Source organism: Arthrobacter sp. Bi83 (assembly GCF_918698095.1).
GTDB lineage: Bacteria > Actinomycetota > Actinomycetes > Actinomycetales > Micrococcaceae > Arthrobacter.
This window is the reverse complement of record NZ_CAKKLY010000018.1, coordinates 1-56,939: the sequence shown is the minus strand read 5'-3', so window position 1 is coordinate 56,939 and position 56,939 is coordinate 1. Positions and strand designations below refer to the sequence as shown.

The following is a 56,939-nucleotide window of genomic DNA, read 5'->3' as shown; positions in this document are numbered from 1 at the left end:
GTTGATAAGGTCCTCCGTGGTGAGAGTCTTTGAGACACTGTTCAGCGCTTCCTTTGCCTTGTCTGTCACCTTGGCCTCGTTGTAGAGCGGCAGCACCTGCTGGGCCTTGAAGTTGCTCTTGGGGTCTTCCAGGACCACGAGGTCGTTGTCGGCGATGGACGGTGTGGTGGTGAAGATGTCGGCCACCTGGACCTCATCATTCAGGAGGGCCTTCAGGGTCAGGTTTCCGCCGCCGTCGCTGAAGGGCTTCAAAGCCTTGAGCTCGCAGCCATAGTTCGTCTTCAGGCCCGGGAATCCATAGGACCGGGTTTCGAAGGTGGCCGGAGCTGCCATGGTGAGGTCCTTGCAGACCTTGGCGAGGTCTTCAATGGACTTCAGCTGGTACTTTTCCGCGGTGGCCTTGGTGACCACCATGGCGTCCTTGTCCTCAGCCTTGGAAGGCTCCAGGACTGCGACGCCCTTGGGAAGCTTTTCCGGCAACGCCTTGAAGATGTCGTCCGCCGAAACTTCGGGCGCCTCGGTGTTTACAAAGGACAGCAGGTTACCGGAGTAGTCCGGAACAACGTCAACGGACCCGTCCTGGACAGCCTTGAAGTAGATCTCCCGGGAGCCGATGTTCGGTTTTGTGGTTGCTGTGACACCGGCAGCGTTCAGGGCACCGGCGTAAATCTCGGCGATGATCTGGCTCTCGGGAAAGTCTGCGGAACCGACCACCAGGGAACCGCCGGCGGCCGCACTGCCCGCACTGGTGGTCGGTGAGGACAGCGGACTACCGCTGCTGCACGCGGAGAGGGCAAGGGCAATACCGACACCAGCGGCCAGGCCGCCCAGGCCACGGCGGGTGATGGTCGTGTGGACGGGGTGATTCATTGGGAGCCTCCTTGAACAGCGGCCGCCGCGGGTGCGGCAGCCGTGAGATCGGTGACGGCCTTGCGGCCGCCCTTGGAACGGGTGGAAAGTCCGGGTGACACCAGCAGCCGCTGGGCTGCTGCCAGGATAAGGTCGACGGCGATTGCCAGGCCTGCGATCAGCAGTGAGCCCGCCAGCATCCGCGGAAAGTCCTGAAGGACGAGCCCGTCGAACAGGTAACGTCCGAGGCCGCCGAGCGGAAGGTAGGCCACCACGGAGACAGTGGCGATGACCTGGAGCACGGCGGTGCGGATGCCGCCGAACATCACCTGCAGTCCGTTGGGAAGCTCCACGCTGAACAGGATCTGCAGTTCCTTCATGCCCATGGCGCGTGCGGCGTCCACCACCGTGGTGTCCACGCTCGAGATGCCCGCGTAGGTACCTGCCAGCAGCGGCGGGACGGTGAGGATCACCAGCGCCCATACCGGTGGCATGAGCCCGCTGCCGGCAATCAGGGCGAACAGCACCAGGAGTCCCAGCGTCGGCAAGGCGCGCAGGGCACCTGCCACGGCCACGGCTGCCACCCGGCCCCTCCCGGTGTGCCCGATGTACAGCCCCACGGGAAGGGCGATGGCCGCGGCGATGACAAGCACAAGGCCGCTGTACTGCAGGTGCTCCAGCAGCCGCACGGGGATTCCGGAGCTTCCGGACCAGTGCTTAGGATCCGCGAGCCAGGCGAAGGTATCGGTAAAGATGTCGCTCACGATCCCGCCCCCGCATGGACGTGCGTCTCGGCGATGAACTCAGCACCCGTTTTCACATCGGAGCGCGGCGAGGCGGCCGACGCCCGGGTCCACGGTGTGAGCAACCTTTCCAGCACAACCAGGATCGCGTCCATGAGCAGCGCCAGCAGCAGGATGGCAACGATCCCCACCACCACTTCGGTGACAAAGTTGCGCTGCAGTCCGTCGGTAAACAGCATTCCCAGGTTTCCCACCCCGAGCAGCGCCGCCACGCTGACGAGCGAAATATTGCTGACCGAGACCACGCGGAGACCTGCAAAAAGGACAGGCAGGGACAGCGGCAGGTCGATCTGCAGGAAGCGCGCGCCAGGCTTGTAGCCCATGGCCACAGCCGCCTGGCGGAGGTCGTCATCCACCGAATCGAAGGCATCCATCGCGGCCCGTACCAGGAGCGCCACCGCATAAATAGTCAGGGCGACTACGACGTTCGCAGGGTCCAGGATCCGGGTCCCCAGCAGGGGCGGCAGGATGATGAACAGCGCCAGTGAGGGGATGGTATAGAGCAGCGAACTGATGGTGTTCACGAGCGACCTGAGCGCGGTGTGGCGGCGTGAAAGCTGCGCCAGCGGAATGGAAATCAGCAGGCCAAGGAGCATCGGAACCAGGGCCAGGACCAGGTGCTGCCCCGCCCGTTCAAAGACCATGCCGTTGTTGGCCAGGAACCAGTCCATCAGAGCGCGGCCTGCCGGACCTGGCGGGCAGACTCGATGACGGCCAGCACTTCGGCAGCCTTGACCACGCCCGCGACCCGTCCGTCACCGTCCACCGCGACTCCCAGCCCTGACGGGGAGGAGAGTGCCGAGTCCAGAGCCCGCCGTAGCGTCTCGCCGGACCGGAACAGCGAACCGCCGGGGATGAGCTCCGCATCACGGTCCGGGCTTTCCCAACCCAGCGGCCGCGACTCCTGGTCCACCACCAGGCGCCAGCCGTCAGAAGAATCCGCCAGCGGGGCTGAGCTGTTGCCGCCCCTGGTGACAGTCGGCACAGGATGGATGGTCACGCCGTCGGCCGCGGTGAAGGCCAGGTGCCGGAACCCGCGGTCGCGGCCCACGAAGGAAGCAACAAACTCGTTGGCGGGGGCCCGCAGGATCTCCTCCGGCGTCGCGTATTGCGCCAGTTTGCCGCCGACGGCGAAGACCGCCACCTTGTCCCCCAGGACTGTCGCCTCGTCGATGTCATGGGTGACAAAGACAATCGTCTTCGCCAGATCTCGCTGCAGCCGCAGCAGCTCGTGCTGGAGCTCGTCCCGCACCACGGGATCCACCGCGCTGAAGGGCTCGTCCATGAGCAGAACCGGCGGGTCGGCGGCGAGCGCGCGGGCCACGCCGACGCGCTGCTGCTGGCCGCCGGAGAGCTGCGACGGATACCGCTTCCCGAGCATCGACGCCAGCCCGACGACGTCGAGCAGTTCCTCCGCCCGTTTGCGGGCGTCGGCTTTGGACACGCCGTTCAGGCGCGGCACGGTAGCGATGTTGTCCAGGACCGACCGGTGCGGCATGAGCCCGGAGGACTGCATAACGTACCCCATGGACCGCCGCAGTTCTGCCGCCGGAACGGATGTGACGTCTTTGCCGTCCACGGTGATGGTTCCGGACGTGGGCTCAACCATCCGGTTGATCATGCGCAGGGATGTCGTCTTGCCGCAGCCTGATGGTCCGACGAACACCGTGATGGAGCCTTTGTCGATGGACATGCTCAACTGGTCCACTGCCGGCTGTCCGCTCTGGTACCTCTTGGTGACGCTCTCGAACTCAATCATGGCTTCGGCCATTCCCTGGCTTACCTAACTGTTGGCGGCAACTTTGGACGGTGAAGCGAGCTGATCATAAGCCCGCCCATTTTTAGGTGTAAAGCACGTCTTGACAAAGCGTAACCAGTGCCCGCAGCAATGTAACTGCCGACGCGGATACCGTAACCATTCGGAGACAACGCGGGTTGGGATGGGTCAGCGTTTCCTGGGCCGGTCACCTGCGCGCTGGGTTCTGGCCGCCACGGCGACCTTCTGGTGCCATTCACGCTGGTACGCCCTCCGTGCCGCGGCGTCGTGGCGCCGGTTCAGGGCCGCCAGTTCACGCTGCAGCTTCAGGTAACTCGCCCACCTCCTGGGATCGAGGGAGCCGTCGTCGAGCGCGGTCCGGACTGCGCAGTCAGGCTCCCGGTCATGGGCACAGTCGGAAAAACGGCACTGCCTGAAGAGTTCCGCCAGATCAGCGAACATCTCGCCCATGCCGTCATCGGCATCAAAGAGGCCAAAGCCGCGGACGCCGGGCGTGTCCATGAGCACTGCACCGCCGGGCAGCGGCACCAGCTCCCGCGACGTGGTGGTGTGCCTTCCCTTCCCGTCCGCGGCGCGCACTTCCCCGGTGGACTGGACCTCGTGGCCGGCGAGCGCGTTGATGAGCGTGGACTTTCCGGCCCCGGACGGCCCGAGCAACACGAGCGTCCCGCCCGGCGGCACATGGGCCAGCAGCTCGTCCAGGCCGTCGCCCTGCTCCGCGGAGGTGGTCACCACGTCCACTCCGGCGGCCTGCAGGATCACCTTTCCCACGACGTCATCCGCCAGGTCGGACAGATCGGCCTTCGTGATGATCACCAGGGGCACGGCACCGGAATCCCAGGCGGCCACAAGGGTCCGCTCCAGCCTGTTGTGGGTCAGCGGCCGGTCCACCGGGACCACCACGCCAACCACGTCAATGTTGGCGCCGAGAACCTGCGCGTCAGAGGACGCTTCGAATGCCCGCTTGCGGCTCAGCTCGGACGTGCGCGGAAGCACGGCCGCGACACCGGGTCCACCGGCATGGATGGGCCCGAGCCAGACCCAGTCGCCGGTGGCCGGCACCGGTCCGGCAGACGGGTAGGGCACGCTCATCTGACCGTCTGCCGTTGCGACGAGAAGGCGGTTGCGGTCCACCCGCACAACCCGGCCCGGCGTCTGTCCGCCGCCTGCCGGGTGGGCCCTGAAGCGCACGGCGGCACTCTCCGTAAAGCCAAACTGCACGGGTCCCCTCAGCTTTTCGGTGCCGGCAATAGGGGTTGCCGCTTCGCCGTGGCTCGGGGTCGGATCGGAATTGTGGCTTGAACTGGAACTGTTGGTTGATTGCTGCACTGCGGCCGCTAAAGGGCCGGAAGATATTTTCACTGTGAACCTCAGGGTGGGCCCCTGGCACCGCATCGGCCGTCTTGTGCGTTCCGTCGTTGCCCATCAAATGTCCTGGCATTTGTCGCTCAGGCCAACGGATGGAGGGGGGAAGGCTGCGCTGACTGCCGTTAGGCGGTGCGCAATATCGGGGCAGGATTAATGAAGGAGACTTTGCTGGTGCGCGGCGCGCACAGGAATTCTGCAGTCATCAGGTCCACCTCCCCGTTTTTGCGTTCGGTGCCGGATCACCTGTCCGGAAGCTCCCCCTAGGATAGCCAGCCGGTTCCCGGCTTGGCTAGGGAAATGTTGTCAGGAAACTTTGGTCAGGAAACTTTTCTGAGGAAATTCTGGCCAGGCAAACGCCGCAGCCGAAGCATCAGTCAAGCTTGCCGTTGGCGGGACGCTCCCGGAAGAGCCGCAGCGCCGCATCCACCAGCGAGACCCTGTTCAGCGAGCCGACCTCGGGGAGCGGTATCCACGCGGCATGAGTGGTGGTACCGTCCACTTCGTGGCTGAGTTCCCCGCCGGTCACCCGGGCCTCGTAGACAAGGCGGAGGGCCTGGAAATCCCTGTCGATGCCGTCCAGCCGTGTTCCGGCCGGCCAGTGGCCCACATCGATGCCCAGCATGGAACCGATCTCGGCGTGGTAGCCGGTTTCCTCAAAGACTTCCCGGATGCAGCCGTCCACCGGATGCTCGGCGAGGTCCAGGCCGCCGCCGGGAAGCGTCCAGCCCTCCTTGCCGTCCTGCTTCCAGTACGCCAGCAGGATGGCGTCATCGCGGATGATGACCGCGTAGGCAGCAGGGCGGGTATCGAAGAGAACGCTCATGGAGTCAGCCTAGCCCGGAGCTATGCCCCGGGGTGCGGCGGTCCTAGAGTGGGACTGTGACGAATCTGGAGGTCCTCCCCCAGGAGGAAGTGTGCCCGCCCGCAGGACCCGACGCCGGGACGGGCACCGGTCCGTGCGTGCAGCTCTGGCCAGCGCGTGAGGTGCCGCTCGGCGGTGTCCGCGCCATGAACGTGCTCCGCACCCTGCCGCAGCGAGGCCTGCCCACCGTGGGGGCCTGGTGTTTCCTGGACAGCTTCGGTCCGGACCGGATAGCGATGTCCGTCCTGCCGCACCCGCACACCGGGCTTCAGACCGTCACCTGGCCGCTCGCGGGACACATCCGCCACCGGGACAGCGTGGGCAGCGACGTGATCGTGCGCCCGGGCGAACTCAACATCATGACCGCCGGCCACGGTGTCTCGCATTCAGAGTTCGCCGTGCTGCCTGCTGAGAGTGGCGCGGCGGAAGGCGCTCCGGAAGGCGACGGCAGCCAAACTCACGACGGCGGCGCGCAGCTTCCGCTGCAGCGCGGCCTCCAGCTCTGGGTGGCTTTGCCGGATGCCGAACGGCACCGTCCTCCGGCCTTCGAACAGCACCGCAACCTCCCCACCGTCCGGGGTCCTGGCTACACCGCCACGGTGATGGTGGGCACGTTCGCCGGCGGCACGTCCCCCGCCACCATGTACACGCCGATTGTCGGCGCGGATGTCCGGTGCGACGGCCCCGCGGGCCTCCCGCTGGAACCGGAGTTCGAGCACGCGGTCCTGGTGCTCGACGGCGGCCTGACGGTGGATGGGCAGCAGATCGGGCCCGGGCCGCTGGGCTACCTGGGGGCCGGCCGCGAACTGCTCCGGGTGGACGCTCTGCCGGGTACGCGCTTCCTCCTGATTGGCGGTGAGCCCCTCGAGGAGGAACTCCTCATGTGGTGGAACTTCGTGGGCAGGACCCATGACGAGGTGGCGCAGGCCAGGGCGGAGTGGGAAGCGCAGGCCACGATGCCGGACGCCGCTGCCGAAGCCGCCCGCTTCGGACTCGTCCGGGGCCACGGTCCTGACGCCGGGCGCGAGGCCGGCCGCATTCCCGCGCCCCCGCTGCCCGGCGTGCAGCTCAAGCCGCGGACGCGCGCCTGACACCGTTCGTTGGAACCGGTTTCTCCGTCACCCCAGTTCGCCGACGAGCTGCAGAACACCGAAGACGGGCTCCCGGTCCAGCACGCGGACGTCCGTGACGCCGGCCGCAGCGAGGTGGTTCCTGAACGAGTCCTGAAGCCGGACGACGTTCATGCCCAGTCCGCTTCCCAGAATGACAGGGCCCTCGAGCTTCAGTTGCCGGAGGACCTGCGCGGCCATCTCGGCCAGGTCCCTGCCCGCCTGGTCGACGAGCCCCTGGCTGACCCCGTGGCCGGCGTCTGCGGCCTCCACCACCAGCCGGGCCTGCTGGGCCCAGTATCGGCGTCCCGTGGCAGGCGAATGGAACAGGGCGATCAGCTTGTTGGGCTCGTCAAGGCCGCAGGACTCCAGGAGGGCACGCGTGAGCGCGTCCGGCTCCAGCCCCTGGTTCATGCGGCGCAGGCTGTGGCGGACGGCTTCCCGGCCCAGCCAGTAGCCGCTGCCTTCGTCGCCGAGGAGATAACCCCAGCCGCCGGCCCGCGCCTCTTCACCCAGCCCGTTCCGGCCCCAGGCCGCCGAGCCGGTGCCCGCGATGACAGCCACCCCCTCGCTCGCCCCGCCGGCCGCCAGCAGCAGGCGGGAGTCGTGGACCACTGTGATCCTGGCACCCGGCACGTGGGGCTCGATGAGCGCAGCCAGCGCGGCCGCGTCCTCAGCGGTGTCGATGCCGCCGGCCCCTGCGTAAACGTAGGCCACGGGTCCCTGGCCAATTTTTGCGAACAGCTCCGCCAGATGCGACGCCGCTTCGTCGCGGCTGACGTTCTGGACGTTGGAGCTGCCGACGATTTCGTCGGCGACGGGCTTGCCGTTCTCGAAGCGGACGCCCCGCGTCTTGGTGCCGCCGATGTCCAGGCCGATCACGACGCCCGCGGAGGGGACAGCACCGGCAAGAGGAAGGGCATCCGCGGAAGCAGCTGCCCCGGAAGAAGGAACAGCGCTGCCGGAGGGAACAGACAGGGCATCGGGTAGGTTGTCAGAGTCAGTCACCCCAACAGCCTACTGAAGCGTCTCGAGGAGCAGGCAATGTCCCACGGCATATTTGGCACCCGGATCATCGCAGCGCCCATGGCCGGCGGCACGTCCACCACCCGCTTCGCTGAGGCCGTCCACCGCTCCGGCGGTCTCGGCTTCCTAGCAGCCGGGTACAAGTCGGTTGCGGCCATGAGCGATGAGATGCGGGTCGCCCGCGCGGCCGGCGTCCGGTTCGGCATGAATGTTTTTGTCCCGGATCCCCAGCAGCTGCAGCCCTCCCCCGCGGCCGTGGCACTGCTGGAGCACTACCGCGACCGCCTTGCCGCTGATGCCGCCCGCTATGGCGTCGAGGTTCCGCCTCTGATCCTCGGCGACGATGATGGCTGGCAGCACAAGATCGACGAACTGCTGCTCCATCCTGCCGAATTTGTCAGCTTCACCTTCGGGTTGCCCGACGCCCGCGTCATCGCCGGGCTCCGCAAGGCCGGCTCCACAGTCCTTGCCACGGTCACGAGTGCGGCTGAAGCGGCGCTCGCCGCGGACCGCGGCGTGGACGCGCTCGTCGTGCAGCACGGCAGCGCCGGTGCTCACAGCGGCGCCTTCCTGGCGGACACTGCCCGGAGCAGCGTCCCGTCCACGACGGCGGCGCTGGTCCTGCAGGTGCGCGCCGCCGTCGGCCTTCCGCTGGTGGCTGCCGGTGCCGTGTCCGATGCTGCGGCGGTGGGGTCGGCACTCGCTGCCGGCGCGGAAGCGGTGCAGGTGGGCACAGCCCTCCTGCGGACGGACGAAAGCGGTGCCCGGCAACTGCACAAGGACGCGCTGGGGGCTGACCGGTTCACGGAGACGCAGCCGACGCGCGCTTTCACCGGCCGCTACGCGCGTGCCCTGGTCAACGCGTTCGTGCGGGACCATCAGGACGCCCCGGACGGCTACCCGGCCATCCACCACCTCACTGCGCCCATCCGGGCCGCTGCCGCTGCAGCAGGGGACGCGGAACGCCTGAACCTGTGGGCGGGAACGGGCTGGCAGAGCGCCCGGCCGGGCCCCGTGGCCGACGTCATGAGCCGTCTTCTCGCCGAGGAGTGAGATCCAGGCACTCTGACTCAACAGGCACTCTGACTCAACAGGCTCTCCGACTCAACAGGCGCTCTGACGCTACCTGAGCGCCTGGATCTCACGCCCCGATGAACGCTGTATCCCGATGAAGGGTCACACACCCGAGGGGGCAGAGACCAGCCCGGCCAACAGCGCCGGGCCTTCCCCGAGTACGAGTTCGCGGAAGAGGCGCACAGGATCTGGCTCGGAATCGCGCCCTCGGCGCTCGCGCCAGGCGAGGCCGATTTCGCGGTACGCCAGTTCCGATTCCAGCGGTATCTCCACCCAGCCCAAATCTCCGGTACTGGCCGCTGTGCCTGGACCTGCACCGCCGCCCGGCGGCAGGATACTCACCCCCAGTCCGGCTGAGACCAGACCGCGGACAGTGTGGGAATCCTGGCTTTCGAAGGCGATCCGGGGGCGGAAGCCGGCTTCGCGGAACATCGCATCCGTGAGGGACCGCATGCCGTATCCGGGCCCCATGGCAACAAAGGGGTCCCTCCTGATATCCCCCACCGCTGCCGCCTGCCGGCCGGCAAGGCGGTGCCGGCGATGCACCACGAGCCGAAGCGGCTCCCTGTAGAGAGCGGCCGAACCGATGCTCCGGCTGGCAACAGCCACCGGGGCCGTCAGGGCGAGATCTGCCGTTCCAGAGGCGAGCTCCGCGAGACAGCTGTCCCTGGATCCCTGGCTGAGGTCAAATTCCGCCTGCGGGTGACGGTTCCGGAACGCGCTGATCAGCAGCGGCAGGGTGGCCTCGCCGAAGGTGTGCTGGAAGGTCACCGCGATCCGGCCGCGGACCACCTCGGATTCGTGTTGCACCAGATCAAGACCGGTCCGGAATTCTGCGAGCGCGGACTCGATGTACGGGAGCAGGGCCTTGGCGGCGGGCGTGAGGCGGACACCCCGGCCCTCGCGGATGAGCAGCTCCGTGCCCACCGCGGCGCTGGCGCGGGCCATCGCCCGGCTCACCGTGGATTGCGGAACGCCGAGCAGCTCGGCCGTTTCTGTGATGTGCTGCGTGCGGCCGAGTTCCGCCAGCACCGGCAGAATGGGCAGCAGCTGGGCCAGTTGCTTGTGCTGAATATCCATGGCTCCCCGGATCGAAATACGTGCGTTAGTGCATGAATCCGCACTGAATCATGCATTGGATGCTAAATCAGGGTAGATCTACGCTGGAAGAATGCCAATGCCCCAAAGTCCGAACCCCAGCTTTGAATCCGGTTCCGCTCCGCAAGCGCTGTGGGAGGGTCATCCAAAGGGTTCGGCCGCGTACGGCAAGGTCCTCGCCGGGCTTGCCTTTGCGGGTGTGGCAACCTTCGCGCAGCTCTACTCCACGCAGGCGGTGCTGCCGCTGATGTCCAGGGAGCTCGGGGTGACGGCGGCCGAGGCCGCGCTGACCATTTCACTGGCCACGGTGGGGCTGGCGCTCACCGTCATCCCCTGGTCGTTCCTGGCCGACAGAATCGGACGCGTCCGGGCGATGACCTGGGGCATCTGCGCCGCCACCGCGCTGGGGCTGCTCGTTCCGCTGGCTACGTCGTTCCCCTTGCTCCTTGGACTCCGGATGCTGGAAGGCATGGCACTGGGCGGCATCCCCGCGATTGCGATCGCCTACCTGAACGAGGAAATCAACAAGGCCCATGCCGCCATGGCTGCCGGCAGCTATGTGGCCGGAACCACCCTGGGCGGACTGGCCGGACGGCTGGTGGCCGGGCCGGTCGGCGAGCTGTGGGGCTGGCGCGCCGCCGCCCTCGCAGTCTCCGCGCTGGCCACCGTCGCCGCTGTCTTGTTCCTGGTCCTTGTGCCGAAGGCCCGCGGCTTCAGGGCCGTTCCGGCCAAGGGCCTCCGGGGAGCCGCGCGGACGCTGGGCGGCCACGTACGCAATCCGCGCCTGCTGGCACTCTACGTCCAGGCGTTCCTCCTGATGGGCGGCTTCGTGGCCGTCTACAACTACCTCGGATTCCGGCTCTCCGGGGAACCCTTCAGCCTTCCGGCCACCGTCATCAGCCTGATCTTCCTCGCCTACCTGTCCGGGACCGTGACGTCGCGCTGGGCGGGCGGGCTGACACTGCGCTTCGGCCGGCGCTCCGTGCTGCTGGCGGGCATCGTCCTGATGGCGGCGGGCATGGCCCTCACCCTCACCCAGGTGCTCGTCCTCATCCTGGCAGGGCTGCTCATTTTCACCGGAGGCTTCTTCGCCGCCCACAGCATCGGAGCGGGCTGGACGGGTGCCATCGCCGTCACCGGCCGGGCGCAGGCCGCGTCGCTATACAACCTCGCCTACTACCTGGGGTCCAGCATCATCGGCTGGGCCGGCGGCCTGGTCTACCAGTCCCTCGGCTGGACGGCCCTCGCCGTCACCGTGATTGTGCTGGGATGCACGACGGCGGTGATCACCGCCGTCGTGCATCCCGCCGCGGCGGGCGGTACCGGCCGCCGCCCGCACCACAGGGAGCGCGGGCGGCAGGCGGCCGGACAGGAGAACCCGGCAGCCGGCGGCTAGCGGGTCCCTTCGATGGCCTGGACCAGGTCTCCGAGAATGTCCGTGGCGTCTTCGAGCCCCACCGAGACCCGGAGGAGGCTGGCGTGCGGCTTGGCCTCCGGGGCCACCGGGCGGTGCGTGAGGCCTGCCGGGTGCTGGATGAGCGTGTCGACGCCGCCAAGGGACACCGCGTGGGTGATCATCCGGACGGCGGCAGGGACCCGCCCGGCATGTTCGGCGCTGCGCAGTTCAAAGGCGAGCAGGGAACCGGGCCCGGACATCTGCGTTCCCACCAGCCCGTGGGGATCGCCTTCGGGAAGGCCCGGGTAGCGGACCGTGCGCACCAGCTCATGTTCCGCCAACCCGGCGGCCACCTTGTGGGCGGTGGACTGCTGCGCCCGCACCCGGACGGGCAGCGTAGCAAGTCCGCGGTGAAGGAGGTAGGCCGGCCACGGTGTGAGGATGCCGCCGGTGACGGCCCTGACTTGACGGAGGCGGGTGGCCCACTCCGGCGAAGACGCCACTACACCGCCCATGGCATCACCATGGCCTCCCATGAACTTGGTTGCACTGTGCAGCACCAGGGCGGCACCCCATCTGCTCGTAGGCGAGGCCGGCGTCCGCGACCGAGGGCAGCGGAGCCGTGGTGGAAAGGTCGATGGGCACCGCATGGATACCCTGGCCTGTGAGCCCGTCGCGGCCGGCGTGGACTGCCAGTGAGTCGAGAGAACGCATTCTGCTCCTTGTGAATTATTCGCCATTGAACGCCGCGAGTATCTGGCAAATATTCGGAGATATACAGTCCTTGTGAATGGATCGGCCGGAAAGCCGCGACTATGATGAACGGAGAACACTTCGAGGAGGATCCGTGACCACGAACGCGAAGAATATTCGGCCTGGATCGGGAAATGCCGAGCCGCTGGACGCCATCGACGAACGGTTGCTGGCCGCGTTGGTTGACGACGCCCGGATCTCCAACAAGCAGCTTGCCGAACTGGTGGGTATCGCCCCGTCGACGGCACTGATGCGCACCAGGGCACTCTCCGAGCGCGGCATCATCCAGGGGTTTGAGGCCAAACTGAGCCTGTCCGCAATCGGCCGCTCCGTCCAGGCCCTGATCGCCGTCCGGCTCCGCGCCCACGACCGCGAGCAGATCGACCGTTTTACGGCCCGCGTCCCCAGGCTGCCGGCAGTGCTGTCGACGTTCCACACCTCCGGCTCGGTGGACTACTTGCTGCACATCGCCGTCGCCACCACCGAGGACCTCCGCGACTGGGTCCTGGACAACCTCGCCACAGATCCTGTGGTGGGACATACCGAAACCACGCTGGTGTTCGACCACATGCAGGGCAACCACGGGCCGCTTCCGGAGCAGGACTAGGCGTTACCGCCGCAGGCAGCAAAACGCCGCCCCGTCAGGCGTCCCCGTCAGGCGTCCCGAAGGGACTGGCGCAGCGTGACCGCAGCAAGCGTCCCGGCCGCAATGCCGCAGAGCACGACGAATCCGGCGACGGCCCCCTCAAGCCCGTAGGCCGCCGTCGCGATTCCCAGCCCGACCACCGGGACTGCACTGCCGAGGTACGTGATCACGTACACCGTGCTGATGATCTGGGCGTGACGGGAGGCTTCCACCTTGCCTGCCACGTCGTTGAACACGGTGCGGAAGGCGATGCCCTGGCCGACGCCGGCGGCCAGGCTGGCACCGACCAGCAGCCAGGGGTTGCTCCAGGACGCCGCGGCGGCGATGAACATTACCGACCCTCCAAGCAGGGCCAGCCCTGCCGGAACCGCGAACCGGCCGCGGACACTGAGCAGCTGACTCAAGGCTGATGCGCCGAGGGTGAGTCCGGACAGGACGCCGATGAGCGGCCGGGAATCAATGCTGAGGATCCGGGCGAAGTAGCCGGGCGCCAGTGAGAGGCAGAAGCCAAAGACGGTGAAGCTCAGGAACCCGACGGCGGCGGCCAGCCAGAACGCGCCGCGCGCCTCCTCCGACACCGAGGGGCGTCGGGGCGCGAGGGCCCGAAGCGGCCTCGGTCCCTCAGCCGGCTTGATGGCGGGACGGGCGCGGAGCAGGTACAGCGGGACCAAGAGTGCCAGCAGGACCAGGGAGTGAATGAAGTAGGGCGTGGAGGTGGGGCCGGGGAGGAGCGACAGGACTCCCCCGATGGCCGGACCGGCCGCGACTCCCCCGGCAGAGGCCAGAAGGGTGAAGCGTGAGGCCCACTCGGGCCGCGCCGGGAGCAGTTCGCGCAGCGCGGCGGAGCTGGCGCCCGTGGCCAGGGCCACGGCCACGCCCTGGAGGGCCCGCCCCGCCGAAAGCGCCGCAAGGCTGTCCGCGTGGGCGAAGACGAAGCCACCCGCCAGCCCCGTCAGCACAGCGAGCAGCAGTGCTGCGCGGCGTCCGATGTGGTCCGACCAGTGTCCCGCCAGCATAAGGGTGGACACGAGGGCGAGGACGTAGACGGAAAATGCCACCGTGATGTCGAAGGAGCTGAGACCGAGCGTTGCCTGCAGCAGAGGGTACAGCGGCGTTGCCAGATTGGCCCCCACCAGCAGCGTGAAAATCACCACGCCGGCCATCGCAAGCCGTGCGGTGTTGGAAGCATCCCAACCCCACCGGCTGGCGGCGGCCGGTCGCATTCGAAGTTCGCTGAAGACGGTCATACCCGTGCCCTTGCCTGTGTCCCGCGGCTCCGGCTCCTTGTGGGAGCGTCCGCCGCGAATGAGAATGGATACCTAAAGAATGAGGCAGGAGTGCGTACCGGAACCCTCTTTCGTGGGAAAATTGAGCAAAACAGTCAATTTTCTAACGCAGAAGTGAACCGGAGTGATGATTTGAACAGCCTAGACCCTACCGACCTCAGGATTCTGCTGGAACTGGTCCGTGATCCGCGGGTCCAGATCGGCGAACTGAGCGACAAACTGGGCATTGCGCGGAACACAGCACAGTCGCGCGTGCGCCGGATGCTGCGCTCCGGCATACTTCACGACGGCGGCCGGGAAATCGACCTCGAGTCGGTGGGGTACGACGTCGTCGCTTTCGTGACGATCGAGGTGACCCACCGCGAACTCGACGGCGTTGTGGGCGCCCTGCGCCTCCTTCCCCAGGTCCTGGAGGTGCACGAAATTTCCGGCCGGGGCGACGTCTGGTGCCGGGTGGTGGCCACGGATACGCATAACCTGCAGGCCGCCCTCCGTTCGATCCTCCGGATCAAAGGGGTCATCCGGACGGAAACCGTCCTGGCGCTTCACACGCACATCCCGTACCGGACGGAACCGCTGATCAGCCGTCTGGCCCAGGGAGCCGGTGCCCAGGGAGCTGCAGTTCCGGGCACTCCAGGCCCGCCGGCGCGGCCGGCGGCTGGCCGCGCGGCCGACCGCCGCCTTGGGGAATAGGATTCGAAGATGGATTGGCTCTCGTATGTTTCCCAGATCAACTGGCTCGCCGTGCTGCTTGCCTTCGTCGCCAGCATGGCCATCGGCTTTGTCTGGTACCTTCCCGCAGTGCTGGGCAACAGGTGGATGGCGGCGCTCGGCAAGACCGAAGACGACCTGAAGAACGCCGAGGGCGGCGCCGGCATCTGGGTGCCCATGATGGTGGCTGCCGCCCTGACGGCCGTCCTGCTCGCTGTGCTGATCAGCAAGCTGGGGCTGCACAACGCCCTGTCGGGCGGCCTGTTTGCCTTCGTGCTGGCTGTTGTTTTCCGCGCTGGAGGCCACGTCGTCCACAACGGCTTCGCCGGACGCCCTGCGGCCGTGACCCTCATCGATTCCGGCCATGATGTGCTAGCCGTGACTGCCGCCGGTGTCATCATCGGCGCGATGTCCTGAACGGCCGGACAGGAAGCCGCACACCGTGACCATCATCGACAACGCCGTCTACGTTGACGGGATCCGCAGGGCAGAACCCGAAAGCCTTGAGCAGACCTTTGAGACGCTGTCAGCCCACGGCGGCCTGGCCTGGATCGGGCTCTATCGGCCGACAGAACCCGAAATGGCTGCCGTCGCCGCGGAATTCGGCCTCCATGAGCTCGCGGTCGAAGATGCCATCTCGGCCCACCAGCGGCCGAAGCTGGAGCGTTACGGCGACAACCTTTTCACGGTACTGAGGCCTGCGCGCTACATCGACGACACGGAGACCGTGGAGTTCGGCGAACTGCACATCTTCACGGGCAAGAACTTCGTGGTGACCATCCGGCACGCGGAGATGTCCGGCGTTGGGCAGGTCCGGCGCCGGCTGGAGGCGAGGCCTGATCTCCTCCGCCACGGTCCGGAAGCTGTGCTGTACGCGCTCCTGGACAAGGTGGTGGACGACTACGCTCCGGTGGTGGCCGGTCTGGAAAACGACATCGACGAGATTGAGGACCAGCTGTTCGCCGGCGACTCCACGGTGTCGCGGCGCATTTATGAGCTGGCCCGCGAGGTCATCCAGTTCCAGCGCGCCATCCATCCCCTGCCCGAGATGATGCAGCAGCTGAAACGGGGATTCGAAAAGTATGTGGTGGACACGGACCTCCAGCACAGCCTGCGGGATGTGGAGGACCATGTGGAGCGGGTGATTTCCCGGGCCAACTCTTTCCGAGACCTCCTGCAGAACGCCCTCACGCTTGACGGGACGCTGACGGCCAACCGGCAAAATGAGGCGAGCGCTGAGCAGAACGAGCAAGTAAAGAAGATCTCGTCCTGGGCCGCGATCTTCTTCGCGCCGTCGTTCGTGGCGGGTGTGTACGGCATGAACTTCGACCACATGCCCGAGTTGCACTGGGTCTTCGGGTATCCCATGGCGATCGGGCTGATGGCGGGCACCGCCGGGCTGATGTACGCCATCTTCAAGCGGAAGGGCTGGCTCTAGCGACATGTCCGGGTACAGCCGCGGGCTCATCATCACCCCGGGAACCGACCGGCAACTGGGCGCCTGCGGGCTGTTCCGGCCGGCGCCGTCCCAGCAGCGGGTCGTGGCACTCCCCTCGCAGGCCATCGCGGTCAAGAACGCAGATCCGGACATGATCTGGGTCAGCTTCGCCGCGCTGTGCGGCAGCCCGCTGGGAGCTGGGGACTACCTGTCACTGGCGAGCGGGTTCACCGCCTGGGTGATCGACGGCGTCCCGTCCCCCGCCGTGGAGTCCGCCGCGGGTTCCGCCGCCGCCTGGCACCGCTTCCTGGAGGTGCTGGACCTGCTCCACGAGCGGGACGTCACGCCCTTCCTCATCGGTCCAGGGCCCCTCGACTGGGAGGCCGCCGCTGCCCGGACCGCCGGACCGCCGTCGCAGGACCCCTCCGCCCTGGTCAGGATTGCGGACAGGTTGGCCGTACTGCGCAGGGTCGAATCCGACGAACAGCTGGAAGACGAACAATCCAGCGGCTGCTAGCCGCCTCCCCAGCCGGCCGGTGCGGACGCACCGCACCTGCGGTCTGGCCGGACTGCGTGGGCGAGGCTACTTCGGCCCGGTGGAAACCAGCAACTGGTCCTGGCTGCGCGCGCCCGGATCCTCTGCTTTCTGGCCGAGGGCCGCGGCGATCACTACTGAGCTGGCCGATGCCCAGGCCTGCGGGCGGCAGCTTGCGGGGAACGGTACGGGATTACGCACCGCGTCCGAGCCGTGGCCGCCAAACAGTTCAGGCAGCCGCCAGTCATTGGCCTCGGCCACGTGCAGCAGCCCCGACGCAAGCTGGGCGGCTTCGGCCGAAAAGCCGTCGGCCAGCATGCCGCTGATGATCAGGGCGGTGTCGTGGCTCCACACCGCTCCGGCGTGGTACCGAGTCGGCCAGTAGCCGCCGTTGGTGCTGGACAGGGTGCGGACGCCGTACCCGGAAAACATGGTCGGGTCCATGATGCGCCGGACCACGATCTCCTTCTCCACGTCGTTCAGGATGCCCGTACCGAGCAGGTGGCCCATGTTGGACGTGACGCCGTCAACGGCCTTCTTGTCCGCATCGAGGGCCAGGGCTGGATAGGGACCCAAATCGTCCTCGCACCAGAACTGGGCACGGAACCGCTCAGCCATGCCGGCTGCGTAATCCCGCCACTCCTGGGCGCCGGGCCGGGCGAAGGCCTCCAGCAACTCGGCCCCGACCACTGCTGCCTCATAGGCATAGGCCTGGACCTCAGCCAGGGCGATGGGCCCGGCTGCCAGGGAACCGTCGTGCCAGCGGATGGCGTCAACCGAGTCTTTCCAGCCCTGGTTAACGAGTCCGTGCCCGGAGGTGTCCAGGTATTCGAGGAACCCGTCCCCGTCCAGGTCACCATGGTCCCGGAGCCACTCCAGGGCATCCTGGAGGTTGGGAAGAAGCTCCGCCACTTCCGCATCGGGCATGCCGGCTTTCCAGGCGTCGTGCAGGAGGCAGATCCAGAGCGGAGTGGCGTCGATGGTGCCGTAGTACACAGGCGGCAGCCGCAGGGCCTGGCCGCCCTCGGCCATGGACAGGACCGTCCGCCGGACTTCGTGCAGGATTTTCCCGGGCTGGACCGCAGACGTGTGGTCCGTTTCCGTTCCCTGCCGTCCGGCCAGGGCGCGCAGGGTGCCGGCGGCGATGACCGTGTTGATGGGCAGCAGCATTCGGGCGGCAATGATGGAGTCCCGGCCAAACATGGTGAAGAACCACGGGGCGCCCGCCGCGAGGAAGGTGTCGTTCGGATGGGAGGAATGCGCCAGCCGCAGGCTGTTGAGATCGCTGACCGACCGTTGCAGGAGGCTGTTGATCCGCGGATCGGCGGAACGAGGGGCGACGATGGGCGGGCCGCCGCCGGCAAGCATCGGGGAATCGGCGTCGGTCAGGTCCACTGCCCACTCAAGTTCGACGGCAGCTCCCGGTTTGATCACCACGGACCAGTCGATGGTCACCGTGCTTCCGGCGAAGCCGACGGCGGCTGGCCCCGCTCCGTCGCTTGAGCCGGTGGTAAGGGCCAACACTGTGTCGGCGTCGCGCCAGGACCAGCCGTCGGCGGCCGGTTCAACGGGCCGGCTGGACCGCTCCCCCTGCTTGATCTGTTCCATGGTGGTGTTGTCAGCCGTCATGGTCAGCCGGACGTTCAGTGTCACGGACTGGCGGAACGCCGACTCAAGCCTCAGAGTTTCCGCCACCCGTCCGGAGCACCCGGAGAGCGATTCAGCGTCTTTGCCCGGCCGCAGCCTGCCCGAAGCGGCGGTGCGGGTCCTGACCAGGGAAAGCAGCGGGTCTGCAACCTCGGCCTCCGCACGCACAAAGTAGATGTAGTCAGTCTCCTTGGATGAGCGGAGCTGGGTTGAAACCCAGTCAGGTTCCCGGCCGTCAACAGTCAGGACGGCACTGTTCAGCACGCGGTCGTCGCCGCAGTAGATCCCCTGGGCACCGGCCCTGCGGATCTGTCCGTGGGCGTCCGACCACGCCTGGATGGGGGCGCTGAAGACACCGGAAAGGTTGTGCAGGTATGGCTGCTCAGAGGCCACGAAAATACTCCTGGAAGTCAAGACTGGGGGAAACCGGAAGAAGGCTGCGGAACGGTGCTGGTGAACAAGCGAAGGAGGTCGATCAAAATTTGATCGATCAAATTTCCGCGTTAAAATCGTCTCACACGTTACTGTGAGACGGAAAAAGACCCAAGGAGCATTCGTGGCCAGACCCACCCTCGCAAGTCTGGCCGCCGAGCTGGGGGTGTCCAGGCAGACCATCTCCAACGTGCTCAATGCACCGGCCCGGGTGAAGCCGGCCACACGGGAGCGCGTCCTCGCAGTCATCGAAGCTGCGGGCTACCGGCCCAGCGCAGCCGCACGCCAGTTGCGGACGCGGCGGTCCATGAATCTGGGCATGAGGCTGCTGCCTGCCACTGACGGCATCAACGGCTCCGTCCTTGACCGCTTCCTGCATGCACTCACCGAATCCGCCCAGGCAGCCGGGTACCGGCTGACCCTGTTCTGCGCCGATTCCGATGACGACGAAGTCCTCCAGTACGAACAGCTGCTCCACATCGCCGGCCTCGACGGGTTCATCCTCACCTCCAGCAGACCGGACGACGTCCGAACCCGCTGGCTGCAGGAACACGGAACTCCTTTCGCCGTGTTCGGACGCCCGTGGGACGCGGGCCTGCCGAGCGAATCGGCGAGCCATGCGTGGGTGGACGTTGACGGGGCCGCCGGAACCGCGGAAGCGGTGACCATGCTTGCCCGTCAGGGCCACAGCCGCATCGGCTTCCTGGGCTGGCAGGACGGCGCCCCGGTGGGAGACGCTCGCCGCGCCGGCTGGGAACGGGCGATGCGCGCCTCCGGCCTGGGGCAGCACGTTCCCGGGCTCAGCATGGCCGCGCCCGACACCATCTCCGGAGGGGTCTCCGGCGGCCGGGAGCTCATCGCAAGGGACGCCACGGCCATTGTCTGCGCGAGCGACTCGCTGGCCATCGGCGCGCTGGAATGCCTGCGTGAACTGCGACCGGGACTTTTCGCGCCCGGGCAGCCCGCCGGTCCCGGCCTCAGGGCCGCCGTGGTCGGGTTCGATGACACGCCCGTGGCCGCGGCCTTGGGGCTCTCCAGTGTGGCCCAGCCGGTGGAGGATGCCGCCCGGCACATAGTGCGCCTGCTGACCTGCGAACTTGCCGGCAACGCTGGAGCCGGGGCCGCCCCGGAGGAGCACCTGCTGCTTGCGCCCCGCGTGGTGGAAAGGGTGCCCCTGCCGCTGGCACCGCGCGGGTGAGGTTGAGCGGGTTGCTATGGGCCCGCCAGGACGGCAACGGATGTGACATCTGAACCGTCACGTCATGAAAACTGTGGAGCTAAGGGGATTCGAACCCCTGACCTCTTCGATGCGAACGAAGCGCTCTACCAACTGAGCTATAACCCCGGGGACGCTGCCTCTGGAAGAGGAACCGCAACGCCGGTTTCCCTAGGCTACAAATTTTCCGGCCGCTTTGCCAACCAAGCCTCGAATGTCTCCCGGCCGTAGGGTTCTCCGGGGGCCAAATTCCTGCCCTCGCGCAGGAAATTTCCCATGGCGCCCGGCAGCGGCAGCCCGACGATCACTCCCTTGGCACCCGTGACGCGCTTCCATGTTTCCGCCATCGCCTTCATGTCAACCGTCTCCGGGCCGCCAACCGTCCGAAACCGGTGCAGCTCCTCCGAAGGCGGCTCAACGGCCGCCTCCAGCAGCGCGGCCGCCACGTCGGCAGGCGCAATCGTTTGGACGCGCGCGCCCCTGATTGCAGGAATGATGCCGATCCGGGCCCCGGCAGTGAAGAGTCGAACCACCAGGCTGTGGAATTGCGTTGCCCGGACGGTCACGGTTTCCAGCTCCGAACGTTTATACAGGCGTTCCTTGTCCGCCCTGGCCCGGTAGTAGCTGTAGGTGCTTTGGTCGCAGTTGATGATGGAGAGGAGGACAGCCCTGGCCACCCCGCCGTCCACCGCCGCCGCCAGCAGAAGTGCGCCGCCGGCGGCGAACTGTTTGAGCGCCTTGCCGGCCATGCCCTCCAGGCAGTCAATGACGACGTCGGCACCCGCCACCGCCTCGGACAGCCCCTCACCGGTGGTGACGTCAGCCCGAAAGTAGGTGACGCCGCCGTGGTGCCCGGCACTACCCTCCAACGGCGGGTTACGGCTGAGGACGGCGACGGCGTGACCCTGGGCAAGGGCCTGGCGCACCACTTCGCGGCCAACCTGGCCGGTACCCCCGGCCACACAGATGCGGGTCATGATCCGACGCTACACGAAAGGAGGCTACGCGCGGCGGCGCTGCAGGACGTCGTCCAGGTTGCTCAGCGCGCTCTGCGCCTTAGTCAGCGGCCGGGCTGGCCCGGCATTCGGGGAGGCGACGGCGGGCGCTGCGGCGGGGCCCTGCTTGAGGGACGGCTTGCCGGCTGACTTAGGGGCCTCCGGCAGGTCAAGGGGTTCGGGCGCGGGCCGTTCCGCCTTTGCGGCCTCCACGTAAGTGGGCTTCGGGACCTCGACGGGCTCCCAGCTGGTGGCTTTAGCGGCCGCCGGCTCGGCAGCTTCCTGCGCCTTGGCAGCCTGGCCGCTGTTGTCGCCGGCGGCGAGGGCTACCGCCAGGGCGGCCTCGCGGAGTTCGACGGCGGTCAAGGGCTTGGGCTGGGGGGCTGCGGCTTCAGCGTCGAACAGTTTGCTTTCGCGAAGAACGGCCTCGCCGGCGGCTGCCGGGACGTCAACGCGCGCGGCGCGGTCCACGCGTTCGGCAGGGGCACCCATGGCTGCAGTAAACGCGGCGTTCACCTTCTTGCGGCGATCCCGCACAGCGAGCCTGCGGAGAAGAACGACGGCGGCGATGCCCGCCAGGAACGACACTGCTGGAAGCCAGCCGTTTCCGAGCCCAAAGATCCGCAGCACTCCCGACACGACGGCCGTAGCGAAGAACAGGAGCCCGGCCAGGGCGATGGCGGTCCGCCCATACCGGATCCGGAAGGCGCCTCCGTCCTTGACGGCAGGCTCGCGGCCGGGTTTGCCCGGCGCAACGCCTGCTGCGGATTCGCTGCTCTTCCTGGTGTCCATGGGGTTCTCCTGCTGGGCGGCCATATGAAGGACCGTTCCGGCTTGCGGGTTTGCAGTTTCGTGGTCGACGGGCTCCAGCGTCAGATCGCCGGCAGCCTGGAACTGATGCCGGCCATTTCGGAGCACGTAAGGGGCAACCCACACAATCCAGAGCGCGACAGCGACCACAAGGATGACTGAGCTGCTAAGAGGGAAGTCCACACACAAAACCGTATGAGGAATAGGTGACCTCTTGTGGCATTCGTCTCGGTGTGTCGCTCCCGGGCTCTCAAATCATTGGACTTATGACGAAAAAGTCGCGGCATGTCCCTGTCAGGCGGGCCTCGTGCGCAGCCATCTGCTGAGAAGGCCCTCCGGAACTTCCTCCGAAGTCAAGGCAAACGTGCGGTGGTCCGCCCATTCGCCGTTGATGTGCAGGAACCGCGGCCTGTAGCCTTCGTCGCGGAAGCCAAGCTTTTCCACGACACGCAGGCTCGGCCCGTTTTCGGGGCGGATGTTGATTTCCATGCGGTGCAGCCCCAGAGCGCGGAAGCAATGGTCCGTGGCCATGGCCACCGCGGTCGGAGCGATTCCCTGCCCCGCCCGCGACTCATCCACCCAGTAGCCGAGCGTGGCCGTCATGGCAGAGCCCCACACGATGGAGGAGACCGTCAGTTGCCCAACGATGACGGGATCGCGGAAGCCTGGAGTCCATGCCGTGATCACGAATGGCAGTGCCGTCCCCTGGGTGGCCTGGGCATTCAGGGACCGCACCATCTGCCGGTAATCAGGGAGAGCACCGCCCGGCGCGGGGTTGGAAGCCTCCCAGGGTGCCAGCCACTCAGTGTTGCGTGAACGGACCTCTGTCCATTCCCTGCGGTCCCGGTATCTGATAGGGCGCAGGACAAGGTCCCCGCACTCCAGGGTGACCGGCCAGATGTGGCTGCCCCTCATGGGGAGTTACTTGGTCAGGCTGGCGGCGAACTCGGGCAGCCACTCGCGCAGGCCGGGGCCCAGGTCGTCGCTGTCGATGGCCAGCTGGACACAGGCCTTGAGGTAGCTGAGCTTGTCCCCGGTGTCGTACCGGCGGCCGCGGAACACCACGCCGTACACGCCGTAGCCCTCGCCGGTCCCCGCGGCAAGTTCCTGAAGTGCATCAGTGAGCTGGATTTCCCCGCCCCTGCCCGGTTCCGTCTTTTCGAGGACGTCGAAGACGGCAGGGTGGAGCACGTAGCGGCCAATCACGGCCAGGTTTGACGGCGCTTCGTCGACGTCGGGCTTCTCCACAAGCTTGCGGATCCGCACGTAACCGTTCATGTCGGTTTCGTCGATGTCGGCGCAGCCGTAGGCACTGATCTGGGAAGGTTCCACCTCGATCAGGGCGACGACGGAGCCGCCGGTCTTGGCCTGAACCTCGATCATGGTGCTGAGCAGCTCGTCCCGTGCATCGATGAGGTCATCCCCAAGAAGGACCGCGAACGGCTCGTAGCCGACGTGCTGCTTTGCACGCAGTACGGCGTGGCCAAGGCCCATGGGGTCGCCCTGGCGGACGTAGTGGATGTCGCCGAGGTTGCTGGCCGCCTGGATGGATTCGAGCTTGGTGGTGTCGCCCTTGGCTTCCAGCATTGACTCCAGCGAGGGAACCCTGTCGAAGTGGTCTTCCAGGGCGCGCTTGTTCCGGCCGGTGATCATGAGGATGTCATTGAGGCCCACCTTGACGGCCTCTTCGACGACGTACTGGATGGCGGGCTTGTCCACCACCGGCAGCATCTCCTTGGGCATGGCCTTGGTGGCAGGCAGGAACCTGGTGCCGAGTCCCGCAGCGGGGATGACGGCCTTGCGGACTGAAGGCTTAGTGGAAGTCACTGGACTAATGTATCGGAGGGAACATTCATACGGTAAATGCTTCCGGCAGTGGCCCGGTGGGATTCCGCGCGACAAGGAATGAGGCACCATGTCACCAGAGACCCCGCCATCAAAGGATGAGATCCGCTCCCGGCACCGGAAGATCCGGGTGGGAATGCAGCCCGGCGTCCTGTCCGCCGCGGGAGCCGGAATCGCCGTTCATGGGCTGTCCTGGGCGGACAGCATCGCAGCCGGCAGACCGGCGACATTCACTGCCTACCTGGGCGTGGCCTTCGAGCCGCCTACGCTCCCGCTCATAACGGCGCTCTTCCAGGCTGGCTACAAGGTGCTGCTGCCAGTCTGCGAACCTGACCGTGCTCTCAGCTGGGTCCTCTGGAATCCTGCCACCGAATTTGTCCGCAGCAGGTACGCCCCCATCGAGGAACCGGCAGGGGAACGGCACGGGCTGGAGGCCGTCGGGGATGTGGCAGGGATGTTCCTGCCTGCCACAGCCGTGGACGGAAGCGGCAACAGGATCGGTCAGGGCGGCGGATACTACGACAAGTTCCTGGCAGCCATGGACGCAACCGGCGTGCACGCACCAAGGGCCGCGGTCATCTATGATTCCGAGCTCCTGCCCGCCTCGAGCATTCCTGTTGAAAGCTTTGACCGCCCCGTCGACGCGGTGCTCACACCCTCCGGTGTGGTCCAACTGACATGATGGTTACCGCAGCAAGGTGATAGAATTGGCACTCAGGCCCTGCGACTGCTAATGGAGCCATTTCCGGCACGGAATTCCGTCCAGTATCTTCCCGGAGATGGCGACTTGGCAGCACTGGACCTGTCGTTTGTCCAAGAGGAGGATCTACAGTGCCCACGTATGCCTATGCCTGCAAGGATTGCAGCCATGCCTTTGACATCGTGCAGTCATTCACCGACAGCACTCTGACGTCCTGCCCCGAATGCCAGGGGACCCTGCGCAAGAAGTTCAACAGCGTCGGCGTCGTCTTCAAGGGCTCCGGTTTTTACCGGACGGACTCGCGCGACGCCAAGGGCAGCACGGTCTCACCGTCGCCCGCCACGTCATCGCCGGCGGCCGCCGCTCCCTCGAGCGCGCCTGCCGCTGCCGCCAGCTGAGCTGACCGCGTACTTCGTAGCGCCCAGTTTTTTGCAGAACGCAGTCTTGTGCAAGACGCAGTTTTGAGTAAAGCGCAATTTCCCGCGTAGGGGCTTGCCTGCCTGTGGACGTTTTCCACCACATTTACGTTTTCCACATAGAGCGGCAGTCACCTGTTGCTGACGAGCGGCGGCTCCGTAGCGTGGCAGCATGCCAGCCATCGGATTGTTTCCCCTCAGGGCCTCCCGTCCCGCCGCCCGCAGCAACCAGCGCAATGCCGTGCCCCGGACCGGGCGGTCCGGGACCGGCCGCCTGACAGCCTGGCTGAACCGCAACCGCCGCCTGGCTGTGGCGCTACTGCTCTGTGGGGCGGCCGGAATCGCCGTCCACCAGCTGACCCCGGCCCCCGCACACACAGTCTCGGCTCTCGCCGCCGCACGGGACCTGCCGGCCGGGGCTACGCTTGGCAGCACAGACCTGGCCGCCATCAATGTTCTGCCCTCCATGCTCTCCGCTGGAACATTTACGGAAGCAACGGGACTGAATGGCAAGCAACTGGCCGCACCGCTCCGGATGGGGCAACTCTTCACAGACGCCCAGCTGGTGGGGCCCGGCCTGCTTACCGGCGCTCCACCCGGCTCAGCCGCCGTGCCGCTGCGGATGGCGGACCCCTCGTCAATCCGGCTCGTCTCCCCCGGCCAGCTCGTCAACGTCGTACTCACCAGCGGCAGTGGTTATGAGCAGAAGGCGGCTTCCAAAGTTCTCGCCACGGCGGTGCCCGTACTGTGGACCTCGGCCGAGGAGGGCCAGGACGGACAGTGGCTCAGCTCCGGGGACTCCGACGGTTTGATGGTGGTGGCCGCCACCCCGGCCGAGGCAAGCGCCCTGGCGGGGGCGTCAACGCAAGGAAAACTCTTTTTCGTACTCGTGGGCCCAGGCCCGTGACACCGCATGAACTCAGCTACGGCTAGCCCCAGTGCGGCGGCTTCTGCTCCTTGAGCCAGGCATCATGGTCGTTGTCGGATTCAGAGTCGCCCCAGGCCCTGGGATCGTCCTCAGACGCTTTGTTGGGCACCGCGCTGCCCGGTTCCAGCGGACCCGATGGCTTCGCCGGAGTGGGAGCCGCAGTGTGAGTGGGAGGCGTTGAACCCGGGCTGGATTCATTGTTCACTGCATCACGATTCACTGCGCTCTCTCCTGCCTGTCCTCGGTATCACCGTCGTAATCGTTCTCGGCGCCGTTTTCTACCTCGTCCTGATCCGGGGTGTCCACGCCGCCCCTATCGTCGTCGTCCCGGTCCTCATCGTCGACGTAGTCCTGGTCCGGGTCTTGCCGGTACGGCTCCTGATCCGCCGACGGCTCATAGGATCCCGCCAGGCTTGTGACGTCGTCATCGAGGAAGCCCGGCCCCGCCGCGGACCTGACGGGACGAGCCGGCTTCTCGAGTCCGAGGTAGCCGCCGATCCGGTCAGCGCACGCCGATGGATCCGTGAACACCTCAATCGTCCACAGCGGCATATACCGCCAGCCGAGGCGCTCCAGAAGCTGCGGGCGCAGCCTGCTGCGTTCACGGACCGTCATCTGCCGGTACTGCTCGGTGCCGTCAGACTCGATGGCTACCGGGCGCGGAATCTCGGCCTCGTCCTGGCCCATCGTGCTCAGGGGGTCGGCAGCGGCCACGACGTCGATGACACCGTCGTACTGGTGCCAGACGCGAGCCCCGCGTGCCCGGAGCCGGTCGCCCAGGTCGGCCACGAGAGGATCTGCCCCGAGCGCCTGCTCGCTGGCCGCGGCGCGGGAAGCCGGAGTCCCGAGGTCGGTGTTGCCGGCGATTTCCCGGTCAAGCAACTCATAGAGGTCCACGGCTCCGTGTGCCAGCCGGGTCCGGTCAAGGTCTTCCGGCTTGAAGCACGTCAGGACATGCAGGGACTGGCGGGCGCGGGTCATTGCCAGGGCAAACTTGGCACGGCCGCCCTCGGCAGAGAGCGGACCAAAGTTATGGAGTGCCCGGCCGTGGGGCGTCCGGCCATAGCCGGGGGAGAAAATCACATGGTCGCGGACCAGACCCTGGGCACGCTCCAGATCCACGACGCGGAACGATTCCTCGCCCGCGGTGAAGAATTCGGCGAGCATCGGATAGTTGGGCAGTTGCGTTCGGATCGCCTCGCCGATCCTCGCGGCGTGCCGCAAGCTGGCGGTGACGACTGCAAGGGACGTGCGGGGACGGAAGCGGGCGTGTTCGAACACCAGCTCCACCACCCGGTTCACTTCGGCCACTACCGACTCCACGCCCTCGTGGTCCGCGCTCGGCAGTCCCGTGCCGTCGGGCAGGTACTCCACCAGCAGGGCACGGTCCAGCCCAGTCGCGGACTGGCCTTCGGGCAGCCGGCGGAGGCCGCCGTCGTAAAAACCCTTGCTGAGCTGCAGGACGAGGTCCTCGTCCACCGCGCGGTAGACGGACCGCAGCCGCCACATCGGCAAGACCTCGGCAAGGGCGCTGAAGGCGCTCCCCACACTCTGGTGCGTCGGTTCCCCGGCAGCGAGCCGCTCCACCGCCACCGTGAAGGAACGGGGGCTCGCAATCTTGTCGTCGCCAAAGGCAATAACCTGCTTGGCCCGGGCCACGGCGGGCAGGACCGCCTGGAGCGAGGTCGCTTCGGCGTCGAGAATCACCACGGCGTCAAACTTCTGCTCGGCCGGCAGGAGACCGGTCATAAGGTACGGGCTGACCGACCAGACAGGTACCAGCATGGGAACCAGCGCGGGAGCCTGGGCCGTGAGCGCCGCAAGGGTGACCCGCCCGTCCTTGAGGAGGCTCCGGAGGAGGTCCGCCTGGCGCGGGTTCTCCGCGATGCCGGCACTCCAGCGCTCGGCGAGCTGCCACCGCAGCCGCCCGGCACCGCTGGCGATGTGGGCGTTGTCGGCAAGTCTGTACTCGGCTTCGAGCTGGCGCAGGGCGTCGCCGTCGGACATGGCGAGGTAGTCGTCGCCGCTGATCATTGCTTCGAGCGCGGACTGCCACCAGGCCAGGTCAAGCTCCGCCGCGACGGACTCCGCCGGGACCTCCCGCTCCGAGAGGTCGGCAAGCAGTTCGCCGAGGCCGTGCTCGCGCATGTTCTCGATGAGGAGTGTGCGTTCAGGCAACGTCTGGAGGGTCTGGGTGTCCGCCACCAGCCGCTCCAGCCGCTCCATCAGTTCCGGGTAGGCCGTTTTTTCGAGTGCTCCACCGGCCGCCGTATGCCGCAGCGCGTCTCCGAGCATCTTCAGTTCGCGGGTGAGCCCGCGGTACATGATGCTGATCTCGGCGAGGCCGGATGGAACCGCCGGATGCCGCTGCGTGGTGGCATAGTCCGACCACAGGGCACGCTGCTCCTGGACCAGCGCCAGCGAACTGTGAAGGTCGGCGATGTGCACGCCCGGGCGGACGTATTCCTTCGCTACGCGGCGCAGGCGCGACCGCTGCATGGACGGCATGTCGATGCCGTGCTCACGCCGCCAGGCCGACGACGCGGTCGCGGAGATCAGGTCGTGGACCGGCCGGTCGAAAATGTCCGGGGTGAACTTATCCAGGCTCTCCCGGACTGCCACCAGCAACCGGAGCTGGGCACCCCACTCCGCAAAGTTCCCACCGAGCCGGATCTCGGCATGGTCCGCGACGTCCTTCATGCGGCTGTGCAGCACCGGCAGCTTTTTCTCCACCGAGCGCGCGAGCTCCTGCGCTTCTTCTGTCTCCTTGCGCGTCACGAGGCGGGCGCCGTGCCACGGGCTGGACGTGGAAGCGCTGCTGAAGCTCCCGAGTTCCGCGGCGCGCTTCAGCCGGCCCGCGAGTTCTTCCCGGTCCCGGATGTTGTCCAGCACGCTGCGCTTCAGCCGCACGGTGGTGGCCGGGGCGGGCTGAATTGAGGTCAGTTCCGCCAGCGACTGCATTGCTTGGTAGGGCGAGCAGCCCCATCGCTTGCGGACGTTGTGCAGCGACGCCACGTGGTCCATCAGGGCGTGCCGGTGCTCGATGAGTGTCTTGTGCAGGCTGCCCAGCCGCGGCTCGGCTGATTTTTCGTTCCGCACGATTGCCCTGACCAGCTGCCCCTTGAGCTGCTGGGGCGTCGCGCTGCCGGACAGCTGGAACAGGATGGACTCCAGCCCCAGGCCCTCGAAGCGGGCAGCCACTTCATTGAGGCTGGCGCGCCGGTCCCCCACCACGAGGACAGTCTTGCCTTCATCCACCAGCGCACCAACGGTATTGATCGCCGTCTGGGTCTGTCCGGTGCCGGGCGGGCTGCTGACCAGGAGCGAGTCCCCTGCCCGCACGGCGTCGATCACATACTGCTGGTCCGCGTCGGCGTCGAGCAGGAGCAGTTCGCTGGCTGGATCACGTTCGTCCACGCTCGGGAAGCGTCCGGGCTGCAGCACCGGGAGGTCACCGGCTTCCCCGGCCGCGGCACGGGACAGGGCGGCCACGAGGGGGTTTTGCTGGTTGATCCAGGGGTCGTCGAGGTTGCCCGCAAGGTCCGCGAACGTCGAAACGAGCAGGTTGTGCTCCACCTCGGCGCCGTGGATGGGTTTGACGAGGGTGCTGAGTCTGTCCAGCACGGGCTGCGGGTCGAAGCGTGCGGTGCTGTAGGCCATCCTGGTGACGGCGTTGACGTCGAAAACGATGCCGTGGATGGTCTTCAGGTGGCGGATCAGTGCCGGATTGATGCGGGCCTGTTCCGTGAGCTGAAGCTCGTAGTCGTCTTCCCCGGGCCTGATGGTAAGGGAGATGGCGGTCAGCATGACCGGCGCCGATACTCGCTGGGGCTTGCCCCCGACGGCGGATGTCCACACCACGGTCCCGGCGGACAGGTAACCGGCTTCGATGCCGCGGTCGTTGGCCAGCTCGAAAATCTTGGAGCGAAGGTTCCGGGAGGCGCGGGCAGCCACAACATACTGCTGGTGGTCGCGGATCAGCGTGGACAGCCTGGTGCGGCGTCCGGCCATGAGCTGGGCAAGGCCGGATGGGTGGGCATGCGTCAGGTCTATGGAACCTTCAGGCGTTTTGGTGAAGCGCAGCATGGTGTCCGCTCCGGTGACGGGCTTAAGCCCGGACAGCCACTTCCTGAGCTCCTCCGAACCCTCTGAGTCGACCTGACCAACTGACACTACTGCCTTCTTTTCTGCGCTTGCACGTGACGCCTTGGACCATACGGGCATACTTTCGAGCGTAGCCGGAAACGGCCGCTGGTGAGAGACCGCAACACTGGAACGGGCTAAGTTGCGGCGCATTTCACCCTGCGCCGGTTGCGCGGGACAAACGGCAGTCCCAAACCATGCTTGGCAGAAAGCCAAATGGCCGGCCTCCTCGCGGAGACCGGCCACTCAAAACGCTATTCCCACTCGATGGTTCCCGGCGGCTTGCTGGTGACGTCCAGCACCACCCGGTTGACACCGTCGACTTCGTTCGTGATCCGGTTCGAAATCCGGGCCAGCAGATCGTACGGCAGGCGTGACCAGTCGGCCGTCATGGCGTCCTCGGAGGAGACGGGACGCAGCACGATGGGGTGCCCGTAGGTCCGGCCGTCGCCCTGGACTCCCACGCTGCGGACGTCCGCGAGCAGCACGACGGGCATCTGCCAGACGTCGTTGTCGAGGCCGGCAGCGGTCAGCTCGGCGCGGGCAATGGCGTCCGCCTTGCGCAGCAGGTCGAGGCGTTCCTTGGTGACCTCGCCGACGATCCGGATCCCGAGGCCGGGGCCGGGGAAGGGCTGGCGGCCCACGATTTCCTGCGGCAGGCCCAGCTGTGCACCAACGGCGCGGACCTCGTCCTTGAACAGGGCGCGCAGCGGCTCGACCAGCTCGAACTGCAGGTCCTCAGGCAGCCCGCCCACGTTGTGGTGGCTCTTGATGTTCGCCGCACCCTCGCCGCCACCGGATTCGACGACGTCCGGGTACAGGGTTCCCTGCACGAGGAACTTGATCTTTTCGCCGTGCGCGGCAGCTTCGGCGATGATGGCAAGCTCGGCTTCTTCGAACGCGCGGATGAATTCGCGGCCGATGATCTTGCGCTTGGTCTCCGGATCGCTGACGCCGGCCAGGGCCGACTGGAAGCGCTCCTGCTCGTTGGCCACGTAGAGCTTGACGCCGGTGGCGGCCACGAAGTCGCGTTCCACCTGTTCGGCTTCGCCTTCGCGCAGCAGCCCATGGTCCACGAACACGCAGGTCAGCTGGTCGCCGACGGCGCGCTGGACGAGGGCGGCAGCGACTGCCGAGTCCACGCCGCCGGAGAGGCCGCAGATGACCCGGGCGTCGCCGATCTGCTTGCGGATCCGGTCCACCTGTTCCTCGAGGATGTTGCCCGTGGTCCAGTTCGGTTCCAGCTTGGCGCCCTTGAACAGGAAGTTCTCGAGGACCTGCTGGCCGTAGGCGGAGTGCTTGACCTCCGGGTGCCACTGCACGCCGTAGAGGCACTTTTCCTCGTTCGCGAAGGCTGCAACCTCGGCGCCGGCGGTGGTGGCCAGCACTTCGAAGCCTTCCGGTGCCTCGTGCACAGAGTCGCCGTGGCTCATCCACGTGTTCTGGTGCTGCGGCATCCCCTCAAGCACGGAGCGGCCCTCGCCAAGGATGGTGGTCTGGGTGGAGCCGTACTCGCGCAGACCGGTCTTGTCGACCTTCCCGCCCAGCGCGTTGGCCATCGCCTGGAAGCCGTAGCAGATGCCGAAGACCGGGACGCCTGCCTCGAAGAGGTCGGCGCCGACACTCGGCGCGCCGTCGGCGTAGACGCTGGAAGGCCCGCCGGAAAGGATGATGGCGGCAGGGTTCTTGGCCAGGAGCTGCTCGGTGGTGTAGGTATGCGGAACCACTTCCGAATACACATTCGCTTCCCGGACGCGGCGGGCAATCAGCTGCGCGTACTGGGCACCGTAGTCAACAACCAGCACCGGCTTCTGGGAAGTCTGGGATGCAGTGGGAGTAGTCACCGTCCTAGACTACTTTGCACGGTCACCCGCACGCACCTTAAGGGGCCCTGCTGTGACGCACGAAACGTCAACGGCAGCCTAGTAGCGGCTTGCCGCCTCCGGGTTGGCGGCGAGTTCGGCCTCCACCTCGGCGTGGAACTTCTTCTCCACGATGAAGGACAGGAAAGGGACCACCCCGCCGAGCGCCAGCAGGACCATCTTGGCGAACGGCCAGCGCATGAGCGTCCAGAGCCGGAAGTTGGACATGAGGTACACCACGTACATCCAGCCGTGAACAATCAGCACCGTCACCGATACGTTGACGCCGCCGAGCACACCCTTGGGCTCCGCGTCCGCAAACCCGAACCCGAACGGCTCGCCGGTCACTGCGTCCGTTCCGCCCGCGAACAGGTACTGGCCGAAGGCGTAGCGGGCCACCAGTTCCGAGCAGAGCAGCAGCAGCATGGCACCGGTGAGGTAGGCCATGACCTTGTAGAACTTCAGGGCAGAACGGATCTGCGCCTGCGTGCCGCCGAAACGTCGCTTCTTCGCCCCCGCGCCCGCTGAATTCGATGGCTGCGGCTGGATGGCAGGCTTGGGTTCAATCATGGCTGTACCTTTTGTTGGGTCTGGTCGTGATGGGTCTGTCCGCCTTGGGACTGTTCGTGCTGGTCATCAAGCTCGTCCTCAAGGCGCCGCTGGTGGTCGTCCTTGACCAGCCGCCACCAGATGAAGAGGGCGAAACCGGCGAAGACAATCCATTCCACGGAATAAAAAAGATTGAGCCAATTGATCTTTGCCGGCGGGGGCTGGGCGCCGATGCTGAGCGGCTCGAGGCCGCCGGCGGCGCCGGCAGCACCGACGTCGGACGTTCCGGAAAGCTCGGCAGTGGCGGAAACGAAAGCCGGGTAGCTGCTGACGTTCCAGACGTTGATCAGTTCCGCGACCGACACCGCGGAGGCCTGACCCGGTGCGGGGGCAATATTGGGCACCGGCGCCTCGGACGGCAGGAGCCGCCCGGTCAGCCGGATGGTGCCCGACGGCGGGGCGCCCGCTTCCGCGGGATCGGCAATCCATCCGCGCGCCACCGGTATCCAGGTTTTCGGGGACGCTGCCGTGCCCTTGAGCACCGGGGCGTCGGTGACGGCGAAGGCCGCAACCACCCAGTATCCGGTCTTGCCGCCCTTAAGTCGGCCCGGAACGAGGACCTGCTTGGCGGGATCATAGGTGCCGGTGGCGGTGACCATCTGGTCGGCCACCGAACCGCGGAAGAATTCGCCGGGTTTCAGCGTGCCGGTGAGGTCCTTGACTTCCTCGGTGGTCGGATTGACCGGCACCTCGGGCGTCGTGGACCTGCCGAACTGCCACTGGCTGAGCAGCACAAACACACCGGAAAGGACGATCGCAAAAACGAGGCCTGCGATCCACCGGGGCTTGAGGGCTGTTTTCCACACCCCTTAACCGTACTTCGTCCGCGTGTAGAACAACGAAACGGCTGGTGGTTCCACAGGTTTCAGTGGTCGAAGAAGACCAGGCTCGAGTTGATCAGTTCCGCGATCACTTCGGCGTCATACGCCCGGCGCAGGGACTCACGGAAGGATTCCTTGGACAAGGACCTGGCGAGGGTGGCCAGCACCTCGAGGTGGTCCGAGAAGGAGCTCGCGGGAGTGGCGATCAGGAGCACCACGGTTGCCGGGCCGTCGGCAGCGCCGAAGTCGAGGGCTTTCCCGTACTTGGTGATGCCCACGGCGATGGAGGTCCGTGACACAAATTCGCTGCGGGCGTGAGGCAGTCCCACTCCCCCGGGCAACCCGGTAGCCAGCTGGTGCTCCCGCGCGTTGACGTGCTTCAGGAAGCCGTCGAGGTCGGAGATGCGGCCGGCGTCGTACAGCTTGCGGGCAAGCTGCATCGATGCATCCAGTTTGTCCGTTGCGTCCATCTCCAGAATCACCATTTCCGGTGTGGTGAGCTCCGCATCGTAACGGTCCAGTGGTTCCGCCAAAGTGGTGTCCCTTCAGTGAGGCCGAGCGCCTCTTCCGCGGCGGATTGCGATCTCAGCGCAGCGGGACGATGTCCTCCACGCCCAGGCGAGCAGCGTCTGCGGACTCGTCGTCCGGCTGCTGCTGACTGAGCCTTTCGGCCTCCACCCGCGCCAGGTAATGCTTGATTTCGCTTTCCCGCTGCGCATCGCTCCAGCCAAGAATTTCTCCCATAAGCTTAGCGACTACCGGTACGGCCGACACACCGCGGTCCCACGATTCGATGGAAATGCGGGTTCGACGGGTCAGGACGTCGTGCACATGACGGGCGCCTTCGTGGGTTGCCGCGTAGACGGCCTCGGCCTGCAGGTAGTCGTCTGCCCCGGGCAGGGGCTCTGCAAGCTCAGGGTTCTCGCGGATAAGGGCCAGCACTTCGGACGTCATGGACCCGTAGCGGTTGAGCAGGTGCTCCACGCGGGCCACGTGCACGCCGCTCTCCTCCGCCGTCCGGTTGCGGCGGTTCCAGGCTGCTTTGAATCCGCTGGCGCCCAGGAGCGGGATTGTTTCCGTGCAGCTCGGGGGCACGCGTTCGTCCATGCTCCGGGTGGCTTCGTCCACGGCGTCCTTGGCCATGACCCGGTACGTGGTCCACTTGCCCCCGGCCACCACGACGAGCCCAGGCACCGGATGGGCCACCACGTGCTCGCGGGACAGCTTGGCGGTGGAGTCATTCTCCCCCGCCAGCAGCGGGCGGAGACCGGCGTACACGCCCTCGACGTCCTCCCGGGTAAGGGGCCTCTTGAGGACCTTGTTCACGTGTTCCAGCAGGTAGTCGATGTCCTTGCTGGATGCCGCCGGATGGGCCTTGTCCAGGTGCCAGTCAGTGTCAGTGGTTCCAATGATCCAGTGCCGGCCCCAGGGAATGACGAACAGTACGGACTTCTCGGTCCGCAAAATGAGGCCGACGGTTGATTGGAACCGGTCCCTGGGCACCACGAGGTGGATGCCTTTGGAGGCGCGGACCTTGAGCTGGCCGCGGTCCGTGACCATGGCCTGTGTCTCGTCCGTCCAGACCCCGGTGGCATTGATGACCTGCTTGGCCCTGATTTTGAAGGCGGACCCGTCCTCGTGGTTGACCACCTTGGCACCCACCACGCGTTCCCCCTCCCGGAGGAAATCCACCACCGCCATCTGGTTGACGGCGTGGGCCCCGTAGTGGGCGGCGGTACGGACGAGGTTGGCCACGTACTTGGCATCGTCCACCTGCCCGTCGTAGTACCGGATGGATCCAACGAAGGCATCGTCCTTCAGGCTGGGCGCCGCCCGCAGGGTGCCGCGCCGCGTCAGGTGCTTATGGAACGGAACCCCGCGCTTGTGGCCGCCGGAGATGGACATGAGGTCGTACAGCGCGATGCCCGCCCCGATGTAGGGCCGCTCAAAAAACGGCTTGTGCAGCGGATAGAGAAACGGGACCGGCCGCGCGAGGTGCGGCGCCAGCTCCGAGAGAAGCAGGCCGCGTTCCTGCAGCGCCTCCTTGACCAGCCCGAAGTCCAGCATCTCCAGGTAGCGGAGTCCGCCGTGGATGAGCTTGGAGGAACGGGAAGAGGTGCCGGCCGCCCAGTCGCTTGCTTCCACTATGCCGACACTCAGTCCCCTGGTGATGGCGTCGAGCGCAGCACCACAGCCCACGATTCCGCCGCCGACGATGAGGATGTCAAGCTCCTTGCCCGGCTCCGTGGTGGCCTTGAGCGCGGCGAGGGAGGCTTCCCTCGCCTCCGGTCCCAGGGCGCCCTTGGGCACGGCCGAACCACCAGCAAAACTGATCATGATACGCCTCCATCCTCATCGAACGTCGTAGTTCAAAGAGTACTTCTTACCTCTGCCGATGGGCAGGGCACGGGAGGAAGGCGGAAGCGTCAGTTGCCGGCGTACGGCGACACCACGACGTCGACCCGCTGGAACTCCTTAAGGTCCGAATAGCCGGTGGTGGCCATGGAGCGGCGCAGTGCGCCAATCAGGTTGGAGGTGCCGTTGGTGTGGTGGCCCGGCCCGAAGAGGACCTCCTTGAGCGGTCCCACCGTGCCGACGTTGACCCTGTCGCCGCGGGGGGACTCCAGGTGGTGGGCCTCCTGGCCCCAGTGCCAGCCCTTGCCCGGTGCCTCTTCCGCCCGGGCCAGCGCACTGCCAAGCATGACGGCGTCAGCGCCCATGGCGATCGCCTTGACGATGTCGCCCGAGGCGCCCATGCCGCCGTCGGCAATGACATGGGCGTACCGTCCGCCGGACTCGTCCATGTAGTCCCGGCGGGCGGCGGCGACGTCGGAAATGGCCGACGCCATGGGCGAATGGATGCCCAGCGCGCGGCGCGTGGTGGTGGTGGCCCCGCCGCCAAACCCGACCAGGACGCCGGCAGCGCCTGTCCGCATCAGGTGCAGTGCGGGGGTGTAGCCGGCAGCGCCGCCCACGATCACCGGCACGTCGAGTTCATAGATGAACTGCTTGAGGTTCAGCGGCTCGTGGTCTTTTGAGACATGCTCGGCGGACACGGTAGTTCCGCGGATGATAAAGATGTCGACGCCGGCAGCCACCACGGTTTTGTAGTGTTCCTGCGTGCGCTGGGGCGTCAGGGAGCCGGCCACTGTGACGCCGGCAGCCCGGATTTCGGCCAGCCGGGAGGTGATCAGCTCGGGCTGAATGGGTGCCTGGTAGAGCTCCTGCATCCTGCGGGTGACGGCGGGGCTGTTGGTTTCGTCTTCGAGGGCAGCGATCTGGTCCAGGACCGACTGGGGGTCCTCATAACGGGTCCAGAGGCCTTCCAGGTCAAGGACGCCGAGACCGCCGAGCCGCCCCAGCGAGATTGCCGTCGCCGGCGACATGGCGGAGTCCATCGGCGCCGCGATGACCGGCATGTCGAACTGGTAGGCATCGATCTGCCACGAGACGGAAACGTCCTTGGGGTCACGCGTGCGACGGTTGGGGACGATCGCGATGTCATCCAGGGAGTAGGCACGACGCCCACGCTTGCCACGGCCAATCTCAATCTCGTAAGTCACGTGACCACTTTACTTGACCCTGCAGGTAGTGACGGATGACGCCCGTCGAGGGCGAATCCAAGACAAAGAATAACCGACAATTCACACGCTTTTGACACATACTGTCAACCATTTACATGATGTGAAAATAGCTTTAGGTTTGCGCTCGGTTACCCGCTGGTAAGCGGAAAAGCCGCCTGTCACCCCACCCGACTTCGGGCTACCTCTGTGCCCGAAGCCGTCAGACTCCTTCATCTACGCTCAGCTGGGACTCGAACATCCTGAAGTAGCGGCCGCGCAGGGCCACGAGCTCCTTGTGGGTTCCCTGTTCCACGATCCGGCCGTCCTCCAGCATGTAGACGACGTCCGCCTTCTCGATGGTGGCCAGCCGGTGGCTGATGGCGATGATGGTGCTGCTGCGGTCGGCGAAGAGCCGGGTGAAGATGCGGTGTTCGGCAAGGGCGTCGATGGCCGACGTGGGCTCGTCCATCACCATGAAGGATGCGTTCCGGTAGAAGTTCCGGGCCATGGCCAGCCGCTGCCACTGGCCGCCGGAGAGGCCGCTGCCCTTCCGTCCCCGCGGATCCTCCATCCAGTTGCTGACGTGGTTGTCCAGGCCGTTGGGAAGCCGGTTGATGAAGTCCAGCGCTTCGGCGTCCCCCGCAGCCCGGCTGATCCTGCGGTCGTCGCGGGCCGAATCGACGTCTCCGAAGAAGATGTTTTCCGCCGCCGTGGCGAACTCGTATTTCAGGAATTCCTGGCTGAGCACTGCCAGGTGGCGGTGCCAGGAGGTGACGTCGACCGCGGCGAGGTCGACGCCGTCGAGCAGTACCTGCCCCGAATCGGGGCGGTAGAGTCCGGCGAGGATGCGGATCAGGGTGGACTTGCCCGCGCCGTTCTCCCCCACGATGGCCACGTGCTGCCCCTCCCGGATGGTCATCGAGATGCCCTTGATAACTTCGAGGTCGCTTCCGGTGTAGGTGAACCGGAGATCGCGCAGTTCAACCATTTTCGGTGCGGACAGCACCGGCGGCGAATGGTCGGAGTGCACCGGCAGCGCCATGAACAGTTCGTAGTCCTTGAGGTTGGCGAGGTCCTCGTCGATGGAGCTCAGGGAGGACACGAGGTTGTTGGCGGTCGACAGCGCACGGCTGACGATCTGCTGCACATACAGGAACTGGCCCACGGGCTGGGCGCGCGCGATGATCTGGCCCACCACCCAGATCAGGGACACAACTTCCGCACCGTACTGCAGGGCGTCCGCTGCGAGCTGCTTGGGGATGTAGCGCTTCTGGAAGTCGAGCCTGCGGCGCTCGTCCGCGTCGCGCAGACGCGAGCGGAGGCCCATGAGGTAGCCCACGATCCCGTACAGGCGCATTTCGGCGATGTGCTGCGGGCGCAGGAGGTTGGTCTCGATCATCCGGCGCTGCCGGCGGGAGTCCACCTGGGTATTCCAGTGCGCAATCTGTTCACGGGAGAGTTTAAACTGCAGGTACACGCTGGGCACGATGGCGACCAGGACGATCACGGCGATCCACCAGCTGACCAGCAGGAGGGCACCAATGGCCAGGAGCACGGAGACCAGCTGCGTGAAGATTGCGGCAATCCGGTCCAGCACCCTGGCATAGGAATCGGAGAACCTCTTGGCCCGGTCGTAGAGGTCCACCGTTTCTTTGTCGTCGTACCGCCAGAATTCCAGGGCGAGGAACCGCTCGTACATGAGGTCACCCACGATGGCGCCCACCTTGAAGCTCATGAGCTGCTGGATGTAGCGGTCCACGCTGCTGAAGCCGCCCCAGAAGAGTCCCAGTGCGGCGGTGACAATGACGTAGACGATCGCCTGCTGGCCCGCCGCGGTATCCCCGGAGTAGGCCGCCGCCAATGCCGTGGTGGTCAATGCCGCGAAGTAGGTGGTTACGAGGGGCAGCAGCGCCGAGATCAGCGAGCCCGCGACCTTCATGACCACGGCCGCCGGCGAGGCCCGGAAACTGACCCGCAGCACCTGCGCCACGGCGCGGGCATAGGGCCTTAGCGCGAGCTTGCGCCGGGGCTGGCGGGCGGGGAGGAGCTCGGACATAGCTTCAGCCTAGTCCGGCAGAGCTCCGCCGGTTGAGCTGGGGGCCCAACCGGCGGCGGTAGGTCAGCGGGAACCGTAGTTGGGCGCCTCGACCGTCATCTGGATGTCGTGCGGGTGGGATTCCTTCAGGCCGGCCGGGGTGATCCGCACGAACTTGCCGCGGGACTTCAGCTCGGGAATGGTCGGGGAGCCCACGTAGAACATGGTCTGGCGGAGGCCGCCCACAAGCTGGTAGGCCACGGAAGCCAGCGGGCCGCGGTAGGCCACGCGGCCTTCGATGCCCTCCGGGATGAGCTTGTCGTCACCGGAAACATCGGCCTGGAAGTAGCGGTCCTTGGAATAGGACGTGTTCTTGCCGCGCGACTGCATTGCGCCCAGGGAGCCCATGCCGCGGTAGCTCTTGAACTGCTTGCCGTTGACGAAGATCAGCTCGCCCGGGGACTCGTCGCAGCCGGCCAGCAGCGAGCCGAGCATCACCGTGTCGGCGCCGGCGACCAGCGCCTTGCCGATGTCGCCCGAGTACTGGAGGCCGCCGTCGGCGATCAGCGGAACGCCGGCCGGGATGGCTGCCTTGGCGGACTCGTAGATGGCGGTGATCTGGGGAACGCCCACGCCGGCCACCACGCGGGTGGTGCAGATGGAGCCCGGGCCCACGCCCACCTTGATGCCGTCTGCGCCGGCGTCGATGAGGGCCTGCGCGCCTTCACGGGTGGCCGCCTGGCCGCCAATGATGTCCACGTGCGCGGCCACGGGGTCCGACTTCAGGCGGCGGATCATGTCCAGCACGCCTTGGGAGTGCCCGTTGGCGGTGTCCACGAAGAGGGCGTCCACGCCCGCGTCCACGAGCTTCATGGCGCGTTCCCAGCCGTCACCGAAGAAGCCGATGGCGGCGCCGACGCGAAGCCGGCCTTCGTCGTCCTTCGTGGCGAGCGGGTACTGCTCGGCCTTGGTGAAGTCCTTGGTGGTGATGAGCCCCCTGAGCCGGCCCTGCTCGTCCACGAGCGGCAGCTTCTCGATCTTGTTGGTGGCCAGCTTGTGCGAGGCCTCGTCGCGGCTGATTCCGACGTGGCCGGTGACCAGCGGCATCTTGGTCATGACGTCGCTGACCAGGCGGATCGGGAAGTCCGATTCCGGCACGAAGCGGGTGTCGCGGTTGGTGACAATGCCGAGGAGGCGGTTGCCGTCGTCGACCACCGGAAGCCCGGAAACCCGGTACTGCGCACACAGCTCGTCGAGTTCCTCCAGCGTGGCCTCGGGGCGGATGGTCAGCGGGTTGGTGATCATCCCGGACTCGCTGCGCTTCACGCGGTCCACCTGGTCGGCCTGGTCATCGATGGAGAGGTTGCGGTGCACCACGCCGAGGCCGCCCTGGCGTGCCATGGCGATGGCCATCCGGGATTCCGTGACGGTGTCCATCGCGGCGGACAGCAGCGGGGTCTGGACCGTGATCCGCTTGGAGATCCGGGAGGAGGTGTCGGCGTCGGACGGGATGACGTCCGTGTGGCCGGGAAGCAGCAGGACGTCGTCATACGTCAGGCCAATGAAGCCGAAGGGGTTGTGTTCGGGCTGGGTCATGAGTGCGCCTCTTACCTTGGTTATGGGTTCACGGGTAGGGGTTGCAGCTAATGACCAGCCCGTCATTACGGGACTGGCCTGTGCAGAAGTGTTGAATAAATTCTAGAACCTCGGCGGCGATCCCCATATTCCGGGACGGCATTGTGAGCAATGGCACTCGGCGGCGGCGGCCGCCGGTGCCACAGTGCCGCTATCTCCAGCCGGTGGTGGCGAGCAGCCGCTTTTCAAACATGGGAATCATTGACTGCACGTACGTTTTAGTGAGGTGGTTGTCGTCCTTGTAGACGTACACGTTGCCGACGACGGCCGGGCAGATGCCGTCGGCGCAGATGAAGTCGCTCATGTCCATCAGGTGCAGGCCCTTCACCTTGCCGCGGTAGGCGTCCAGCGGCGATGACGCGGCGAGCGACTCGCCCAGCGGGGCGTTGCACTCTGGCGCCTCGGCACCGTACTTCTGCACGCATTCGGGCATGTTGACGGCGAAACGGGGGTTGTCGCGGATGCCCACCACGTCCATGCCGGCGTCCGTGAAAGGCTTGATGCCGGCCAGGTATCCCGGCACTTCGGTTTCGAAGGGCGCTTCCTTGTGGGTCAGGGAGGCCACGGTGAACACGGCATCCGGCTTGTGTTCCATCACGTAGGCAGCGCTGGCCTTGTTGAAGGCGTTGCACTCGGCGTCACGGTCGGGCGTTTCGGCTCCGAAGCGGCAGTTGCCTTTCAGGAGGGTAACGACCTCCCAGCCGTGCTCCTTGGCGATGGGTCCCAGCGCGGCCATGTACTGCTGGGCGTGCGAATCACCCAGCACGACGATCCGTTTCTTCACCACGTCCGGCCTGCTGTTCTGCAGGCATCCCGCCAGCAGCGGATCGCTGGGAACATTCTGGTCCGTGCACAGGCCGTCGATGTCCGCCCATTCGTTCTTCATGGCCGCGGGCGCCGGAATGACGGTGGCTTCCGGCGTGGGCTTGCCGGCGTTTTCCGGTGCCAGCGCCGCAGCGCCGGGGGTCAGTTCGCGGGGCTGGGCGGCGGCGGCCGCCTCGTCCGCCGTCAGCCTCGTCTGCCAGAGGGCCACCGGTCCGGCCAGCAGGGCACCGCAGGCAACGATGACGACGGCGGTGCGCCAGGCCCGCAGTTGCGGCCAGTGCCATTCCCGCAGCGGCTTTTCCACGAAACGGGTAGTCAGCACAGCCAGCACAACGGAGGCGCCGACGACGGCGAGGCCCTGGACGAGGTTGGGCTTTTCGATGCCGGTGCCGGCCAGGGCAAGTACCAGGACGGGCCAGTGCCAGAGGTACAGGGCGTAGGAGTTGTCCCCGAGGGCAACGAGGGGCTTTGAGCTCAGGACCCGGTCCACGCCAAACCGGCTGCCGCTCTGGCCGGCCACGATGATGGCAGCGGCGGACAGGGTGGGCCACAGCGCGATGAAGCCCGGAAAGGACCTGTCCACCGTCAGGATCAGGCCGCAGGAGATCATCCCCACGAGACCGCCCCAGCCAAGCACGACGCGGAGGATCTTTCCGGGTTTCAGGTAGGGCAGGGACAGAGCCAGCAGGGAGCCCAGCGCGAACTCCCAGAGCCTGGTCCTCGTGTCGAAGTAGGCGTAGGCCTGGTTTGTGGCTGTCTGGTCGATCGAGAAGATGAGGGAGGCAATGAAGATGCCGGTGAAAGCCACCAGCACGACGAGCCGGTAGCTGACGTTCCGCCGGCTCTTGAGGAGCCGCCACACGAGGGCGGAGGCGGCGAAGATGAGCGGCCACAGGATGAACACCTGGCCCTGGATGGACAGGGACCAGAAGTGCTGCAGCGGGCTGGCGCCTGCGTGGTTCTGGGCGTAGTAGTCCACCGCGGTATCCGCCAGCAGCCAGTTCTGCCGGTACAGCAGGGACGCCCAAGCTTCATTGAGGACGTCGGGCCAGCGGCTCTGCGGGATGACCAGCCAAGTGCCCGCAAGGACGCCGAGGATCACCACGACGGCGGCGGGAATCAAACGCTTAAAGAGGTGCAGCCAGTGGCTCACCAGCCGCAGCGGTTTGCCGCTTTCCACTTTTCGCACGAAGGACAGCGTGAGCAGGAAGGCGGAGATCAGCAGGAAGATGTCCACGCCGCCGGAGACACGTCCAAGCCAGACATGGTAGGTGACCACCATGAGCACGGCGAGGGCTCGGAGCCCCTGGACCTCGGGGCGGTAGCCCGGTTTTGCCTTGACCTGGGCAGCCCTCGGCAGCTGGCCCGAATCCTGGCCCTGCTGGTCCGTCGTTCTCGCTACTGACACAAACAACCCCTCAAAGCCGCGGCACAAAACATCCATGTTACCGTTTCGTGATCTTCTGGGCCAAACGACGGCCCCGGCGTGGCTAGTCTTGCAGCAGGCGAAAGGAGTGCGCGGTGATCGTACAGATGCGTGTTTGCGTGCCGGCCGGGCTGTCGAAGCTCGTGGCCGACAGTTGCAGGCAGCAGCCCGGTGCGGCCGAAGTTGCCCTGCACCGCGGCGCCTCCTTGCTCCCGCCCGGGGATGTCATCGTGGTCCACATTGCAAGGGAGGCGGTCGAGGAGCTGATGGAGAAACTCCAGGCCCTGAATGTCCAGGAAGCAGGGTCCATCGCTGTTTCAACCCCGGAACTGGTCCTTTCGGACCGGGCAGACAAGGCCGAGGAAACCGCCCCCGGCGAAGGCGCCGATTCCGTGGTCTGGGACGAAGTCGCCAGACAGACCGGCGAAGACTCCCGGCTCAGCTGGAGCTATCTTGCGTTTCTGGTGCTCGCCACGCTGCTCGCGGCGATTGGTATTGTGACGGACTCCACCATCGCGATTGTGGGCGCTATGGCCGTGGGGCCGGAGTTCGGCCCGCTTGCCGCCCTGGCCGTTGCACTGGTCCGGCGCAAGTGGCGGCTGGGCCGGCGGGCTGCCCTTGCCCTGGCCGTCGGGTTCCCGGCGGCCATGCTCACCACGGCTCTGGTCACGTGGCTGGCCCTGCCTCTCGGGCTGTTTTCCCGGGATGCTCTGGACAACGCTTCGGCCGCCGAGTTCATCTATCATCCGGGGCCGTTCTCCCTGATCGTGGCAGTACTTGCGGGCGCGGCCGGAATGCTGTCGGTGATCAGCCGGCGTTCAGCCGCCTTAATCGGCGTCTTCATTTCAGTCACAACGGTTCCGGCCGCAGGGTATGTTGCCGTCGCCCTCGTCCTCGGTGAATTCCCCAAGGCGGCGGGCTCTGCCCTGCAGCTCCTGGTAAACCTGGGCGGCATCGTGGCAGCCGCCGTCGCCGTCCTGTATTTCTACCGCCTGGCCACGAAGCGGCTGCCCGACGGCACGGCGGCACGGCTGCGGCGCCAGGCCCTGCGGTCACAACGCTAGGCACGATCCGATCGTCAGCCTGCGTCGAGGGCAGCGTTCACGAGCTTGGCCAGTTCGGGTGCGGACGCGGCAGTGACCGCTCCGACGGGACCGGTTTTCGCCACCGTGGCAGCCAGGGTTCCCTTGATTCCGGTGACGGTGACCAAGGCCTGTTTCTGTCCGTTGGGAAGGGTCTGGATGGTCAGAGCGCTGGTGGACTTATCGACCTTCACAGCCGCCTCAAGCGGCTTCATGTCACTGGTGATTTTCTGCCCCTTCAATTCGATCGTGAACTTGGAGCACTCTTGGAGCGCCACCGCGCTCTTCTCAAACTGCGTCGTCATCACCGCAGGGTCCTTGACAGCGAAAACGGTCACGACCGTTGCCGTTTTGGCCTTCGCTGCCAGGCTTGCGCCTGCCGCGTAGGTGCTGCCGTCGGGTACCTGGCTGTTGTTGTCGGCCAGCACGCCGCAAACCTTTGGGGTGATGACCGCGGTTTTGAGCAGTTCCCGGGCTGCTATCAGCCGCTGATCGATTTGCGCTGCCGGGACAACAGTCAGGGGCTGCCCCTGAGCATCCTTGAGCCCGGCGACGATTGAGGTGAGTTCGTCGTTGGTGTAGGCCTTGGCCGCCGGAGTCAGGGCCGGGCCTGACGAGGACGTGTTCGCGGGCGGTGCGGAGGTGCCTGCCTGGTTGGAGCCGCCGCAGCCACTCAGGCTTATCGCGGCTGCCATGACGAGCGCGGATGTGGTGATCGATTCCTCAATTCGCCCCGGCCGGCGCGATTGATCAGAGCCTACAACTCCGGGCAAGACTGCACTAGGGCTGGGTTCTCCTGAACCGTGACTGTGAAGCTTCCGTCCGAGCGCGTCCCCAGGTCGGCGAAAGGGGGTTGTCGATGGTGCAATGTTCGCCATCGACAAGGGCCGGCCCAGCTGCTGCTGGACCGGCCCTTTCTTGGCACTACCGCGGTGAGCGGGACCGCTGTTCGCGGGGCTGCAGCCTAGTGGCTGTGGCCTGCGTGCTGGTCTTCGTCGGCCGGCTTCTCCACCACGAGGGTCTCGGTGGTGAGAACCAGCGCGGCAATGGAAGCCGCGTTGCGCAGGGCTGCACGGGTGACCTTGACGGGGTCGATGACGCCCGCCGCGATCAGGTCCTCGTACTCGCCGGACTTGGCGTTGAAGCCGTTGTTGTTCTCCAGCTCGGCAACCTTGGCCGTGACGACGTATCCGTCGAAACCGGCGTTCTGGGCAATCCAGCGCAGCGGCTGGACCAGTGCGCGGCGGACGATGCCCACAGCTGCAGCTGCGTCGCCCTGGAGGGCCGTAACAGACGGGTCCTCATCGAGTGCCTTCAGTGCGTGGATGAGAGCCGAACCGCCGCCCGCCACGATGCCTTCTTCGAGGGCAGCGCGGGTGGAGGACACTGCGTCCTCGATGCGGTGCTTCTTCTCCTTCAGCTCGACCTCGGTGGCTGCGCCGACCTTGATCACGCCGATGCCGCCGGAAAGCTTGGCCAGGCGTTCCTGGAGCTTTTCCCGGTCCCAGTCGGAGTCGGTGCGGGTCAGCTCGGCGCGCAGCTGGGCAACGCGTGCTGCAACATCCTCGGCGGAGCCGGCACCGTCAACGATGGTGGTGTTGTCCTTGGTGACCGTGATGCGCCGGGCGGTACCCAGCACCTCGAGGCCGACGGAATCCAGGCTCAGGCCCAGTTCCTGGGAGACAACCTGCGCACCGGTGAGCGTGGCGATGTCCTGCAGCATGGCCTTGCGGCGGTCACCGAAGCCCGGTGCCTTGACGGCAACGACGTTCAGGGTGCCGCGGATGCGGTTGACGATCAGCGTGGAGAGGGCCTCGCCGTCGATGTCCTCAGCAATGATGAACAGCGGCTTGGAGCTCTCCAGCGCCTTTTCCAGCAGCGGCAGGAATTCCTGGACGGCGGAGATCTTGCCCTGGTTGATGAGGATGAGGGCGTCCTCGAGGACGGCTTCCTGGCGTTCAGCGTCGGTGACGAAGTACGGGGACAGGTAGCCCTTGTCGAACTGCATGCCCTCGGTGAGGACCAGCTCGGTCTGCGTGGTGGAGGACTCCTCGATGGTGATCACACCATCCTTGCCGACCTTGCCGAATGCCTCGGCCAGGAGCTCGCCGATCTCGTCGCTCTGGGCGGAGATGGCTGCCACGCTGGCAACCTGGGTGCCTTCAACAGGACGGGCGTTCTCGAGGAGGCGTGCGGCAACGGCTTCAACCGCGACCTCGATGCCGCGCTTGATCTGGCCCGGCGCGGCGCCGGCAGCAACGTTGCGCAGGCCTTCCTTGACCAGGGCCTGTGCCAGCACGGTGGCGGTGGTGGTTCCGTCGCCGGCGACGTCGTTGGTCTTGGTGGCTACTTCCTTGGCCAGCTGCGCGCCAAGGTTTTCGTACGGGTCATCCAGCTCGATTTCCCGGGCGATGGTCACGCCGTCATTGGTGATCGTGGGGGCGCCCCACTTCTTGTCCAGCACGACGTTGCGGCCGCGGGGACCAAGTGTCACCTTGACCGTGTTGGCGAGCTTGTCGATGCCGGCTTCAAGCGACCGGCGGGCAGCGTCGTTAAACGCAAGCTGCTTTGCCATGGTTTTGTCCTTTCAAGACAGAAACCCCGTGCTGCCGATCGGTCAGACCAGATCAGCGGCACGGGGATTCAAAGAGTTACTTTACGACGATCGCCAGAACGTCGCGGGCAGACAGCACGAGGTACTCTTCGCCGCCGGTCTTGACTTCAGTTCCGCCGTACTTGGAGTAGATAACGACGTCGCCGATGGCTACGTCGACCGGAACGCGGTTGCCGTTGTCGTCAAAGCGGCCGGGGCCTACTGCAACAACTTCGCCTTCCTGCGGCTTTTCCTGTGCGGAGTCCGGGATGACCAGGCCGGAAGCCGTGGTCTGCTCGGCTTCGAGCGGGCGGACAACAATACGATCCTCAAGAGGCTTAATAGAGACCGACACTCGGACCTCTCCTTTTCGTCAGCAAATTCATGGACAGTAAAACTGTTGCGCCTTGGCGGCAGACCGTCGTCGCGGTGCCGGCAGCAGCCAGGCTGGCAGTTCTTCATGTGTTAGCACCCTCCTAGGGAGAGTGCTAATGACGACTCTATGTAAGTGGTTAGCACTCGGTCAAGGTGAGTGCCAGAATTTCGTCCGCGGTGAACAGCCGGTGCGCTGCCGTCAGCGGTCGGTGAGGGCGTCGAACCCCACGTCTTCGCCGCCGTCGTCGTCGCCGTCCGGCGCGTTCTTGCGCTGGCGGACGAGAATGACGGCGGAGGCGGCGGCCGTGAGCGCCGAGACGATGAGGATGACAACGCCGCCGATGCGGACCCCCGAGTACAGCTCCCGGATCTGGCGCGCCTCGTCGGTCGCGTCGTTGATGTCCTTGCCGCCCACCGAATAGACGGTGGCGTTGAAGGAGTCCAGCAGGAAGATGATCACCAGGAGCACGAGGCAGACGACGGCGACGGCGGCGCCGGCGATCAGCGCGGTGCGCGCGTACCGGGCCAGATGCGAAAACCGGGCCAGGCCGGTGCGGCTGCGGTCAGGCTGATCGGGGCTGGGCGTTGCGCTTGGTTCCATTCAGACCACCCTATCGGCAAGCGGCCGGCGGGCACTCCACTAGGCTTGATTGCATGTCTGACGCACCGCAGGACCAGATCGCACAGCTCCTCACCGAAGAAGGATGGCAGCTGCTGGCCTCGCTGGGTCCGTACCGCGAGGACCAGTCCTTTGCGCTCAACTCAAGCCTCCGCAAGGCGGGGCACTCCCCCGACCTCGTGTCCGCAGTACTCACCCAGTCCCGGCTGCGGACCAGGGCGGAAGGAAAGTTTGGCGAGTTCGCCCGCCAGATGCTGTTCACGCAGGCGGGCCTCGAGCAGGCCACCCGGCTCAACGTGGCGGCCAGGCATGCCCAGCGCTTCGCCCAGGCGGGCGTGCGGCACGTTGCCGATCTCGGCTGCGGCCTGGGCGCGGATTCCATGGCGCTGGCGTCGCTGGACATCGCCGTGACTGCCGTGGAGGTCGATGAGACCACCGCCGCGTGCGCCACCATCAACCTCATCCCGTTTCCGCACGCCACGGTGGTGCATTCGGACGCGACGTCGGTTTCCCTCGGTGACGCGGACGGCGTCTGGCTGGATCCGGCGCGGCGCACTACATCCACATCCGGGACTAAGAGGATCTGGGACCCTGAGGCCTTTTCGCCTCCGCTGTCCTTCGTCGAGTCGCTCGCCGCATCAGGGCTCGCAGTGGGTGTCAAGATGGGCCCCGGCATGCCGCACGACTCCGTGCCGGCCGGCTGCGAGGCGCAGTGGGTCTCGGTGGGCGGCGACGTCACCGAGGTCTCGCTCTGGTTCAATGCGGTGGCCCGGGCCGGGGTGCGGCGGGCGGCGCTGCTGCTCGGACCGCAGGGGGCGGCGGAACTCACCAGCGCGGAGGATTTCGGCGGCGGCCCGGCGGCTCCTGTGGGGCCCGTGGAGGGCTATCTCTACGAACCTGACGGCGCCGTGATCCGCGCCGGCCTCGTGGCGGACCTGGCCCTGCAGCTGGGCGGACACCTCGTGGATGAACATATTGCCTACATTTGTGCCCCGGCTCTGGTGGACACCCCCTTCGCCCGCGCCTACAAAGTCCTGGAGGTCATGCCGTACAGCGTGAAGGGACTCAAAGCCTGGGTGAAGCAGAACGGCATCGGCGTGCTGGACATCAAGAAGCGCGGCACGTCCGTCACTCCGGAGGAGCTCCGGAAGCAGCTCCTCCCGGCGGGGAAGGGCAGCGGGAAAAAAGCAGGAAAAAAGACGGCCACCCTGGTCCTCACCAGGATCGGTGAGGACCGAGTGACCGTCTCCGTGGAGCCGGTCCAGCCGGGCTAAGCCCTTCCAGGGCCCTACCAAGCGTTCGCTACTGCGCGCGCACGAACGCTTCGGCGTCCCGCACCTGCTCGTCGGTGGGGCGGATGCCGGTATACAGCACGAACTGTTCCAGCGCCTGGATGGTGGCCACTTCCGCGCCGGTGATGACCTGTTTGCCGGCCGCCCGCGCCGCCTTGATAAGAGGCGTCTCTGCCGGCAGGGCCACGACATCGAACACCACCTTGGCGGCCTCGACGGCTTCGACGGGGAAGGACAGCGAGCCGGCCTCAGGGCCACCGGCCATGCCGACCGGCGTGACGTTGATGACCAGGTCCGCCGTGGCGCCGCCGAGCTCGGCGCTCCACTGGAATCCGTAGAGACCGGCGAGCGCCCGGCCGGCGGTCTCGTTCCGGGCGATGATGGTGACGTCCTTGAAGCCGGCGTCCCGCAGTGCCGCCGCGGTGGCCTTGGCCATTCCGCCGGCGCCCTTGAGCAGCACCGAGGATTCCGCGGGCACCGCGTTGCGTTCCAGCAGCTGCTCGATCGCGGTGTAGTCGGTGTTGTAGGCGGTGAGGCGGCCGCCGTCGTTGACGATGGTGTTCACCGAATCGATGGCCTTGGCTGACGGGTCCATGGCGTCGACGAGGGCGATCACGTCTTCCTTGTACGGCATGGAGACGGCGCAGCCCCGGATGCCGAGGCCGCGGACGCCCGCGATCGCCTGGGCCAGGTCGGTGGGCGCGAACGCTTTGTAGATCCAGTTCAGTCCGAGCTGGTCGTACAGGTAGTTATGGAAGCGGGTCCCGTTGTTGCTCGGCCGGGCCGAGAGCGAGATGCACAGGGTCATGTCTTTATTCAGAATCGGCACCCCTCCATTAAACGGGCATGCTGCCGGCTGCCACCCCCGGCAGGCCGGACGGCTCGCGGAATCTCTGGTTTGTGACGCTCGGCGGCACTTTCGAGACGGCGGCCTTTCGGGACGGCGGGCGTCAGGGACAGCCGGAACCCTGGCGGTAAGGTCCGACGGCGGCCGGCAGCTTGCCGGGGGCCGTCGCCTTGCCGGCCAGCACCGCCAGCAGGGCCCGGAAGGCGCCGGGCGTCCGGCCGTACAGTGCCACTTTGGTGGGTGCGGAAGACCCGGCCAGCGGCCACGGCGCGTCGAGTGCCACGGCGATGTCTCCGCCCGCAGGAACGCCGCCGTATCCGATCAGGGTGACCAGCGGTCCTGCACCCAGCGCGATGCCCGCGTCCCTGGCAGCAGCGGCAAAGAGCGCCCTGTCCGGAGCCGTCCCGCCCGTCACCCGCAGCCGGCCAGGAACCAGCGGACCCCGGCATTGCCCCGCGAGGACCGTGACGGCCCGGGCGGACACTCTTGCCGACACGCTCCCGGCGCTGCCCGGAAGAGCGTTGAGCTGCGCTGGCTTCGTCCGTCCGCGCCAGATCATCATGGTGACCACGCGGCGGACCGCTTCGTCCAGGCGTGCTGCCGACAGCTTGCCGGCAGCAACAGCAGTGACGATCGCCGCGTGGGCCGCATTGACGTCGGCGGGCATCAGCAGCAGGTCAGCGCCTGCGGCGAGTGCAGCCGGGGCTGCCGAGCCGCGCGGGTACCGCGCGCTCACGGCCCCCATGTTCAGGGCGTCCGTGACGGCCACTCCCTTGAACCCCATGGCCCGCAGCGCGGCATAACTGGCCGGCGAGAGCGACGACGGGACGCCCGGTTCGAGGGCCGGCACAGCAATGTGTCCGGCCATGATCATTGGGGACCCGGCGGCCACGGCCGCCTGGAAGGGCTTCCAGTCCCTGGCCTTCAGCTGCGCGACCGTGGCCTTCTGGACGGGCAGGTCCTTGTGTGAGTCCACCGTCACGGAACCGTGCCCCGGAAAATGCTTGACTGCGGACAGCACGCCGGCTGCCAGCATGCCGCGCGAGAACCCGACGCTCAGGTTTCCTGCGGCACGGGGATCGGCGGACATGGAGCGGGCGCCGATGGTGGGGTCAGCCGGGCCGATGGTGACATCGGCGTCCGGCGCGAAGTCAACGGTGAAGCCGAGCGTTGCGAGTTCCGCCGCTAGCCCCTTGCCGGCTTCTGTTGCCAGCGGCACGCTGCCGGCTGCGCCGTAGCTCATGGGCGACGGCCAGCCGGTGAGCGGGGCACCCAGCCGGGCCACCAGTCCCCCTTCCTGGTCCACGCCGATCAGTCCGGGCCACGTCCGGCCGCCGGATCGGGAAGCGGCGCCCAGCCGCCCGGTGGCGGCCGTCATGCTCCTGACGTCGACGAGTCCGTCGCCCGCCCGGGGCACGTTGTCGCCCATGATCATGGAGCCTGCCAGGTGAAGCCTTTCAACCGTGGCGGCCTGTGCCTCGTGGTTGAGGCCGGCATAGAACGGCAGGAGCACCTGCCCGGCCTTCTCGCTCAGCGTCATGCTGGCCACCGCCGCGGCCGCCGCCGCCTCGTCGCGCTGCTGCGGTCCCCAGCCCAGCGGCGCCGTTCCCTTGCCGGGCGCCCTCGGCGGGGTTGCCGCGGGCGGCGGCGCCGCCGTCGTCGGCTGTTGTCCTGAACCGGACGATGCGGGCGAACCGGAACCGAGTGGACTCGGCACCGGTGCCGCGTCGGACGACGACGGCGGCGTCGGCTGCGGCGTGCAGGCCACCGCCCCGAGCAGCAACGCGAGGGCGGCCGCGGTCAGGACGGGTTTGTTTTTGGCGGGGTTGGCGGAAGCAGTCATGTGAAGACTCTCACGCGCTCTCTGTAGCCAAGCCATCATCTTGATGCTACCCCTGCACTAGACTTGGAAGACCGTTCCCCTGCCAACCGTTCTGCCAGAAACGGCCAGTAAACGGGACAGCAGACAGCGAGAGGAACACATGAAGATTGATTTCGCTTCATCCAGGCAATCAACTCTTGGTGTGGAATGGGAGCTCGCACTCGTTGATGCGCAGACCGGCGAACTTGCCTCCGTGGCAAACGAGGTGCTGCGTGGAGTCTCTGCCAGGCACCCCGAGCTGAACGAAGACGACGAACACCCGCACATCAAGCAGGAACTGCTGCTGAACACGGTGGAGCTTGTCACCGGGATCTGCGAGACTGCCGCCGAAGCCAAGGAGGACCTGAGCCGGTCCCTTGCCGCCGTCCGCGAAGTCACGGATCCCATGGGCGTGGAGGTCTTCTCCGCCGGCAGCCACCCGTTCAGCCCGCCCCAGCTGCAGCCGGTCACGGACAAAGCCAGGTACGCCAAACTGATCGACCGCACCCAGTGGTGGGGCCGGCAAATGGTGATCTACGGCGTCCACGTCCATGTGGGGCTGGACCGGCGGGACAAGGTGCTCCCTGTGCTGGACGGGCTGGTCAACTACTTCCCGCATTTCCAGTCGCTGTCCGCCTCCAGCCCGTTCTGGGGCGGCGAGGACACCGGCTATGCGTCCCAGCGCGCCCTCATGTTCCAGCAGTTGCCGACCGCCGGACTGCCCTTCCAGTTCCCCAGCTGGGAAGAATACGAGTCCTACGTCCAGGACATGTTCACCACCGGCGTGATCGACACGCTCTCGGAGATCCGCTGGGACATCCGGCCCGTGCCCAACCTGGGCACCGTCGAGATGCGCATCTGCGACGGACTGGCCACGCTGGAGGAAGTGGGCGCCGTCGCCGCCCTGACGCAATGCCTGGTCCACGAGTTCTCCACCACCCTGGACAATGGCGGGACCATACCTACTATGCCGCCGTGGCATGTGCAGGAAAACAAATGGCGCGCCGCCCGGTACGGGATGGAAGCCATCATCATCCTGGACGCCCAGGGCAACGAGCAGCTCGTCACCGAGCACCTGCTCGACACCCTCAACCGCCTCGAACCCATCGCCGCGAAGCTGGGCTGCCCGGACGAACTGGCCGACGTCGAGAAGATCATCAGCCGCGGTGCCGGCTACCAGCGCCAGCGCCGGGTTGCGGCCGAAAGCGGCGGTAACCTGCAGGCTGTGGTGCTGGACCTGGTAAAGCAGATGCGGAACGGCCCCACCGCGTAGGACCACTTGGAGCTTTTCGTGTCCGGCCTGGACGGGCCTAGGCGGCAGCCGTCCCGGCCAGTTCCACTGCCGGCGCGGACACGGTGGTCACCGGCATCGAGGAATCCGGGGCGAAGGCGATGCCGCTCGGCTCGCTGCCTGCCATGACCAACTGGGCTCCCAGGGCGGCCACCATCGCCCCGTTGTCCGTGCAAAGATCCAGCGGCGGAACATGCAGCCTGATGCCGGCGGCGGAGCAGCGCTGCTCAGTGAGCTGGCGCAGCCGCGAGTTGGCCGCCACGCCGCCGCCCAGCAGGACGTTGGTGATGCCGTGCTCCCGGCACGCGAGGACCGCCTTGGACGTGATGACGTCCACCACGGCTTCCTGGAAGGCCGTTGCTATGTCCGCCACGGGGACCGTCTCACCCTTGGCTTCGAACTGCTCCACGCAGCGGGCCACCGCGGTCTTCAGGCCGCTGAAGGACCAGTCGTAGCGGTGCCGGCCGGGCTCCTCGGCTGTACCCATGTATTTGGGTTGCGTGAGTCCCCGCGGGAAGCGGATGGCCTTGGCGTTTCCCTCGCGGGCGAGCCGGTCGATGGCGGGACCGCCGGGATAGCCCAGGCCCAGGATCCGCGCCACTTTGTCGTAGGCCTCGCCGGCGGCGTCGTCGATGGTGGAGCCGAGCAGTTCAACGTCGTCGGTGATACTGCGGATCCGCAGGATTTCCGTGTGGCCGCCGGACACCAGCAGGGCACCCAGGTTCTCGGGGAGCGACGGCGCGTTGCCTGGACCGCCCGCGGTTCCGGACTGTGAGTCCAAGAGACCAACGCCCACATGGGCCACGAGGTGGTTGATGGCGTACAGCGGCTTGCCCGTGGCCACCGCCAGGGCCTTCGCCGCACACACCCCAACCATCAGAGCGCCGGCCAGCCCGGGGCCGGCCGTGACGGCGATGGCGTCGATATCGGCCAGGGTGACTTTCGCCTCGGCGAGCGCCGCCTGGAGCGTGGGCACGAAGGCGTCCAGATGCGCGCGGGATGCGATCTCTGGAATGACCCCGCCGAACCTGACGTGCTCGTCCATCGACGAGGACACGGTGTTGGTCAGGAGGTCCGTTCCGCGGACAATTCCGACGCCGGTTTCGTCGCAGGAGGACTCGATGCCGAGCACGAGCGGCTGGGAACGGTTCATTGCTGGTCTGCCTCCGTGGGGGTGGTTTCGCCGGGCTGGCCGGCTGTGTGCTGATCGGCGCTGTTTATTTCGGCGTCCTGGTAGCGGACGTCCGGGTAGCGGAGGTTTTTGTAGCGGACGTCCTCGTGCGGGATGTCCTCGTGGACCGTGAGGACATCCGCGAGCTCCAGCCTCATGATGAGGGCGTCGACGCCGTCGCGGTAGTATTTCCGCCGGACATGGATCTGCTCAAATCCGAACCGCACGTAGAGCTGCTGCGCACGGGGGTTGTCGGCCCGCACCTCAAGCAGGACGTCCGCCGCACCCCGGCGACGGCCCTCACGGATCAGCTCCGTGAGCAGGGCCGATCCGATGCCCCTGCCTTCATACTCCGGTACGACGGCGATGGTCTGGACGTCGGCGATCGGCTCGATGCACATCAGGCCCGCGTAACCGACGATGCCGTCCGGCGCCTCCGCGATCAGGTAGCGTCGGGTCTCGGGCTGGGCCAGCTCGTCCACGAACATCTGCAGCGGCCAGGCATCCACCGGAAAGAGCCGCACCTCCAGCTCATGAACCGCCGGGATGTCGGCCGGAACCATGTCCCGGACCGTCACGCCCGGGCCCGGCAGCCTGGTGGTTCCGGACAGGCCGTTCACAGCGCGCGCTTCCGGGGGCCCGGAACCTGTGCGTCGGATTCACGGAGGTACAGCGGCGTGGAGTCCATGAGCTGCTCCCCCGCCTCCAGCCTCGCCAGGGCGAACTGTCCCAGATACAGCGCGTCAGGCTGTTCCGTGCTGAAGTCCGGGTCGGCCCGCAGGACATCGGAGTACAGCCCGGCGCCGGCGCCGTAGGCGGGCAGGTCAGGAAGATCGGAGGCGAAACCCACATGCGGCCCGTCCACGAGCCTGGGAAGCTGGCCCACCTGCAACGTATACCGGGCCCAATACACCTCTTTGCGCCTGGCATCGGTGGCCACGAGAAACTCGGGCGCCGCCTCGGTTGACTCGGCCACTTCCAGTGCCACGGCATCCAGGCTCATCAGTCCGTAGAGCGGTTTGCCCCAGACATAGGCAAGGGTCCGGGCTGTTGCAATGCCCGAGCGGAGCCCGGTGAACGGACCGGGCCCGACGCCGACGACGATTGCGTCGACGTCCGCACCCGTGACATCGGCTTCGGCCAGCAGCTTCTCGATTCCCGGCGCGAGCACCTCGGCGTGGGTGCGCGTGTCCTCGGTGGAAAAGCTGCCCACGACGCCCTCGAGGGCATCGTCGGACACCAGTGCGGCGCTGGCCACGGCGGAGGTATCGATGGCAAGGATGAGCATCAGGATGTCCCTTCGGAGGCCTGCTTCAGGACGGGTTGGTCCTCCCAGCGCGGCCCGAAGCCGCGGATGATGATAGTGCGGGGCTCGTCGTCGTCCTCGGTATCGAAGTCCAGGACAGCGTCCGCCCCTCGCGGTTCGGCGCCTGGGTCCGGGCCGTCTCCGACCGCAGGGTGTTCAAGTGCGCCGCTTCCAACAGTGGCGCTTCCAATAGTGCGGTGCAGCTCCACCTCGAGCCGGCTCTCGCTCAGGTGCTCCACGCGGTCACGTCCCCACTCCACCACGGTGACGGAGGAATCCATGGTGTTTTCCAGATCGATGTCATCGATTTCCGACGCCGATCCCAGCCGGTAGGCGTCTACATGGACCAGGTCCGGGCCGCCGGGCCTGGGACCGCCGGGGAGGTTGGGATGGATTCTGACCAGCACAAAGGTCGGCGAAATGATGCCCTCCCGCACCCCCAGGCCCTCCCCGAGGCCCTGGGTGAACGTCGTCTTGCCCGCGCCAAGTTCACCCGTGAGGACCAGCAGGTCCCCCGCCCGCAGCACCTCCGCGAGTGCCGCGCCGAGTGCGTGTGTCTGTTCCGCCGTCGTGACTTTCAGGGTCTGGACCCAGCGCGGCGGATTAAGGGCTGCCGGAAGGCTCACTGCGCGGGCGTTTCGTTGATGAAGGTGCGCGGCACGCGGGGGCTAATGCGGGTCACGATTTCGTAGTTGTTGGTGCCGGCGGCACGGGCCCAGTCATCGGCGGTGGGGCCGCCGTCGGCGCCGTCGCCAAAGAGCAGGGCCTCCGCGCCGAGGACGCTGTGGCCGCCTGCTGATACGTCCCGGCGGCCGAGGTCGATCACCATCTGGTCCATGGCGATCCGGCCGACCACCGGGTAGGTGACGCCTTCCACCCGCACCGGCCCGCCGGTGGCCACGCGCGGCACGCCGTCCGCGTAGCCCAGCGGGATGAGTCCAAGAGTGCTTTCGCCGGAGGTGCGGTAGTTGAACCCGTAGGAGACGCCCTGGCCGGAGGGGACGTCCTTGCAGTGGGCCACCACCGTGCGCAGGGTCATTGCCGGGCGGAGTCCCAGTTCAGCGGACGTCTGCCCCTCGAACGGCGACAGGCCGTAGATGCCGAGACCCACCCTGACGAGGTCGAAGTGCGTGTCCGGCCGGGACAGGGTGGCCGGGGTGTTGGCCAAATGGCGGACTTCGGGGTCCACGCCGGCGTCCTCGGCGATGGCCAGGACGTCGCGGAAAGCGGCGAGCTGATCGTCGGTTTCGGGGCGCTCGGGTTCATCGGCTACTGCGAGGTGCGAGAAAATGCCCACCACGCGCAGCAGGCCTTCGTCCTGGTATTCCATGGCCTCGCCCACGAGGCGGTCCCACACCTCCACGGTGGCGCCGTTCCGGCCAAGGCCCGTGTCCACCTTGAGATGGATGCGCGCCGGACGCTCCTGGTCCCGGGCGGCAGTGACGATCCGCTCCAGCTCCCAGCCCGAACACCCGATGTCGACGCCGGCGGCCACCGCCGCGCCGAAGTTGCTTTCGGGGGTGTGCAGCCAGGCGAGCAGCGGCGCCTGGATGCCGGCGGCGCGGAGGGCCAGCGCCTCGGAAATGTGCGCCACTCCCAGCCAGCTGGCTCCCGCCTGAAGGGCTGCGCGCGCCACCGGTACCGCCCCGTGGCCGTACGCATCGGCCTTCACTACGGCCATGACCCGCGCCGGCGAGGCGGCTGCCACAAGACGCCGCACGTTGTGGCGGATGGCTTCGAGGTCGATCACGGCGGACCGTTCCTGGGACAGGTGCGGCACCGGACCTGTCGCGCGGGGGAGGTCTCCTGTTGCTGCTGGATATGTCACTCTATTGATTCTAATGCTGGCGCCCGGGGCCGGAT

Annotated in this window: 50 protein-coding genes, 1 tRNA gene and 2 pseudogenes (1 of these 53 running past the window's edge); 15 read left to right on the top strand and 38 right to left on the bottom strand. The window is 66.8% G+C overall.

Annotation, left to right across the window (positions count from 1 at the left end; all coding sequences use genetic code 11):
• The 6 genes from LQ144_RS10585 to LQ144_RS10560 form a co-directional block, all read right to left on the bottom strand.
• On the bottom strand, positions 1-870 hold the 5' portion of the coding sequence (locus tag LQ144_RS10585; RefSeq protein WP_230118661.1) for an ABC transporter substrate-binding protein. 87 nt of this gene lie to the left of the window's left edge; the window shows 870 of its 957 coding nt (coding positions 1-870); it begins with the start codon at positions 868-870; its stop codon lies beyond the left edge, outside the window.
• Positions 867-1,613 carry an ABC transporter permease gene (locus tag LQ144_RS10580; RefSeq protein ID WP_230118660.1) on the bottom strand — a complete coding sequence of 249 codons (747 nt, stop codon included), beginning with the start codon at positions 1,611-1,613 and terminating at the stop codon, positions 867-869. Before LQ144_RS10580 ends, LQ144_RS10585 begins: the two co-directional genes overlap by 4 nt.
• Entirely contained in the window at positions 1,610-2,323 is a 714-nt protein-coding gene (locus tag LQ144_RS10575) for an ABC transporter permease (protein WP_230118659.1), read from the bottom strand. The genes LQ144_RS10580 and LQ144_RS10575 overlap by 4 nt, the downstream gene beginning before the upstream one ends.
• Positions 2,323-3,423 (bottom strand): ABC transporter ATP-binding protein, encoded by a 1,101-nt coding sequence (locus tag LQ144_RS10570; RefSeq protein ID WP_290369752.1) that lies wholly within the window; start codon positions 3,421-3,423, stop codon positions 2,323-2,325. The genes LQ144_RS10575 and LQ144_RS10570 overlap by 1 nt, the downstream gene beginning before the upstream one ends.
• 174 nt (positions 3,424-3,597) lie before the next feature.
• Positions 3,598-4,620: a ribosome small subunit-dependent GTPase A gene (rsgA, locus tag LQ144_RS10565; RefSeq protein ID WP_354962139.1), complete on the bottom strand. Its 1,023-nt coding sequence runs from the start codon at positions 4,618-4,620 to the stop codon at positions 3,598-3,600.
• A gap of 547 nt (positions 4,621-5,167) precedes the next feature.
• Positions 5,168-5,620: an NUDIX hydrolase gene (locus tag LQ144_RS10560; protein WP_230118657.1), complete on the bottom strand. Its 453-nt coding sequence runs from the start codon at positions 5,618-5,620 to the stop codon at positions 5,168-5,170.
• Positions 5,621-5,676: 56 nt separating this feature from the next.
• Between LQ144_RS10560 and LQ144_RS10555 the strand changes: the two genes are divergently transcribed.
• Positions 5,677-6,750 (top strand): pirin family protein, encoded by a 1,074-nt coding sequence (locus LQ144_RS10555; RefSeq protein WP_230118656.1) that lies wholly within the window; start codon positions 5,677-5,679, stop codon positions 6,748-6,750.
• A 27-nt stretch (positions 6,751-6,777) separates the two neighbouring features.
• On the opposite strand, the gene LQ144_RS10550 is transcribed toward LQ144_RS10555, so the two are convergent.
• On the bottom strand, positions 6,778-7,650 hold the full coding sequence (locus LQ144_RS10550) for a BadF/BadG/BcrA/BcrD ATPase family protein (RefSeq protein ID WP_230118686.1): 873 nt from the start codon (positions 7,648-7,650) through the stop codon (positions 6,778-6,780).
• A gap of 162 nt (positions 7,651-7,812) precedes the next feature.
• Between LQ144_RS10550 and LQ144_RS10545 the strand changes: the two genes are divergently transcribed.
• Entirely contained in the window at positions 7,813-8,847 is a 1,035-nt protein-coding gene (locus LQ144_RS10545) for a nitronate monooxygenase (RefSeq protein WP_230118655.1), read from the top strand.
• A gap of 123 nt (positions 8,848-8,970) precedes the next feature.
• Here the strand turns inward: LQ144_RS10545 and LQ144_RS10540 are convergent, their stop codons facing one another.
• On the bottom strand, positions 8,971-9,948 hold the full coding sequence (locus tag LQ144_RS10540; RefSeq protein WP_230118654.1) for a LysR substrate-binding domain-containing protein: 978 nt from the start codon (positions 9,946-9,948) through the stop codon (positions 8,971-8,973).
• Between the two features lie 97 nt (positions 9,949-10,045).
• Here LQ144_RS10540 and LQ144_RS10535 point away from each other — a divergent pair, with 97 nt between their 5' ends.
• Positions 10,046-11,362 (top strand): MFS transporter, encoded by a 1,317-nt coding sequence (locus tag LQ144_RS10535; protein ID WP_230118653.1) that lies wholly within the window; start codon positions 10,046-10,048, stop codon positions 11,360-11,362.
• On the opposite strand, the gene LQ144_RS10530 is transcribed toward LQ144_RS10535, so the two are convergent.
• Complete coding sequence (locus LQ144_RS10530) at positions 11,359-11,877, bottom strand: PLP-dependent transferase (RefSeq protein WP_354962138.1); 519 nt, start codon at positions 11,875-11,877, stop codon at positions 11,359-11,361. The two genes, LQ144_RS10535 and LQ144_RS10530, sit on opposite strands and share 4 nt — an antisense overlap.
• Before the next feature lie 4 nt (positions 11,878-11,881).
• Entirely contained in the window at positions 11,882-12,076 is a 195-nt protein-coding gene (locus LQ144_RS10525) for a hypothetical protein (RefSeq protein WP_230118688.1), read from the bottom strand.
• A 133-nt stretch (positions 12,077-12,209) separates the two neighbouring features.
• On the opposite strand from LQ144_RS10525, the gene LQ144_RS10520 reads away from it, so the two are divergent.
• Positions 12,210-12,722, top strand: a complete 513-nt coding sequence (locus tag LQ144_RS10520; RefSeq protein WP_230118652.1) for an Lrp/AsnC family transcriptional regulator — start codon at positions 12,210-12,212, stop codon at positions 12,720-12,722.
• Positions 12,723-12,769: 47 nt separating this feature from the next.
• Here the strand turns inward: LQ144_RS10520 and LQ144_RS10515 are convergent, their stop codons facing one another.
• Positions 12,770-14,008 carry an MFS transporter gene (locus LQ144_RS10515; RefSeq protein ID WP_230118651.1) on the bottom strand — a complete coding sequence of 413 codons (1,239 nt, stop codon included), beginning with the start codon at positions 14,006-14,008 and terminating at the stop codon, positions 12,770-12,772.
• Positions 14,009-14,179: 171 nt separating this feature from the next.
• Between LQ144_RS10515 and LQ144_RS10510 the strand changes: the two genes are divergently transcribed.
• Genes LQ144_RS10510 through zapE form a run of 4 tightly spaced genes read left to right on the top strand, consistent with a single transcriptional unit; the run spans position 14,180 to position 16,713 of the window.
• Positions 14,180-14,740 carry an Lrp/AsnC family transcriptional regulator gene (locus LQ144_RS10510; RefSeq protein ID WP_230118650.1) on the top strand — a complete coding sequence of 187 codons (561 nt, stop codon included), beginning with the start codon at positions 14,180-14,182 and terminating at the stop codon, positions 14,738-14,740.
• 9 nt (positions 14,741-14,749) lie between these two features.
• A complete protein-coding gene (locus LQ144_RS10505; RefSeq protein ID WP_230118649.1) occupies positions 14,750-15,175 on the top strand; it encodes a DUF1761 domain-containing protein in 426 nt (141 codons plus the stop codon).
• Between the two features lie 25 nt (positions 15,176-15,200).
• Positions 15,201-16,196, top strand: coding sequence for a magnesium/cobalt transporter CorA (gene corA / locus LQ144_RS10500; protein ID WP_230118648.1), 996 nt, complete (start codon positions 15,201-15,203; stop codon positions 16,194-16,196).
• A 4-nt stretch (positions 16,197-16,200) separates the two neighbouring features.
• Positions 16,201-16,713, top strand: a complete 513-nt coding sequence (gene zapE, locus LQ144_RS10495) for an AFG1/ZapE family ATPase (protein ID WP_230118647.1) — start codon at positions 16,201-16,203, stop codon at positions 16,711-16,713.
• 66 nt (positions 16,714-16,779) lie between these two features.
• Here zapE and LQ144_RS10490 read toward each other — a convergent pair whose 3' ends face one another.
• Positions 16,780-18,771 (bottom strand): glycogen debranching N-terminal domain-containing protein, encoded by a 1,992-nt coding sequence (locus tag LQ144_RS10490; protein ID WP_230118646.1) that lies wholly within the window; start codon positions 18,769-18,771, stop codon positions 16,780-16,782.
• Positions 18,772-18,934: 163 nt separating this feature from the next.
• On the opposite strand from LQ144_RS10490, the gene LQ144_RS10485 reads away from it, so the two are divergent.
• On the top strand, positions 18,935-20,008 hold the full coding sequence (locus tag LQ144_RS10485; RefSeq protein WP_230118645.1) for a LacI family DNA-binding transcriptional regulator: 1,074 nt from the start codon (positions 18,935-18,937) through the stop codon (positions 20,006-20,008).
• Between the two features lie 74 nt (positions 20,009-20,082).
• Here the strand turns inward: LQ144_RS10485 and LQ144_RS10480 are convergent.
• The 5 genes from LQ144_RS10480 to galU form a co-directional block, all read right to left on the bottom strand.
• Positions 20,083-20,155 (bottom strand) — tRNA-Ala (locus tag LQ144_RS10480).
• A 47-nt stretch (positions 20,156-20,202) separates the two neighbouring features.
• Complete coding sequence (locus LQ144_RS10475) at positions 20,203-21,003, bottom strand: NAD(P)H-binding protein (RefSeq protein WP_230118644.1); 801 nt, start codon at positions 21,001-21,003, stop codon at positions 20,203-20,205.
• 24 nt (positions 21,004-21,027) lie between these two features.
• Positions 21,028-22,014 carry a hypothetical protein gene (locus LQ144_RS10470; RefSeq protein WP_230118643.1) on the bottom strand — a complete coding sequence of 329 codons (987 nt, stop codon included), beginning with the start codon at positions 22,012-22,014 and terminating at the stop codon, positions 21,028-21,030.
• Between the two features lie 111 nt (positions 22,015-22,125).
• Positions 22,126-22,746, bottom strand: coding sequence for a GNAT family protein (locus LQ144_RS10465; protein WP_230118642.1), 621 nt, complete (start codon positions 22,744-22,746; stop codon positions 22,126-22,128).
• 6 nt (positions 22,747-22,752) lie between these two features.
• Positions 22,753-23,658 carry a UTP--glucose-1-phosphate uridylyltransferase GalU gene (gene galU, locus LQ144_RS10460; RefSeq protein WP_230118641.1) on the bottom strand — a complete coding sequence of 302 codons (906 nt, stop codon included), beginning with the start codon at positions 23,656-23,658 and terminating at the stop codon, positions 22,753-22,755.
• 88 nt (positions 23,659-23,746) lie between these two features.
• On the opposite strand from galU, the gene LQ144_RS10455 reads away from it, so the two are divergent.
• The 3 genes from LQ144_RS10455 (at position 23,747) to cpaB (ending at position 25,699) form a co-directional block, all read left to right on the top strand.
• The gene (locus LQ144_RS10455) at positions 23,747-24,358 is read left to right on the top strand and encodes a 5-formyltetrahydrofolate cyclo-ligase (protein ID WP_230118640.1); all 612 of its coding nucleotides are present in this window, start codon (positions 23,747-23,749) and stop codon (positions 24,356-24,358) included.
• A gap of 149 nt (positions 24,359-24,507) precedes the next feature.
• Positions 24,508-24,774: an FmdB family zinc ribbon protein gene (locus LQ144_RS10450; protein ID WP_230118639.1), complete on the top strand. Its 267-nt coding sequence runs from the start codon at positions 24,508-24,510 to the stop codon at positions 24,772-24,774.
• A 190-nt stretch (positions 24,775-24,964) separates the two neighbouring features.
• Complete coding sequence (gene cpaB / locus LQ144_RS10445; RefSeq protein ID WP_230118638.1) at positions 24,965-25,699, top strand: Flp pilus assembly protein CpaB; 735 nt, start codon at positions 24,965-24,967, stop codon at positions 25,697-25,699.
• Between the two features lie 22 nt (positions 25,700-25,721).
• Here cpaB and LQ144_RS10440 read toward each other — a convergent pair.
• The 10 genes and pseudogenes from LQ144_RS10440 to LQ144_RS10395 form a co-directional block, all read right to left on the bottom strand.
• A pseudogene (locus tag LQ144_RS10440) lies at positions 25,722-29,944 on the bottom strand (AAA family ATPase).
• Positions 29,945-30,117: 173 nt separating this feature from the next.
• Positions 30,118-31,707: a glutamine-hydrolyzing GMP synthase gene (gene guaA, locus LQ144_RS10435; protein ID WP_230118637.1), complete on the bottom strand. Its 1,590-nt coding sequence runs from the start codon at positions 31,705-31,707 to the stop codon at positions 30,118-30,120.
• A 78-nt stretch (positions 31,708-31,785) separates the two neighbouring features.
• Entirely contained in the window at positions 31,786-32,295 is a 510-nt protein-coding gene (locus LQ144_RS10430) for a DUF3817 domain-containing protein (RefSeq protein ID WP_230118636.1), read from the bottom strand.
• Entirely contained in the window at positions 32,292-33,140 is an 849-nt protein-coding gene (locus LQ144_RS10425; protein WP_230118635.1) for an SURF1 family protein, read from the bottom strand. The genes LQ144_RS10430 and LQ144_RS10425 overlap by 4 nt, the downstream gene beginning before the upstream one ends.
• A gap of 59 nt (positions 33,141-33,199) precedes the next feature.
• On the bottom strand, positions 33,200-33,688 hold the full coding sequence (locus LQ144_RS10420; protein WP_230118634.1) for a PTS sugar transporter subunit IIA: 489 nt from the start codon (positions 33,686-33,688) through the stop codon (positions 33,200-33,202).
• 52 nt (positions 33,689-33,740) lie between these two features.
• The gene (locus LQ144_RS10415) at positions 33,741-35,492 is read right to left on the bottom strand and encodes a glycerol-3-phosphate dehydrogenase/oxidase (RefSeq protein WP_230118633.1); all 1,752 of its coding nucleotides are present in this window, start codon (positions 35,490-35,492) and stop codon (positions 33,741-33,743) included.
• Positions 35,493-35,581: 89 nt separating this feature from the next.
• Entirely contained in the window at positions 35,582-36,718 is a 1,137-nt protein-coding gene (locus LQ144_RS10410; RefSeq protein ID WP_230118632.1) for a GuaB3 family IMP dehydrogenase-related protein, read from the bottom strand.
• A gap of 220 nt (positions 36,719-36,938) precedes the next feature.
• Entirely contained in the window at positions 36,939-38,774 is a 1,836-nt protein-coding gene (locus tag LQ144_RS10405) for an ABC transporter ATP-binding protein (RefSeq protein ID WP_230118631.1), read from the bottom strand.
• A 63-nt stretch (positions 38,775-38,837) separates the two neighbouring features.
• Positions 38,838-40,349 (bottom strand): IMP dehydrogenase, encoded by a 1,512-nt coding sequence (gene guaB / locus LQ144_RS10400; protein WP_230118630.1) that lies wholly within the window; start codon positions 40,347-40,349, stop codon positions 38,838-38,840.
• A gap of 190 nt (positions 40,350-40,539) precedes the next feature.
• Entirely contained in the window at positions 40,540-42,573 is a 2,034-nt protein-coding gene (locus LQ144_RS10395; protein WP_230118685.1) for an acyltransferase family protein, read from the bottom strand.
• A 161-nt stretch (positions 42,574-42,734) separates the two neighbouring features.
• Between LQ144_RS10395 and LQ144_RS10390 the strand changes: the two genes are divergently transcribed.
• Positions 42,735-43,703: a DUF389 domain-containing protein gene (locus LQ144_RS10390; RefSeq protein WP_230118629.1), complete on the top strand. Its 969-nt coding sequence runs from the start codon at positions 42,735-42,737 to the stop codon at positions 43,701-43,703.
• Positions 43,704-43,717: 14 nt separating this feature from the next.
• Here LQ144_RS10390 and LQ144_RS10385 read toward each other — a convergent pair whose 3' ends face one another.
• From LQ144_RS10385 to LQ144_RS10370, 4 genes are all read right to left on the bottom strand, one after another.
• Complete coding sequence (locus LQ144_RS10385) at positions 43,718-44,416, bottom strand: hypothetical protein (protein WP_230118628.1); 699 nt, start codon at positions 44,414-44,416, stop codon at positions 43,718-43,720.
• Positions 44,417-44,685: 269 nt separating this feature from the next.
• Positions 44,686-46,296: a chaperonin GroEL gene (gene groL, locus LQ144_RS10380; RefSeq protein WP_230118627.1), complete on the bottom strand. Its 1,611-nt coding sequence runs from the start codon at positions 46,294-46,296 to the stop codon at positions 44,686-44,688.
• A 76-nt stretch (positions 46,297-46,372) separates the two neighbouring features.
• Positions 46,373-46,669 (bottom strand): co-chaperone GroES, encoded by a 297-nt coding sequence (groES, locus tag LQ144_RS10375; protein WP_230118626.1) that lies wholly within the window; start codon positions 46,667-46,669, stop codon positions 46,373-46,375.
• A 219-nt stretch (positions 46,670-46,888) separates the two neighbouring features.
• Positions 46,889-47,290, bottom strand: coding sequence for a hypothetical protein (locus LQ144_RS10370; protein ID WP_230118625.1), 402 nt, complete (start codon positions 47,288-47,290; stop codon positions 46,889-46,891).
• 53 nt (positions 47,291-47,343) lie between these two features.
• On the opposite strand from LQ144_RS10370, the gene LQ144_RS10365 reads away from it, so the two are divergent.
• Positions 47,344-48,582: a class I SAM-dependent methyltransferase gene (locus LQ144_RS10365; protein WP_230118624.1), complete on the top strand. Its 1,239-nt coding sequence runs from the start codon at positions 47,344-47,346 to the stop codon at positions 48,580-48,582.
• Between the two features lie 28 nt (positions 48,583-48,610).
• Here the strand turns inward: LQ144_RS10365 and LQ144_RS10360 are convergent, their stop codons facing one another.
• Both LQ144_RS10360 and LQ144_RS10355 read right to left on the bottom strand, forming a co-directional pair.
• Positions 48,611-49,429: a shikimate 5-dehydrogenase gene (locus tag LQ144_RS10360; RefSeq protein ID WP_290369751.1), complete on the bottom strand. Its 819-nt coding sequence runs from the start codon at positions 49,427-49,429 to the stop codon at positions 48,611-48,613.
• Positions 49,430-49,550: 121 nt separating this feature from the next.
• Positions 49,551-51,290 carry a glycoside hydrolase family 3 N-terminal domain-containing protein gene (locus tag LQ144_RS10355; RefSeq protein WP_230118622.1) on the bottom strand — a complete coding sequence of 580 codons (1,740 nt, stop codon included), beginning with the start codon at positions 51,288-51,290 and terminating at the stop codon, positions 49,551-49,553.
• Between the two features lie 139 nt (positions 51,291-51,429).
• On the opposite strand from LQ144_RS10355, the gene LQ144_RS10350 reads away from it, so the two are divergent.
• Positions 51,430-52,581, top strand: coding sequence for a glutamate--cysteine ligase (locus LQ144_RS10350; RefSeq protein WP_230118621.1), 1,152 nt, complete (start codon positions 51,430-51,432; stop codon positions 52,579-52,581).
• 37 nt (positions 52,582-52,618) lie between these two features.
• On the opposite strand, the gene tsaD is transcribed toward LQ144_RS10350, so the two are convergent.
• From tsaD to alr, 5 genes and pseudogenes are all read right to left on the bottom strand, one after another.
• A complete protein-coding gene (gene tsaD / locus LQ144_RS10345) occupies positions 52,619-53,752 on the bottom strand; it encodes a tRNA (adenosine(37)-N6)-threonylcarbamoyltransferase complex transferase subunit TsaD (RefSeq protein ID WP_230118620.1) in 1,134 nt (377 codons plus the stop codon).
• Positions 53,753-53,913: 161 nt separating this feature from the next.
• Positions 53,914-54,333 (bottom strand): annotated as a pseudogene (gene rimI / locus LQ144_RS10340) (ribosomal protein S18-alanine N-acetyltransferase); the annotation flags it as partial.
• A 53-nt stretch (positions 54,334-54,386) separates the two neighbouring features.
• On the bottom strand, positions 54,387-55,058 hold the full coding sequence (gene tsaB, locus LQ144_RS10335; protein WP_230118619.1) for a tRNA (adenosine(37)-N6)-threonylcarbamoyltransferase complex dimerization subunit type 1 TsaB: 672 nt from the start codon (positions 55,056-55,058) through the stop codon (positions 54,387-54,389).
• Positions 55,058-55,702, bottom strand: coding sequence for a tRNA (adenosine(37)-N6)-threonylcarbamoyltransferase complex ATPase subunit type 1 TsaE (gene tsaE, locus LQ144_RS10330; protein WP_230118618.1), 645 nt, complete (start codon positions 55,700-55,702; stop codon positions 55,058-55,060). The genes tsaB and tsaE overlap by 1 nt, the downstream gene beginning before the upstream one ends.
• Positions 55,699-56,904: an alanine racemase gene (gene alr, locus LQ144_RS10325; RefSeq protein ID WP_230118617.1), complete on the bottom strand. Its 1,206-nt coding sequence runs from the start codon at positions 56,902-56,904 to the stop codon at positions 55,699-55,701. The genes tsaE and alr overlap by 4 nt, the downstream gene beginning before the upstream one ends.
• Positions 56,905-56,939: the final 35 nt, after the last annotated feature.

Excerpts from the sequence above, each read along its gene's own strand:
- cpaB (WP_230118638.1), top strand. The coding sequence starts at position 24,965 with ATGCCAGCCATCGGATTGTTTCCCCTCAGGGCCTCCCGTCCCGCCGCC.
- LQ144_RS10525 (WP_230118688.1), bottom strand. The coding sequence starts at position 12,076 with ATGCGTTCTCTCGACTCACTGGCAGTCCACGCCGGCCGCGACGGGCTC.
- LQ144_RS10430 (WP_230118636.1), bottom strand. The coding sequence starts at position 32,295 with ATGATTGAACCCAAGCCTGCCATCCAGCCGCAGCCATCGAATTCAGCG.
- LQ144_RS10560 (WP_230118657.1), bottom strand. The coding sequence starts at position 5,620 with ATGAGCGTTCTCTTCGATACCCGCCCTGCTGCCTACGCGGTCATCATC.
- LQ144_RS10575 (WP_230118659.1), bottom strand. The coding sequence starts at position 2,323 with ATGGACTGGTTCCTGGCCAACAACGGCATGGTCTTTGAACGGGCGGGG.
- LQ144_RS10350 (WP_230118621.1), top strand. The coding sequence starts at position 51,430 with ATGAAGATTGATTTCGCTTCATCCAGGCAATCAACTCTTGGTGTGGAA.
- tsaD (WP_230118620.1), bottom strand. The coding sequence starts at position 53,752 with ATGAACCGTTCCCAGCCGCTCGTGCTCGGCATCGAGTCCTCCTGCGAC.
- LQ144_RS10540 (WP_230118654.1), bottom strand. The coding sequence starts at position 9,948 with ATGGATATTCAGCACAAGCAACTGGCCCAGCTGCTGCCCATTCTGCCG.
- LQ144_RS10530 (WP_354962138.1), bottom strand. The coding sequence starts at position 11,877 with ATGGGCGGTGTAGTGGCGTCTTCGCCGGAGTGGGCCACCCGCCTCCGT.
- LQ144_RS10545 (WP_230118655.1), top strand. The coding sequence starts at position 7,813 with ATGTCCCACGGCATATTTGGCACCCGGATCATCGCAGCGCCCATGGCC.
- LQ144_RS10505 (WP_230118649.1), top strand. The coding sequence starts at position 14,750 with ATGGATTGGCTCTCGTATGTTTCCCAGATCAACTGGCTCGCCGTGCTG.
- guaB (WP_230118630.1), bottom strand. The coding sequence starts at position 40,349 with ATGACCCAGCCCGAACACAACCCCTTCGGCTTCATTGGCCTGACGTAT.
- groL (WP_230118627.1), bottom strand. The coding sequence starts at position 46,296 with ATGGCAAAGCAGCTTGCGTTTAACGACGCTGCCCGCCGGTCGCTTGAA.
- LQ144_RS10475 (WP_230118644.1), bottom strand. The coding sequence starts at position 21,003 with ATGACCCGCATCTGTGTGGCCGGGGGTACCGGCCAGGTTGGCCGCGAA.
- LQ144_RS10515 (WP_230118651.1), bottom strand. The coding sequence starts at position 14,008 with ATGACCGTCTTCAGCGAACTTCGAATGCGACCGGCCGCCGCCAGCCGG.
- LQ144_RS10355 (WP_230118622.1), bottom strand. The coding sequence starts at position 51,290 with ATGACTGCTTCCGCCAACCCCGCCAAAAACAAACCCGTCCTGACCGCG.
- LQ144_RS10465 (WP_230118642.1), bottom strand. The coding sequence starts at position 22,746 with ATGAGGGGCAGCCACATCTGGCCGGTCACCCTGGAGTGCGGGGACCTT.
- LQ144_RS10370 (WP_230118625.1), bottom strand. The coding sequence starts at position 47,290 with ATGGAACCAAGCGCAACGCCCAGCCCCGATCAGCCTGACCGCAGCCGC.
- LQ144_RS10570 (WP_290369752.1), bottom strand. The coding sequence starts at position 3,423 with ATGGCCGAAGCCATGATTGAGTTCGAGAGCGTCACCAAGAGGTACCAG.
- LQ144_RS10415 (WP_230118633.1), bottom strand. The coding sequence starts at position 35,492 with ATGATCAGTTTTGCTGGTGGTTCGGCCGTGCCCAAGGGCGCCCTGGGA.
- zapE (WP_230118647.1), top strand. The coding sequence starts at position 16,201 with ATGTCCGGGTACAGCCGCGGGCTCATCATCACCCCGGGAACCGACCGG.
- LQ144_RS10365 (WP_230118624.1), top strand. The coding sequence starts at position 47,344 with ATGTCTGACGCACCGCAGGACCAGATCGCACAGCTCCTCACCGAAGAA.
- LQ144_RS10455 (WP_230118640.1), top strand. The coding sequence starts at position 23,747 with ATGTCACCAGAGACCCCGCCATCAAAGGATGAGATCCGCTCCCGGCAC.
- LQ144_RS10385 (WP_230118628.1), bottom strand. The coding sequence starts at position 44,416 with ATGGCAGCCGCGATAAGCCTGAGTGGCTGCGGCGGCTCCAACCAGGCA.
- tsaB (WP_230118619.1), bottom strand. The coding sequence starts at position 55,058 with ATGCTCATCCTTGCCATCGATACCTCCGCCGTGGCCAGCGCCGCACTG.
- LQ144_RS10535 (WP_230118653.1), top strand. The coding sequence starts at position 10,046 with ATGCCCCAAAGTCCGAACCCCAGCTTTGAATCCGGTTCCGCTCCGCAA.
- LQ144_RS10405 (WP_230118631.1), bottom strand. The coding sequence starts at position 38,774 with ATGTCCGAGCTCCTCCCCGCCCGCCAGCCCCGGCGCAAGCTCGCGCTA.